The following is a 57,671-nucleotide window of genomic DNA, read 5'->3' as shown; positions in this document are numbered from 1 at the left end:
TCGAGTTTCAATAATTCCGCACCCGAACCGTCACCTCCCAGTTCGTAGGAGAGAAAGCCGTATCCTTCTTCAACCGGGCCAAGCACAGCCGCTCCCGCGCCATCCCCAAACAAGACGCAGGTGTTGCGGTCTGACCAGTCCACAATGCGCGACAAGCAATCCACCCCAACCACCAATGCGTATTTATACACACCGGTCTTGATGAACTGGGCCGCTGTCGATATCCCATAGAGGAATCCCGTGCAGGCGGCCGAAAGGTCAAACGTCGCCGCTTTGGTCGCGCCGATCCGGTCTTGAACCAGGCATGCCGTCGCCGGAAAGGCCATGTCCGGGGTGACTGTCGCCACGATGATCAGGTCAAGCTGATCCGCTGTCAGTCCCGCATGGACGAGCGCTCGTTCAGCCGCCTTGACGGCCAAATCGGATGAGGCCTGATCGGGTGCGGCAATGCGTCGCTCACGAATCCCCGTTCTCGACACAATCCACTCATCGTTGGTATCAACCATTTTTTCCAAATCGGCATTGGTTAGTACTTTTTCTGGAACATAGGCTCCCGTCCCTAAGATTCCGACTGCTTCCACGCCGTCACTCTCCTCTCCCACGAGAAAATTCTTCTTCCATTTGAGCTATGACATTGTTCGCAACAAAACGGCGGGCTTGGCGAATCGCATTATAAAACGCCGTGGCATCAGACGACCCGTGGGCTTTGATGATCGGCCCGGCTAACCCCAACAGAGGGGCTCCACCATGCTCTTTGTAATCCATCTCTTTGGCGAAGCGCTTCAAACCCGGTTTCAAGATGGCCGCAGCGAGCTTATTGAGAAGATTGGCGGTGAGTTCCTGTTTCAAACGATCAAATATCGCCTTGGCAACCCCCTCCGTATTCTTCAACAAAATGTTGCCGCTGTAGCCGTCACAGACGAGTACTTCACACGGCCCGTATAAAACGTCGCGGGCCTCGACATTTCCCATAAATCGGATCGCATCATCAGCCTGGAACAGGGCGAACGCCGATTTGGTCAATTCCGTTCCTTTGCCCTCTTCCGTCCCGATGTTGAGCAAACCTATGCGCGGCGCGTCAAAACCCAACACTTTCTCCGCATACACGCTGCCCAATCTGGCGTATTGGTGCAGATGCTCCGCCCGCGCCTCCGGATTGGCCCCCACATCCAGCACCAAAATCCCCTTTCCGGACAGCGTGGGGAGAACCGGCGCCAATGCCGGACGGTCCACTCCGGGCAAGCGTCCGGTGTAAAACAATCCAGCCGCCATTAACGCACCCGTATTGCCACCGCTGATAAAAGCGTCCACTTTCTTCTCTTTCACCATCTGGCATCCAACGACGATGGAGGAATCTTTTTTCCGGCGCACTGACCGCACAGGTTCATCCTCTGGTTCAATGATTTCCGTCACTTGTCTAAATTCAATTCCCGGGATCGATTCCGGCAAGATGCTATCACTGCATCCCACCAGGACAATGGTGGTATCCGGCCACTCCCGTGCGGCCATTTTCACTCCTTCGATGACGGCGAATGGAGCATGGTCTCCACCATGTGCATCAATCGCAATCCGCATCATTGCTCCTCCTTACATGGACACACGCTCTTCTTCCAAGCAATACACATCAAAGATCCCTTGGAAGACGATTTCCCCATTGACTTTGGTCTTCACATCTACCTGCAAACTGTTCATCATTTGTTTTCTGATAACTTTAGCGTGTGCGATACATTTCTCGCCTAAACGGACCGGTCGCACAAAGCGAATCCCAGCCGACCCCGTCAATGCCACTTCGGCGTTGACAATGGCGACCGCAAGCGAGTTGGCTTGCGCGAATAAGATGTGCCCACGGGCGATTTGATTGCGGGCAAATACGTGTTCGCTGTTTATTTCCAAAATGGATACACCACTATGATCCAACTGCAGATCGACAATCTCCCCGATCACTTCTTCCCGCAAAAGCGACTTGACTGGATCAAAGTGGTTCTCCGCCATGTGCTTGATCCGTTCCCGCAATTCAGGAATCCCCAATTCGACCCGATCCAGACGAATCGTTTGAATGCTTACATTACACCGTTTGGCCATCTCTTCATCCGTCAAAAATGGATCCTCATGAAAGGCTTGAGCTATCTGCCGTTGTCTCTCTTTTTTTGGGATGCGCATAGCGGAGCCCACCTCTCTTTTAATACCACATTCTAATACCAGGTACTAAGTTAGTATATAAAAAAAATGCTTGTGGGACAATGGAAAAATAAAGAGCCGACGATGGGGTCGGCTCTTCTCTTGTTGGCTCTCTATTACTCGTTCACTACGCCTTCAACTTCGGAGCCTTTGTAGTAACCACACTCTTTGCACACACGATGGGAAAGCTTTGGCGCTCCGCATTGTGGGCAATTGACCATACCTGGTACGGAGAGTTTGAAGTGGGTGCGACGTTTGCGCTTACGAGTTTTAGAAGTGCGTCTAAATGGTACTGCCATGCTGTTTCACCCCCTATAAGAATGTAACATAAGACCGGGAAGTTTTCACACGTCTTTTATTTGTTCTGATCGAGCCAGTCCTGCAAAGCCGCCAAACGCGGATCAATCTTCTCGATTTGGCAATTGCAGGAATCGGCATTCTTATTGACGCCACATTTCGGACATAGTCCTTTGCAATCTTCCCGACACACCGGAATGTAAGGTAGTTGGAGCAAAATCGCTTCCCGTATATACGGTGAGAGATCCAACTCATTTCCTTCGAAATAATGAATCTCCTGCTCCTCTGTCTCCACGGCCCGATGCGCCTCATCCGTGAACAACTCCGTCCACTTGACATGAACAGGCGTTTCGTATTCTTGCAAGCAACGCGAACAAGTAAAGGCCGCCTTGCTTTTCTCTTCAGCATCCACTTCGATCAGATGCGGATCGAGCCGAGTCACACGGGCCTTGACCTCAACGGGCGTTAGCCGGATCAGCCCTGGGACTTCACCTTGCATCGTATCCAGATCAACCGTTTCGTGCATCACGAGTTGCCCGTCTTTTGCTTGGTTCAACTTGTGCAGGGAAATCTGCATGATTCCACTCCTTGTGTAAAAACAGGGTTATTATAAGACACTTAAGCAACACCTGTCAATGTTTTTGACTTGAAAGATGCCCGTTCCCGCAACGGTAACTTTTTTAATGCTTGGACCGCTTCATTCAAATTGGCTACGGGTATCACTCTCATGTTGATTCCTAAGCGTTTCACTGTATCTTTGGCGGTTTTCTCGTTCTGATCTTCTGGATTTATATCTTTGGGACAAAAGAACAGCTCCGCACCTGCTTCATCAGCCGCCACGACTTTGTGCTGAATTCCGCCAATCTGGCCTACTTCGCCATCCGCCGTAATGGTTCCTGTGCCCGCGATGCGATATCCACGGGTTAAATCTTCCGGCACAAGACGGTTTAAAACCTCCAATGTAAACATGAGTCCTGCGGAAGGCCCACCAATCTCTCCGGCATCAATGCGGGCAGGAGGCGTTGTCTTCACATTCACTTTCTCCACCGGAACAATCCCCAAGCCAGCGCGCGGTCTCTCCCCTTTATCCACAGGCAGCGCAACCAAAGGAACCCGCAACTTCCGCTTTTGGCCATCACGCAGGACGGTCAGCGCAATGCGTTCACCCGGGCGCTTCCGGCTCAGGTAAGCGATCAGCTTCTTCGTCGAGGCGGCTGGCTGGCTGTCCATCTGCATGATCAGATCCCCCTCTTGCAAGAGAGGGGTCCCTTCCTTTAAAACCCGCTCAACTTCAATGCCCAGCACCTTCTGTGTCACCGGTCGTTTGGCATAATGATATGCCGCCACAATGGCTTGATTTTGCGATTCCATCATATTTACCTTTTGCCGTCGCTGATAATCCTGTTTATCCTCATCTTGCGCCAAGATTTGTTCTTCCGGCACCAATTCGATGGTGCCTGTCCATCTGGCAAGCAGAAAATCAAAGGGAGATCCCTGCTTCATCGAGATGGTGGTCAGCATAAAACTCCCTTCCCCCACATCCGTTTCCTTTCCCACCGTTACGAGGGGTTGCACTTCTACCGCCTTGCCCGGCCCTATGGCAAAATAAGGAATCGGGATCACGAACGCGCCTCCCATAATGAGACAAATGATCGAGAGGACGATAACCCCCACGATTTTTTGATTAGACCGATTCAAACTCATCTCTTGTGTTCTCTCCTTGCCAATTCTCAATTAACTCCAGCAACTGGGGAAGCATTTTCCGCGCTTCCAATTCTCCTCGCTTAATGCATTCATCCATGCGGTTGAATGCCGTCGGGGAAATATCCGCCACATCCGGATGGATCAAAAAATCCGCCATCGGCAAGCAACGATTGGTAATCTCTTTTTCCATGATAACCAAAGTTTGTGCAATCACATCGAAAATATTTTTGATCTTCGCCTTGTTTACCCTCGGAATCACATCGACGGCAATCACAAAATCGGCGCCCATCTCCCGCACGACGGATACGGGAACCCGGTCGATGACACCGCCGTCCACCAATATTTGATTCTCTAACCGCACCGGTTCAAATATGCCTGGAATCGCAATGCTGGCGCGCACTGCCAAATGGATCGGCCCTTCTTTGAACACCACCGGTTCCCCTTTGACCAAATCGGTTGCCACGATGGCGGTGGGAATCGCCAACTCTTCAATCCGCTTATTGTGCGCCAAGAGGCGAATCAACTCTGTCACCTTTTCCCCGGTGACAAATCCCATCTTGGGAACCGTTAGATCAATCCATTGCTTCATCCGCAATGCGGCCACCAATTTTTCGGACAGGTCCAAATCCAACCGGTTGGCCAAAATCACCGAAACAATGCTCCCCATGCTGCTTCCCGCCACATAATCAATTTCAATCCCCGCTTCTTTCAACACTTTGATGACACCTAGATGCGCCATCCCGCGCGCACCGCCTGAGCTTAAAGCCAAGCCGATTTTAGGGTGTGCCATAGACCTCCCTCCATTCTTTCCACGATTAACGGTCTAAATCATCCATGTGCCACGTAGACATGTTAGTGACTGAGTTGTCCATGAGGAGAGAATAAAAATGATGCAACCCCTTCTCCGAAGTCAATTGAAAACCGTCACGTTCGCGTTTATCGCCTTCTTTATCGCAGTTGTTCTGCTCATGTATCCTGAACAGGCCTTTCGCTCTTCCATCAGGGGACTGTCGATCTGGTGGGATGTAGTATTCCCTGCGCTGCTTCCCTTTTTTATCACCGCCGAGATGATGATGGGCTTCGGAGTCGTCCATTTTATGGGTATCTTGTTAGAACCGTTGATGCGACCACTGTTTCGCGTACCCGGTGCCGGTGGTTTCGTCATGGCGGTTGGCTTAATTTCCGGCAATCCCATGGGAGCCAAACTCACCTCGCGCTTGCGTGAACAAGGGCTGATCTCGCGGGAAGAAGGCGAACGCCTCGTTTCCTTTACCAGCACCGCTGGCCCGCTGTTTATCTTTGGAGCCGTTGCCGTGGGTTTCTTTGAGAGCACCTCCGTCGGCATCATTTTGGCTTTAGCCCATTATCTGGGCGCAATTGCCGTGGGGTTTCTCATGCGCTTTCACGAACCGAAAGCACCTCCATCGAAACCACCTGGAAAAAAAGCCGGTTTCATCCTGTTGAGAGCGTTGCGAGCCATGCATCGCGCCCGCCTGCAAGATGGCAGAACACTCGGACAATTGATCGGCCAAGCCGTGACTTCAGCTGTGCAAACGCTCTTGTTGATCGGCGGTTTTATCATGATGTTCTCGGTGCTCACCCAACTGGTCAATTACGTAGGCGTAACAACACTCTTCATCAAGGGAATCGCTTGGATCTTGGAATTTTTTTCTTTTCCGTCCAGTTTCGCGGAAGCGATCATGGCGGGGGTATTTGAAATCACATTGGGATCTCAGCTGGCCAGCGCCACTTCACCGGCCATTCCGCTGGTGCTCAAATTAACCATCGTCAGCCTCGTCATCGGGTTTAATGGGCTTTCCATCCACGCCCAAGTGGCCAGCATGATCAGCCGAACCGATATCCGGTATGCCCCTTACTTTATTGCGCGAATTTTACATGCGGCGATTTCCAGCATCTTAACGATTCTTTTGTTTCCGCTTTTGCAAAAGCACTTGCACCATTTACCCACTGCCGTGTCCGTTTTTCAACCAGTACAAACTCCGCTGTGGACAGGGCTGGAATGGACTTCCATGTCCATCCTGTTTTTGAGTGGTATCTTTATCTTACGCGAACGCATACGCCAAGGTTCCGCTTCCTGAGGGAAATGGGTGAGCTCTCATGCGTTTGAAGCGTGAGAGCCCTTTGCTTGCAACGTATGGTTCGATTTGCACTCACGGGTCAATCCAATCTACTTGCGGTTAAACTTTTGCGCCAACGCTTGCGCGACATTCGGCGGCACCAGCTCTTTCACATCGGCACCGTATTTAGCCACTTCCTTCACCATCCCCGAGCTGATGAACGAATGGTCATTGCTCGTCATCAAGAAAAAGGTTTCCACTTGATTGCTCAATTGCCGGTTGATCGAGGCGAGCTGCAATTCATATTCAAAGTCGGAAATGGCCCTGAGCCCGCGCAAGATGACCTGGGCCTGCCGCTTGTGCAGATAATCGACGAGCAGTCCATCAAAACTGTCCACTTCCACAATGGACAAATGCCCGGTCGCTTCACGGATCAACTCCTTGCGCTCCTCGACACTGAACAGGGGATTTTTAGATGAATTGACCAGAACGGCCACAATAATCTTGTCGAACACTTTGGCTCCGCGCTCAATGATATCCAGATGGCCATATGTAATCGGATCGAAACTACCAGGATAAACGGCTACCTTCATGCGTGTTCCCCTTCTTTCTCTTCCCAAGAGTATAAGGTTATTGTGATGTCACCATAGCTTAAGCTGCGATAAGAAGTTAGTTGCCCAACCGTTTGTGGCATTTCCATCTGGCTGGGGTGCTCAGCCACCACCACCCCATCTTCAGTCAATAAGGCGAATTCGGCAATTTGTTCCAAGGCGGGAATGAGCAAATGTTTATGGTAAGGCGGATCGAGAAAAATGATGTCAAATCGAATGCCACGTTCGTTCAAAGCCTTTAACGCAGCGCGGGCATCACGACGTATAATCTCCACCTGGTCTGCCAATCTCGCCACTTCCGCGTTGGCTTTAACCGTCTCACAACTTGTCCGCGATTGATCCACAAAAAAAGCGCGTTCCACTCCCCGGCTAAGTGCTTCCAAGCCCAACGAACCCGTTCCGGCAAACAAATCGAGTGCGTATCCACCGTCAAAAAACGGCCCGATCACAGAAAACAGCGATTCTTTCACACGATCGGCCGTCGGGCGAACATGTTGACCCGGCACCATTTTCAACCGCGTCCCTTTGCGCGTGCCAGCAATAATTCGCATGGATCGTCACCTTGCTTCTCTTTGCGTTTAAAATAACACGTTTAATCCTACCATAAAGAAGCGGCAAAATAAAATAATTAGAAAAGGGAGTTTAAAAAAGAACAAACGGGCAATCATAATAGATGACAGCGTCGCGATGATGTTGTCAAAACCGCGGAGAAGACTTACGTTTCCCCATAAGCTCTTCCTCCGGTTTCTCCTCTCCCATTAAGTATCTGACACATTGTTGTGGAAGATACCATCAGGCTCGCGTCATTCGCGAGCCTTTTTTTTATGTCCGTTTTTCGGTTTGTGCTTTCTTCTCGATTTTTTGCCTTGTTTCGCCAAGTGGAGTTGGGATTCTTCGTCAAAAGAAGGAGGATATTCTTCTACTTCCGTTTGCGACTCGACAGGCCTATCGGAAAAGCCAAAGAATTCCGCCTCCTCCCGCGCCGACTCCTCATGATGGAAAGGCTTTTTCTTTTTGCCGCCGCCGCTTTTCGTCTTCTCCACGCCATCCGGTGCGGGTTCTTCATCCAGCTCCAATCCGCCAAAAATCCAGTCTTCATCCCAACTATCCCCAACAAAACCGGGGAAAGCTTCCGCTGTCGGCTTCTCTTGCCCCGCAAAGTCCTCGGCTTGCTCCCACTCGATTTCATCGATAAAACCAAATACGGGCTGTTTCATGCTTTGTTCCCGCAGGGTTTGCTTTTTCATGTCGGCTTGCTTGTCAACCGATGATTTATGCATACGCTTTTTTTGGTTTTTACTCTTCATTCCTTTCCTCTCCCTTAGGTCAAATCAATCCATATACCATATGAAAACAAGGCAATCCCCGTTTGGACGAATACCCAGCCCTTACGCCTAAATCCCACCGGTCAGCGAAGCACCATGTTGGCCTCAAACGGTTTGATCACTCCTTCTAACACCAACATCTGGATCGTTTTGTTGGATAATTCCCTATACCGCGGCGACCGCTGAATCATTTGCACTTCCTGCGGCGTCAGAAAACGGGATGGCAACTGGTTCGCAAAGGACAACAATCCCATGAGCCCTTGGGATTGGCGAATCATTTTCGCTTGGTATACCAAGGACCTCAATTGGTCGGCCGTCACCGCTTCCCTTCCCACTGTCTGGTTGATCTCTTGCACGAGTTCACGATAAAACGCACTTTTATTCACGCTGCTCACCTCCCGTTGATTCCACGTTTCATCTTATGCATTTCCCCTCTGGCATGATTGTGTTGCTCTAAAGCGGACCCAAAGGAACACTCCGCCTTTTGCGGATCGCAACGATTCACCTGCCAACGAACCGAAAAAAGAAACCCCGTCTCCATCGGACGGGGTCGTTAGTCGAAACTAAGCGTTTCCAAGTTTTCTTCCTGCAAGTATTCATATAGAGGCCTCCACTCGGGGCGGGTGGCGAAATCGGGCTGATTCACCAGTTGTGCCGCATCGGAGCGCGCCACTTCCAACACCCGTACATCTTCAGTTAAATCGGCCAGTTTAAACTCGGGCAAGCCACTCTGTTTCACTCCCAGAAAATCACCCGGCCCCCGCAATTCCAAGTCACGGCGGGAGATTTCAAATCCATCCGTCGTTTCGGTCATAATGCGCATCCGTTCGACTCCCATTTCCGACTTGGGGTCCGCCACCAGCACACACGTGGAAGCGCCTCCGCCCCGCCCCACCCGACCGCGCAATTGGTGCAATTGCGCAAGGCCAAAGCGATCGGCATCGTAGATCACCATCACGGTCGCATTGGGCACGTTGACCCCCACTTCCACCACGGTGGTCGATACCAGCACTTGCACCTCATTATCCGCAAAACACCGCATCACTTCTTCTTTTTCCGCGGGGGTCATCCGACCGTGCAACAGCCCGACACGGATGGGCGCCAATGTGGTGGCCAGCTGTTCAAACACTTCTTGCGCGTTCTCCAAGTCCAATTTCTCCGACTCTTCGATGAGCGGACAAATCACGTAGGCTTGGCGGCCACTACCGCACTCTTTGGCAATAAAGTTGACAATCCGGGGCCACAGTTCCTTTTTCACCCAGTACGTATCGATCGGTTGCCGACCGGCCGGCATCTCGTCAATCGTCGATACGTCCATCTCTCCAAACACCGTAATCGCCAGCGTGCGCGGAATCGGGGTCGCTGTCATATGCAGCACGTCAGGCACTTCCCCCTTTTCCCTTAAGGTGGCCCGTTGCTTCACGCCAAAGCGGTGTTGCTCATCCATGATCACCAAGCCCAAGTTGCGATAGACGACCGCATCTTGGATCAGGGCATGCGTTCCGACAACGACATCGGCCAAGCCCATTTGAATCTGGCCCAATGCTTCCCGCCGCTCCCGGGCGGTCATGCTTCCGGTTAGCGAAACGACATTCACGCCACATGGAGACAGCAACTTGGTGATGGAGATGGCATGCTGATCAGCCAAAATCTCCGTTGGCACCATCAGCGCCCCTTGGTGACCGCTTAAAAAGTTGGCATATAGGGCAATCGCGGCAACCACCGTTTTCCCGGACCCCACATCCCCTTGCAACAAACGGTTCATCTGATAAGGGGACCGCATATCGGTGAGAATTTCCCTCACCACGCGTCGCTGCGCCCCTGTCAGCGGAAAAGCCAGTTGCTGGACAAAGGCCTCTACTTGGTCATCAGGGAAAGAGTGAACAATGCCCGCCACCTCAGTTCGGTTTATCTTCCTTAACCACATGATTTTAAGTTCATACAACAACAATTCCTCGTACACCATCCGGCGGCGCGCCTGCAATCCTTCCTCTTTGCCTTTGGGAAAATGAAGATAGTACATGGCCTTGGCGCGGGGAATCAACTTATAGCGTTCACACAACTCCTGCGGCAACACTTCTTCAATCTCGCGCCCATATTGGAGAAACGCCTCATAAATCAATTTGCGCAACCAATGCATCTTGATGGAGCTGGTGACAGAGTAAACCGGCTCTAGTCGCCCCATGTGCTTTTCCTGTTCCGCCGGGCTGACAAACGTGCGGTCAACCGTGATTTGCAGGCGGTGGCGATCCCATTTCCCGGAGACCATCAGGGTTTGCCCCGCTTGGATCTTGTTCTTCAGGTAAGCTTGGTTAAACCAGATCGCATGAACCGTCACGCCGTCCACATCCAACTTGGCGGTCATGCGCGATTTCTTTTTATTAAACCAACGGACACTGGGCTGGCCATACACCCGGCCCCGCACCGTCACCTTTTCGTCATGTCCGGCTTGCGCCAAATCACTTAAGCGGTAATCCTCATAGCGATAAGGGTAATGCGCCAGCAAATCGGCAATTGTATGAATCCCCAGCTCGGCCAAATCTTGTTTCCGCTGCTCTCCCACTCCGGAAAGGACATCAACAGGAATTTGGCTTAATTTCATGATTTTTTGTTGATGGACCCAAAGATTTGGCGTTCCAACACACGTCCGGTGGGAGTGGCGGCCAAACCGCCGAGTGCCGTTTCCTTCAGGGCTACCGGCATCGTTTGGCCGATTTTGTACATGGCCTCGATCACTTCATCTGTCGGGATCACACTCTTTACCCCCGCCATCGCCATATCCGCCGCCACCATGGCAATGGCGGCCCCCATCGCATTTCGTTTAACACAGGGCGCCTCCACCAAACCGGCGACCGGGTCACAAACCAAACCCAACATGTTTTTCAAAGCGATGGCGACCGCTTCAGCGGACATCGACGGGGTGCCTCCGGCCATTTCCACCACTGCCGCGGCCGCCATCGCGGTAGCGGAACCCACTTCGGCTTGGCAACCTCCGGCCGCGCCGGAAATGCATGCGTTGTTGGCAATGCAAAAACCGATCGCCCCTGCGGTGAAGAGCCCACGAACCATCGTGTCCCGATCAGAACCCAATTTTTCCGCCGCCGTAAAAATCGTGCCAGGCAAAATCCCGCACGCACCCGCCGTCGGGGTAGCGACAATCGTGCCCATCGCCGCATTCACTTCCGAAACGGCAGTCGCCCGTGAAACCGCATCCAACACGGTCGTGCCTGATAACAAGACAGGCGCCGTCTTCTTGTATTCCTGTATTTTTTTGGCATCTCCGCCCGTCAGTCCGCTATGCGAGCGAATGTCTTCGGTCAATCCCCGCTCGATGGCCTCTTTCATCACATCGAGATTGCGTCCCATCTCTTCAAAAATGTCCGCTTGCGGGCGATTAAACACCGTTGATTCGTAAGCGAGCATCACATCTGATATCTTCAGTTGTTCTGTTTCCGCCAACTCCACCAATTCTGCTACGGTCCGAAACTTCATCGTTCCAATCTCCTTATCCATAAGAGAAAAGTTTATAAACCCGATCGTTAAAGCAATCAGCCGAACGCTTCTGCTTTTATCATAAACCAACCGCACGACAATGTTTTGCCAATATCATCCGTCATAGAAAACCGCCGTACGACAATGAACGGCGGTTTTCTCTCGATTATAAAATCGTCACAGCATGGATGCCGGGCAAACTACCGATCTCCGCTTGCACCCCGGCCTCGACTTTTTGATCCGTTTCGATCGACATCAGTGCTTGCGACCCTTTTTCTTTCCGCGAAACTTGCATGAATGCGATATTGATTTGATGTTTGGCCAACACGGTAGCCACCTTGGCCACCGCGCCATATTGGTCTTGGTGCAAGACCAGCAACACCGGATCATTGCCGGATAACTTCAAGTCAAAACCGTTCAGCTCGATAATCTCCATCTTGCCGCCACCAATCGAGACGCCCACCACTTCCACACTGCCTTCTTCATCCTCCAAACGTATCCGGGCCGTATTGGGATGTTCCGTCAACTCATCTGATTCTTGAAAGATGATCTCGATCCCTTCTTCGCGAGCAATATTGAGTGAATGCACCATTCGTTTATCAAAAGTATCAAAATCTAAAAGTCCACCAGCCAGTGCAACATCGGTTCCATGCCCGCGATACGTTTTCGCAAACGACCCGTACAGGGTAATGAGCGCCCGCTTGGGTTTGCGTCCGAAGATCGTTCTGGCCGCGCGTCCAATTCGCGCCGCGCCGGCCGTATGAGAACTGGATGGGCCGATCATGATGGGGCCAATAATATCAAAAACAGTACGATACTTCATTTTTCCACCTCAACCACGACAGGGAATCATCATTCATCCAAAGGAACCAGCAAGCAGCCAATCGTGCCCGGTCCCGCATGGGTTCCCACCGCTGGGCCTAGATCCACCACGACCACTTCCCGCACATCGAACATCTCTTTGGCTTTCTCCAACCAGATTTCGGCTTGCTCCTCTTCATCGGCATGGAGAATGGCCGCGCTTACCGCTCCTGTCGGCACCTTTTCTTTTAAGAGCTCAAACGCTTTCGCTTGCGCTTTGTTTTTCCCGCGCGCTTTTTCAATGGCGTAGATTTCGCCATCGTCATTAATTGAAATGATCGGCTTGATGTTTAAGAGTGAACCGACCAGCGCGGAAGCTTTCCCAATCCGGCCGCCTTTCTGGAGATATTCCAAAGTATCGACCAAGGCAACCAGGACTTGTTTGTCACGTATGCGCTGGACCAACTCCTGCAACTCGGCCATCGATTTTCCTTCTTTTGCCGCCCGTGCCGCCATCACCACCAGCACGCCCAATGCGTACGTCACCGCCCGGCTATCCACCACCACGATCCGTGCCTCGGGATACTCTTCTTCGATCATCGACTTGGCAAGCAAGGCGGTTTGGTAAGTGCCGCTCATCTTGGAAGAGATATGGATCGACAGGATTTCCGTCGCCCCGGCTTCAATTGCTTGTCGATACGCCTCAGTGATTTCAACCGGTGAAGGTTGCGAAGTCATAGGCAGTTCAGGGGTGCTTTTCATCTTTTCGTAAAATTGGCCGGGTGTAATCGTCACACGGTCCAAATACGATTCTCCGGCCACCTGCACCTTGACCGGGATCACCTTGATATCCAATTCTTCGATCAGGTATTGCGGGATATCGGCTGTGCTATCACAAAAGACTTTCACCTTTTCCATCGCTCACACCTCCCACAGCTTATTCTACAGAGAAGAGATAATAGTAAACGGGTTGTCCGCCTTCATGGACTTCCACTTCCACTTCCGGATGCTTCTCCTCAATCGCTTCCCGAAGGGCTTCGGCTTGGTCGGCGGTCACATCTTGCCCATAGATGATCGTCACCACATCCGCTCCGTCGCCGATCATGCGCGTCAACAGCTCCACCGCCGTATCCGTCACCTCTTGGCCGACAAATTCGATTTTGCCTTCGCGGATGCCTAAGTAATCGCCTTTTTTGATCTCGTACCCGTCGATTTTGGAATCGCGGATGGCATAGGTGAGTTCACCCGACTGAACCGCTTGGTAAGCTTCCCGCATGCTCTCTTCATTCTCCGCCGGGGTCGCTTCCGCATTAAAGGCCAACAAAGCGGACAACCCTTGCGGAATCGTGCGTGTCGGCAATACCGTCACGGGGACATCGACAACTTCTCCCGCTTGCTCCGCCGTTAAGATGATGTTTTTGTTATTGGGCAGAATGATAATATGTTCAGCGTTGATCCGTCCAATTGCCTTTACGATCTCTTCCGTCGATGGGTTCATCGTCTGCCCGCCTTCAATCACCACATCGACGTGAAGTGAACGGAAGATCTCCGCGATGCCTGGGCCCGCGGCCACGGCCACAATCCCAAACTTCTTCTCTGGCGCCGCTTTGGGCGCTGGCTTTGCCGCTGGGGCCTCACCCACCGCCGCTTCGTATTGTTCACGCATATTATCGATTTTGATTCGGGTCAAGTCCCCATATCCCATCGCGTAGTTAAGGGCATCCCCCGGGTATTCCGCATGGATATGTACCTTCACCAGTTCTTCGTCCGCCACGACCAAGAGCGAATCGCCAAATCGGCTGATTTCGTTGCGGAACGCCTCTTCATCAAACGCCTTGGTTTCGCGACGGGTCGTCTTCAAGTTGACGATAAATTCCGTACAGTAGCCATGTTCAATCTCGGATGGATCAATCTTGGCTTGGTAATTCTCATGGGCCATCGAAGCCAAAGATTCCAGATCGGGCAACGCGGAAACCGCTTCCGGCGCGAATGCTTCTTTTCCGGAGAGCGCCGCAAACATCCCCTCATAAATAAAGACCAACCCTTGACCACCCGCATCGACAACCCCGGTCTGCTTGAGGACCGGTAACATCTCCGGTGTGCGTGCGAGAGTCCGTTTGGCTTCATTCAATACCGTTTCCATGATCACCAGTGGATCTTCGGTGCTCCAGGACCGCTTCATGCCCGCATCGGCGGCTTCGCGCGCCACCGTCAAAATCGTGCCTTCGACAGGTTTGATCACCGCTTTATAAGCGGTTTCCACCCCGCGTTGAAACGCATCGGCCAACTGGCGGGCATTCATCCGCTCCTTATCCGCAACGGCTTTGGAGAAACCGCGGAACAACTGGGATAAGATGACGCCCGAATTGCCGCGCGCACCCATCAAGAGACCACGAGAAAGCGCTTCCGCCATCTTTCCCACGGTCTCGGCCGCAGCGAACTTCTCCATTTCCTTCACGCCAGAGGTAATGGTCAAATTCATATTGGTTCCCGTGTCCCCGTCTGGCACAGGAAACACGTTCAGGGCATTCACCGCTTCCACATTCTTATTCAAGCTGCGCGCACCCGCACGCATCATCTGTAAAAACATCGTTGCTTCGATATATCGCTGTCCCAACAGTGTTCCTCCTTACTCTTCATTCACCAGCCGCACACCCTGCACGTAGATGTTGACTTGATTTACTTTAAGCCCAATCATTTGGTCAAGGGTGTATTTCACTTTCGATTGAACGTTGTGAGCCACTTCCGAAATCTTCGTGCCATAGCCAACGATGATATACATATCGATCACGATGTCACCGTTCTCCGTCCGCACTTCAATTCCTTTGCTCAGGTTTTCACGTCTCAACAGTTCGGTAATCCCATCTTTCAACTGGCTGCGTGACGCCATGCCAACAAGACCGTAGCAATCCATCGCGGCGATGCCCGCTACCGTCGCAATCACTTCATTTGCCACTTCAATTTGTCCATATTGAGTGGATACCTCTAAACTCATACATATTCCTCCCGAGGTGAGGTTTCATTTTGCTAACTAGAACAATTGTACAATAATACCCAGTTGATTAAAAGGATAACAACACATTCATGATACTGAACTCTCATGCACCTTGCAAGTGATGGTAAGGTGTGCTACAATGTGCTGGTGTTTAGTCCTTATTCGTATGCGATGCAGGAAAATGGACGATCTAGCCATTTTCGTTAGGGGCTTCTATCTTTGACCGTGATGATGCATTCACTCATAGAAGCCGGCCGTACGGAAGACAGAGGAGGTGCAAAGAATGGCTCGCGTTTGCTACATTACCGGAAAAAAGGGACGTACTGGAAATAAAGTAAGCCACTCCAACCGCAAAAGCAAAAAGAAATGGGGAGCAAACGTACAAAAAGTACGCATCCTCGTTGATGGAAAACCAAAACGCGTTTATGTGAGCACCCGTGCTCTCAAATCCGGCTTGGTAACCCGCGTTTAATCGTACCAACAGAAAAAGCACCTCGACGGGTGCTTTTTTTATGTCCAAAAACGGCAAAAAGGGCTTATGTCAGAGATCGCAGACAAAGTGGCCCCAGAGTCGATTTTTGAGTCTTCGTTCCTTGGTCGCCTTATCGGGGAGGGTGCTCCGTCGCCGAACTCCGGCGCGGGCAAAGTCACTTTCATTCTTAGGGTTGCCCGCTTTCTTCCTTTGTTCGGCACTCCGCTTTCACCCACAAGGTACAGGCAAAAATCTTCCTCCTCTAGAGGTTTGTCTTATCCTTGGCTTATGGGTCAATCTTTCTTTAACATGCCTAAGATCGCTTTGACGACTCCACCTAAAAACTTGGGAAGTTTAATGGTATAAAAACGCAACGTTCTCACCCCTTAACCATCCGGGTCATATCGACCACGATACATGTCATCAACTTATTTATATTCTATAGGGTGAAAATGGTACCTAGAACAGGGAAATCACGGGACAAGCCCTTCCCGGCTCTCTACCACCAACAGCTTCCCTTCGACAATCGCCACCGACGCATCAAGTTCGCTCCACTCGTTGCTGATTCCCCTGCTTTCCATGCGGTGCAATGTCTCGCCGTACAGCGGATATTTTAACCCTTCCGTCTTTACGCCAAGCACTTCCCGCGACAGCGGAATCAACGAAAGGTACTGAAAACCTTGGCGCGGAAGCGCGATCCGGCCCGGTCCCACAAGCAAGCGGATCCGGTTGGTGCGGTGGAGCAACGTTCCGCGGACGCCCCGATCCGCCAACCATTCCAACAGCGCGATATTGGCCAGCATGTGATCATAACGCTGCCCACCCAAGGCCCCCAGGATCCGCACCTCACTCGGTTGAAGCGCCGCGGCTTTCATGAGCGCGAAATGAAGGTCGGTCTCCGCTTTTTCCGGCGGCAACGCTTCCGTCGCCACCCCAAGTCGCGCCAGTTCCGCCACAAAGCCGCGTCCGGTGGTGTCAAAATCGCCCACCGCCAAATCCGGCTTGATGCCCGCCCGCAGCAAGGCTTGCGCTCCGGCGTCAGCCGCGATGACATATCCCGGCTCCAACCGAAGGCGGCCCAATTCCTCCGCCGTCACTTCTCCGCCCGCCACCACATAGACGCATCGTTGTTGCGCCAATCTCATCCCCTCCGTGCGCGCCGCATCAGTAGCTGGGGCGCGGTCCAACACACCCCGCCGCAAATGACGAGCGTGATGAGCACTTCCGGCACAAGATAAGAGGAGTTATAAATCAGCGAATAAAGATAGACCGATTGGTTCTTTGCATACTCACTGAAAAACACAACGCCGGACGCATAGTGGGCCAAAAAGCGAAACCCGCCCGCCACCAAGAGGCCCAAACCAATCAGCCACATTTGCTTCGAACGGGACTGCCCTTCGTGGAGCCGCACCCACCCCGCCAAGCCGAGCGCGGCAAAAGCGATGGGATAATCGAGCAATGCCTGCAAGGGGTGGACAATCACCCCACCCAAAAGCATCAGCAAGATGCCCGTCAACAACCCACAAGCCAGACCCGGCTTGACGCCACGGCGGAACGCCACGGCAGCGATGGGCAGCATCGTGAGCGTAATCGAGCCGCCGTTGGGCCAAAGCTGAAACGGTGTCATCTGGTTGAAAACGATGGCGATCGCAGCCAGGATGGCCACTTCCATCAAAGTGACTAAACGTTGACCTTGTCTCATGTTGCTTCATTCTCCTTGTGCGTGAAGTCCGCGTTCACCCGCATGTCTGATTTCGGCGATGGCTTCCCGCCGATTCGCTTTCCCGAACACCGCCGACCCGGCCACCAGCACATTGGCGCCGGCCTTGACCACCTGCGCCGCCGTCTCCGCATTGACTCCGCCATCCACTTCCACTTCGACATGGGACAGACCGCGTTCCGTCAGCAACCGGCGCACTTGCCTGATCTTGTCCAACACACCCGCGATGAACGCCTGTCCCCCGAAGCCCGGATTCACGGTCATCAGCAGGACGAGGTCCACGTCAGGCAAAATGGGCTCGATGAGTGAAACAGGCGTCGCCGGATTGATGACGACACCTGCCTTGGCTCCCAGCTCTTTAATGTGGTGAATCGTCCGATGCAAGTGAGGGCAAGCCTCTTGATGGACCGACACCAGATCGGCGCCGCTTTTGACAAACGCTTCAATGTACCGGTCCGGTTCCGCAATCATGAGATGGACATCGAGCGGTAACCTTGTATGGGGGCGAATCGCCTCCACCACCAGCGGCCCGAGCGTGATGTTGGGCACAAAGCGGCCATCCATCACATCCACATGAATCCAATCGGCGCCGGCTTGTTCCACTTCTCTGATCTCATCGCCCAGCCGCGCAAAATCGGCGGATAAGATCGAGGGGGCTAGTTTGATCATGCGTCAGTACCTCCTCATTAACGCCTCTTTGATCTCATTCATAAACGTTTCGTAATGCCGATAACGGCCTGGATGGATCTCGCCGTTTTCCAGTGCCGCTCTCACTTCGCAGCCAGGTTCGTTCAGATGGAGACAACCTCGGAACCGGCATTGATCCGCCCGCCCGCGAAACTCCGGGAAGCAATCGCCAAGATCGGCGGGTTCCATCCCCTGGAACGACAATTGGCTGAATCCAGGGGTATCCGCCACTTGTCCCCCGCCGTCGAGCGGCAACAGCTCAACTTGGCGCGTCGTATGACGGCCCCGTCCGATTTTCTTGCTCACCGAACCTGTCTCCAGCTGCCGGTTTGGCAAGAGCTGATTGAGCAGAGAAGATTTGCCCACACCCGACTGCCCCGCAAACACGGAAATCTTCCCGGCCAACCGCTCCTTCACCGCCTCCAGCCCATCACCGGAATGAATGCTGGTGGCGATCACCGGATACCCAGCCGCTTGATAAATCTCCCTAACCTGTTCAATCTCGCGCCCATCTTTGATCAAGTCGCTCTTGGTCAGCACAATCACGATCTCCAACCCTTCCCGCTCCGCATGGACGAGAAACCGGTCCACGGGCATCTGCTGGAAACGCGGCTGCCTGAGCGAACAGACCACCATCGCCTGATCCACGTTGGCGATCGGCGGACGCGTGAGTTCAGAATGACGGGGTTGAACGGAGGTCACAACACCTTCGCCCAACCCCGTCGCATCAACCTCTACGACATCGCCCACCAGCGGAGTCAGTTTTTTCTTTTCGAATTTGAACACTCCGCGCGCCCGGCACTGGAGCACATCCCCCGCCTCCGTGCGCACGTAGTAGAACCCGCTGATCGCTTTGACGATTTGCCCTACAGGCATATTGGACCTCCTTTTGATATAGTTTTAACCATTCACTTCAGACCAAGGCGTCAATTTACATTCCGGCATTTGTGGAATGTTTGAATAGACTTTTACCGTATCCCCCTTGCCAACAGGCGTTCCTGGAGCCGGCTCTTGCTTATATATCTTGGCGAAACCACCAGATCCATTAGGGCAACGATAAAGTTCTATCTTATAATCCACACTTTGGGATATTTTTTTCATTCTGCTTTCGAACTTACCAGTAAAATCGTCAAGAGGCTTGCCTTCTACACCGATTTTCACTTGAAACTTGGTGGTTTTATCAAACTTCTCTCCTACACCAGGAGAAATTTCCAATACCTTATCCTTTTCACCTTGACCATAAGTAAATTCCGGTTCGGGCAATCCTTTTTGCTTAACAAATTTTTCAACGTCTTGTTTCGTCTCCAAATTGTCAGGCACTACCCATTCCGTTTGCGCCTGCCCATCCGTTGGCTCATCACTGCCGCCACTGATCAAACCCCAAATCTTGTTGAAGCCCCAAATGCTGATGGTGAGGATCACGAATACCGTAAAGAGTCCGAATAAGAGCTTTTGCCACCAAGGGAGTTTGGCTTGCACGTTTTCCAACCAGACGACGGTGCGCTGGAAGATGGTTTGGTCGCCGCTGTTCGGCACGTTTTTCAGGCGCTCCAAGTTGGCCAATGTCTGGTCGCCCAGCCCCGGTTGCTTCTGCGTGTGGTTGGAGCGGATTTCCGGGCGTTGGATCGGCGAGCGGTAAGGCTCCCGTTCCCCTTTCATCGTGGCCACGGGATGATCGTTGTCGTCGTCCGCCAGCGGAATCGTTTGGTACATAGTCTTCTGCGCTGGTTTGGGAGAGCTGTTCCAGTTGGTCTCCATGCGCGGGCTCAGCTGCACGGCTTGTTGCAGGGCGTGCATCATCTCCCGGGCCGAAGCGAAGCGTTTGTTTGGGTCTTTATCCAGCGCCTTCATGATGATGTCCGCCATGTTGTCCGGTATCTTCTCATTGAAATGGCGCGGATCGTCCGGTTGTTCCTGCAAGTGCTTCAGGGCGATGGAAATCGCCGAGTCTCCGTCGAACGGCAGGCGCCCCGTCAACATCTCGTACAGCACAATCCCCAGTGAATAGAGATCGGATTTTTCCCCGATCACCCCGCCGCGCGCCTGCTCCGGCGAGAAGTAATGAACAGACCCCATCACCGAACCCTGCTGGGTAATCGTGGACGAGCTGGCGGCGCGGGCAATCCCGAAGTCGGTCACTTTGGCGCGCCCATTGGAACCGAGCAGGATATTATGCGGTTTGATGTCGCGGTGCACAATCTGATTTTCGTGCGCGTGCGCCAAGCCATCGCATATCTGCATCGCGATGTTGGCCGCCTCTTGCACGGGAAGCGGACCACGTTCCAAGATATACTGCTTCAAGGTGGGTCCCTCAACCAATTCCATCACGATGTAGTGGGTATACCCATCTTTCCCCACATCATAAACATTGACTACATTGGGGTGAGATAAACTTGCGGCGGCTTGCGCTTCCCTACTAAAGCGACGTATGAATTCTGAGTCGTTGCTAAGGGCTTCGCTCAGTACTTTGATCGCCACATAACGATGAAGGAGCAAGTCTTTTGCTTTATATACGACCGCCATCCCTCCGCCGCCGACACGGCTCACAATCTCGTACCGTCCCCCCAGCTTCTTCCCTTCCATCTGCATGGTCACCTCGTTCCTCCTTGAACCCGATTAAGATGTAGCCGACCTTCCTGTATGTTGTAGAAGAATTAGGGAAATGTTATCATTTCCACCAGCTTCTAAAGCCAGTTGGATCAACTTGTCTGCTTTCTCTTCTATATTCATGCTTGTGGATGACATGACAATGCCAATCTCCCGCTCGCTGACCATGGTGGTGAGCCCATCGGAACACAAGAGCAAGAGATCCCCATCCGACCATGGGGTGTTGATCAAATCCACTTCCACATCTTCGCTAGTGCCCACCGCGCGGACGATCATGTTGCGCTGCGGGTGGTTACGCGCTTCTTCCTCCGTGATCTGCCCATGCTTGCGCAGCAGGTTCACATAGGAATGATCTTCCGTCAATTGATACAAACCACCATTATGCAACACATACGCGCGGCTGTCGCCAACATGGGCCAAGACCACTTCATGCTCATCCACAATCGCGGCGATCGTGGTCGTCCCCATCCCTTGCATATGGCTATTCTCGGTAGCGAGCGTATAGACGCGTTCATTCGCCTTGCCGACCGCATGCAACAACAGGTCGCTTTTCTCATCAGTGGATACGTCGAGATCCTCCACCCTCAACACTTTTTGAATCGTATCCACCGCTTCACGGCTAGCGACATCACCAGCTTGGTGACCACCCATGCCATCCGCAACAATGGCAATCACTGCTCCGGATTTGGTGACAATCAGGCCGGTGCTGTCTTCGTTGAGATCGCGCACGCAACCGATGTCAGTACGCCGTGCCATCAACATCTCCGGTTACCCCTTTCCCTTTATTTAATTGTCCACTTGCTATGATCAATACAAAGAGAACTCGTCGCTGCATGTTCTGCTTCGTCCACTGGTTTGACTGTATGCAGCACGAATGCTGGTTTCAGGAGAAAAACCATTTACGAGTTTACATTACTATGCTTCGCCCTCAACTGTCCACATGCCGCATCGATATCGTGGCCGTGTTCTCTGCGGATGGTCGTATTCACACGATAAGAATCGAGGATGCGTTTAAACTCGAACACTTGATTTTTCGGCGTGCGTGTATAACCGCGCTCCGGCACATAGTTCACCGGGATCAAATTGACCAGGCAATTCATCCCTTTCAAGAGCTTGCCAAGTTCATGTGCGTGCTCGGGCTGGTCATTTTTGCCCCCGATTAAAGCATATTCAAAAGTGAGTCTACGCCCTGTCTTCTCCAAATAGTACCAACAGGCATCCAATAATTCTGCAAGCGGATAACGGCGGTTAATTGGCATCAATTTGGAACGGAGATCCGTATTCGGCGAATGGAGCGATATCGCCAGCCCCACTTGCCAATCCTCATCCGCAAAACGATAGATATTGGGTACGACCCCACTGGTTGAGACGGTGATATGTCGTTGTCCAATATGTAAGCCATGAGGATCGTTCATGATGCGAACAAAGTTCATGGTCGGCTCATAATTTTCAAATGGTTCGCCTGAACCCATCACCACGATGGACTTCACCCGCTCCCCCGTCTCATCCAGGTACTTCTGCGCTTGAACCACTTGCGCCACAATCTCGCCCGCGGACAAATTGCGCTTCAAACCGCCCAGGGTGGAGGCGCAAAAGGTGCATCCGACACGGCAACCGACTTGGGTGGTGACGCAGACGCTGATCCCATATTGATGGCGCATGATCACCGTTTCAATGGCATGTTTGTCATGCAGACCAAATAAAAACTTCACGGTCCCATCCGATGAGACTTGCGTGGTCAGCACATCCAACGGTTGCAGGTGAAACATTTCACTTAATCTTTCCCGCAAACCCTTGGGCAAGTTGGTCATTTCATCAAACGCATTCACCCGTTTGACATAGAGCCAGTCCATCACTTGCTTCGCGCGGAACTCTGGCTGTTTGTTTTCTGTCATCCAACTTTTCCATTCGGGAAAGGTCAGATCATATGCAAAAGGTTTCATCATTCATTCTCACCAGTTTCTTTAAACTACCGCAAGTTTTGAACAGACTGATCCCATTCAAAACTTTTCTTATTATATCATAGTACATGCGATTGAAAAGGGACAGGTCGTGAAGATTTTTTCACTCCTCTCCCTTGGTTATAGCGCTTTGAGTCCGATCCGTCCCACCTCGACCGCGTAGCGAATATGGATGGGCATGGATGGGAATTCTTTCTCCCAATTCATTTTCCTCCATATCTCCGGATAGAAAGCGTAGACCCGGTTGCGGATCAAAAACACATCTTGCTTCAATCCCTTTTGCGCCTTCCTCAACACTTCTGCGGCGGTTCGCTCATACGTTTTGGCGATCAGCTGATTCACGTTCTGAAACGCCTTTTCATCTTTCATGGTGAACGAGCACTCATTTTCCAGAACCACTCCCTTGACTCGAATGTCAATGGACGCCTCCGGTTTATTCGTTACATTTAATGCTTTCTCTATTTGTTTCGGTTCAAACACCAGCTTCCCTTTCTTGCCGGGACAATTGATGACAATGGGGTACCCCTGTATTTCTTCCCGAAAGTGCAGCACCGGATTTAATTCAACCTCGTTGAGAGTCCCGACCATCTTGTCGGAGCGAAAGACAGCCATGCCTTTATATTGGAAGCCATCCTTTCCAGGTTTGAAATAATAAAACATCGGCACTTGTTTTCCGGGATGGGACAGATCAACGAACACCTTTCCCAAGGTCATGTCGGATACTTTTTTCGCGGTGATCCCGCTTTCAATGAAATTGCGCAGATAGTAAGTCGGAATCTGTTCCAATTTGGGTTGCACCAACAAAGCGTCTTTGGCCTTCCCGTCGATGACGATGGGATACATGTGACGGCGGATCTCCGGACTGCGGCGGATCCAATCCATAAACGGGCGAACCCCTTCTCTGGCCACTCCCTCGCTGAATAAGAGGGTTTCCATATGACCAAAAAACAAGGGATAAATCGATTTGCGGTCCAGTTCGCCGATGGCCTCTTCAAGCGTGGTGCCTTCGCCCGAATAGACTTCCACCGCTCCGGGCCCACCTCCGCCGCCGCCTTCCCCCCCGCCTCCGCCGCCTCCGCTGGCGATTTGCCCCGGGTTGGGCACTTGCACGCTTACCTCATAACCGCCATCCTTCTTGTCGATTGCCATCGAAACCACAATCGATCTCATCTCAATCTCCTGATCATCCCAGCATCCCGTGAGCAGGGTGAGGCAGAAGATGCTAAGCACGCCCCTGTGCAGAAGACGCCTCAATTTGTGCCCCTCCTTTCTTCTTGCGAATGAGCGAAATAATGAGCAAGATGCCGGGAACGATGATTGCCACCGCCAAACTGTATATCCCCATCCATGAAGCATACGTTCCCACTTGTTTCACATTGGATGGGAGCACCGCAAGCCGATACAGAACAGGCACCATCAGCAGGGAAACCCACCGTCTCGTCCTCTCCCGCAAACGGAAGAATTCCATAACCATTTGCACGAAGCTCGTCTGCAAATTGACGATGGTAGTGAACACCGCAATCAGCCAGATCCCCAAAATGGCCGATTCCAACCGTTCAAACACCAGCGCTTTCAAGTTGATGGCCTTCACTACCTCCAACACGGGAACCAAAATTTTGCTGATCTCATCCTTGCCAAACACACTGAGCGACGTGAGGCAAGTGAACCAGTAAATGAATGTCGCCGCCAACACCGCGGCGGAGTGGGCTTTGAACCCCTTGTCCGGCTTGGCGTAGAACCCGCTGAACATCATGATCACCTTGTACCCCGCATACGAATAAGAGGCGCTCAACACGCCCTTTAAGACCATCATCCAGTTGGTTTGAAAGAGGGGAAACAGGTTCATCATTTCTCCTCTTTGGACAATGGAAATCACATAGAGCAGGATCGGCACAAACATGGTGGGCAGCAAAAACTCGTTGAACTTGGCAATCACCGCCGGATGGCTCCCCGCGGCAAACGCTCCCGCCACCAGGAAAACCAACATGATCGCCTCAATCGGTGTATTGACCAACACCGCCGTCACCACCACCTCACCGAAGACGCGGGTGCTGATCGCGATTCCCCCAACCCAAAACAGCACCACCGCCAACAGAAAGGGAACGCTCAAGAGCTTGCCCACCCTGTCACTCTTCTCACGGCCCAAGATGATAGGCGCGAACTGGACGACGCTCATGGCCGGAAACCTCCGGCACAGCCAACTGATCAGCGCACTGACCACCCATACGAAGAGACCGCTTAAGACAATCACCCACAGCATGTCATTGCCCGTAAACTGACCGACATCCCGTGGCAGACTGAGGACGCCCACGCCAACCATCGACGAAAAAACCACGGCAAACGCTTGATAAGGGGAGATCGTTTGATTGGAATCCGGTTCAGGACGAAGTTTGTTCATGCTCGTTTCTCCCTTCCTTGCGAATGGTGTCACTTGGGCGGTAAGCCGCGGGACGTCTGGTCATCCACTTCCACGGCACGCGCACGAATGAATCTCTCAGATCACGCAAATTGAGCGGGGCAAAGGGCGCCATATACGGTACGCCGAATGAGCGGAGTTGCACCAGATGCAGGATGAGCAGCATCGTTCCGAGCGTGATGCCATACAGGCCAAACGTCGCGGCCAGGATAATGAACAGGAACCGGAGCAAACGAATGGAGATCGCCGCATTATAGCTTGGATTGGCATAGGAGCTGATGGTTGTTAAGCCGACGACAATCACGATGGCCGGCGAGACCAGTCCGGCGGAAACGACCGCGTTCCCGATGACGAGCGCTCCCACAATCCCAATCGTCGGTCCGATGGGGCCTGGCAAACGAATGCTGGCTTCACGCAGGATCTCCACACTGATCTCCATCAAGAGGACTTCCAATGTAGCCGTGAAGGGCACGGATGCCCGTCCCGCCGCCATGGCGATCGCGAGGTTGGCCGGAATCATCTCAGGATGAAAGGAGACAAATGCAATATACAAAGCCGGCAATAATAAGGCGCTAACCATGCTGATCAACCGAATGAAGCGCAAAAAAGTGGTTTGGTAATATTTTTCGTAATAATCTTCCGGGCTGTAATAAAACTGGCTGAACACCGCCGGCGCAATCAGGGCGTGCGGCGTCCCTTCCACCAGGATCGCCACTTTGCCTTCCAAAAGATGGGCCACGACCGAATCGGGCCTTTCCGTGTTTTGCATCAGCGGAAAAGGGGTCCATATCTGGTCTTGGATCATCTCTTCGATGTAACCCGACTCCAACACCCCATCAACCTTGATCTCATTTATGCGGTCTTCCACTTTTTTCACAATATGAGAGTCGCTAATTCCTTCAATATAAAGCAACCCCACAGTTGTCTTGGTGCGTTTCCCCAGCGTGAAATATTTGACGCGGAAATTGGGATCGCGGAGCCGATGGCGGATCATCGCCAAGCTCCAACACATCGTCTCGCTGAGCCCTTCGCGCGGGCCGCGCACCACCGCTTCCGCCCTCGGTTCGGACACACTTCGCGCCGCCCAACCTTTGGTGCCCAAGATGAGCGCTTTGTCCATGCCGTCGATGAACAGCACTGTATCCGCGCTCAAGATCGCCTCCACAGCGGTCTTCAAATCATCCGCTTCTTTGGTTTCACCCACTTCCACCATGCTTTGGGTAACGATGGTCCAAAGTTCTTCCGCGCCTATTTGTTTTTCTTGGCTATTGATCATGGGGCGCAGCAAAAAGTTGTGCACAATCTCTTTGTTGACCAGCTCATCAATGAAAAGGACGGCGCACCCAATCTCTTCCCCGATGGTAAAGGAACGCGTGACCAAATCGGCGCAATCGCCCAACACGTTTTTAATAAAGTCGGCATTTTCTTTGGCGGTGGGCTTGATCGCTTCCGGACTCACCGCTTCTTCCATTTGCTTTTCAAAATGTTCATCCAGCATCCTCTGTTTTCTCTGTTCTTTCAAGCGCCAGATGCGATAAGATTTTTTCACCATAGACATCACCATCGTTAACTTCCCACCAAAAATGGAAGGATATGCATAACGACGCGCAAAAAAGGGAGGCCGCGCCCGGTCTCCCCGTATCTTTATTGGATATGGTTGTTTTTCTTTAACCAAGCTTGTTTGAACAGATAGAGCGAAACGAGAAAGAAGAGAACACTCAAGGTGAGGAAACAAATGATATAATTCATGATCTCCCCTTCCGGCACATTGGCGGCCAGCACCCACCCGACGAACTTGATCTCTTTCATTCCCACATGTACCGGACTCGTCCAAAGGTGCATTGCCTCATAACCAATCAACGTCCCGCAAAGAAATGACAAAAGGCCAAAGATGCGCAATATCATCGCCACCCATCCCCCCCAACACACACACTTCCTCTTTATAATAAAACAATTTTCGACAAAAATGTGACAAGCGAGGAACAAAAAATCGTTCGGGATCAAACCAACTGATGGCGATCACGATTGCGCAGACTCTGCACCCAGTTGGGGGACGGGGTGAATGGCTTAAGCCAAATCCATCAACATCACATGGGCTTCAGTCTGCCCTTCCACCGTGAGCTGATGAAGGTCGGTCACTTTTACGCTATCGCCCGCCTTGACTTCCTCTCCATTCACCAGACAGGCTCCCTGGATGACGAATAAGAAGAATCTCCGCCCCGGCGCTTGGCGATAAGAGAGCGACTTGCCCGATTCCAGCGTGGCCAGCTGCACGTTCACATCTTGATGGATGTGGAGGGCGTCACCGCCCTTTTGACCCGTAACGATCGGAATCCATTTATTTTTGCGCTCACGGACAGGAAAGCTTTTTTGGTCATAGCTCGGGGTAAGCCCTTGTTTGTTTGGATAAAACCAGATTTGCAGCAAATGGACCGGCTCCGTGTCGGAAGGATTGGTTTCGGAATGAAAAATACCCGTACCCGCGGTCATGCACTGCACTTCACCCGCCCGGATCACTTCTTTGTGCCCCATGCTATCCTGATGCTCTAACGACCCTGAGATCACATATGTCATAATCTCCATATTGTTGTGCGGATGAAGATCGAAACCCGTTCCAGGTGCCACGATATCATCGTTCAACACCCGGAGCGCACCGAAATGCAGGTTGTCGGGATCATAGTACTGGCCGAACGAAAAGCTGTGTTTTGTCTTTAACCAACCATAGTCGGCTTGAAAACGTTCTTCAGAACGGATAATCTCAAGCATGCTCCTGCCTCCATTAACTTATTTTTTGTAAGTATATTACTATACGTTGGGTATCATGTCAAACGGACCCACCCCTCGTTTCGTTAAAGAAAAAGACCCACTCCCTTTGAGTGAGTCTCCCCCCTGGTTTATCCTTTTTTCTTTAAGCGTGACATGAAGAACCCGTCGCTGCCAAAATGATGCGGCAACAGTTGCAGCCAGCCTTCTTCCACAATGGCCCGCTCTTTCACTTCGGGTGTCAGGCTCTTCCCCATCTCCGGATCCAGCTCGAATTCGGGATGGCGCTCCGTAAAAGCCAAAACCTGCTCTTTGTTTTCCCGCGGCTCCCACGTACATGTGCTATACACCAATACGCCCCCCGGCTTTAGCAACGGGGCCACTTCCTCCAGTAACTCCCGCTGCAACTGAACCAGCGAATCGATCGCTCTCGCCTCTTTGCTCCATTTGATGTCCGGTTTGCGCCGAATCACGCCCAACCCGGAACAAGGAGCGTCAAGCAAGATCGCATCAAAAGAGTCCGCCGGCCAATAGGCGCCGACTTGGCGCCCGTCAGCCTGCCGCTCCGCAATGATCGTGATTCCCAACCGCTCCGCATTGGCGCGAATGAGTTCCAATTTATGCTCATGGATGTCACAGGCAACGATCGAACCGCGATTTTGCATCAATTCGGCCAGATGGGTCGTTTTTCCGCCCGGGGCCGCACACACATCCAATACACGCATGCCGGGTTGGGGATTCAAGATGCGGCTGACCAGCATGGAACTTTCATCCTGAATCGTGCAAAGGCCCTCACGAAAAAAGGATGTGTATGCCGGATTGCCGCCCCGCTCAATAATCACCCCATCCGGCGCCAATGGCGATACGATCGCTTCTCCAAGGCCCGTTTGATTCCACTGTTCGGTGAATGCCGCACGATCCAGCTTGAGCGTATTGACCCGGACACTCACCTTTGGCGGAAGATGGTTGGACTGGAGCGCCCGCTCTGTCTCCTCCGGCCCATAAGCTTGTTCCATGCGCTTGACCATCCATTCTGGATGCGACAGGAGAAGCGCTTTTTCTTTAAGCGAAGCTGGTTGGGCCGACAATTGAAACTCCCCTCGCCTGCGCAAATAAGAGCGCAACACGCCATTCACTAGACTGGAAATCCCTTGATGGCCCCGCCGTTTGGCTATTTGCACCGCTTCATGCACGGCGGCCCTCTCCGGAATCTTGTCCAAATAGCGCAATTGATACAGGCTCATCCGCACCAATTGCCGCACCCATGGCTCCAAAGAGCGCAGCCCTTTTTTCACCAATCGGTTCCCAATCCAATCCAACGTGTTCAGCCGCCCGATGGTCCCATAGATGAGTTCCGTCGCCAGCCGTTTGTCCCGATCTTCCAGTCCGCTTTGGTGCAGGGCCTGGTTTAATGCCAGATTGCTGTATGCCTGATGTTGTTCCACCTGAAGCAATACATCAAGCGCGATGTCCCGTGCGGAAACCGTTTTTTTCATCATGCATCACCCAACCGTTCGCCCGCCTCCATCTGCCGTCCGCGCACAAATTCCGACACGGGCATCCGCTTCTTCCCTGCCGGTTGGACCTCTTTCAGGATGAGCGATCCCTCTCCGGTCGCAACCACAATGCCTTGCTCATCCAGTTTGGTAACCGTCCCCGGGGCCGCGTCAGCGCGCTCATCTGTGGCGATGGCCCACCAGATTTTAAACGGCTTTCCTTTCCATGTGGTGAAGGCCACAGGCCATGGGCAAAGCCCACGCACTTGGCACGCCAAGGCTTCAGCTGAACGGTTCCAGTCGATTCGCTCATCTTCCCGCTTGATGTTGGGGGCGAATGTGGCCTCGCTTTCCTCTTGCGGTTCCGCTTCGACCTGTCCACGCAGCAGGGCAGGCAAAATCTCTTTCAACAAGTCTGCCCCGAGTCGGCTCAGTTTATCATGCATCGTGCCGACATGGTCTTCAGGCGTCACCGGAATGGCCCGCTTGGCGATCATATCGCCTGCGTCCAACGCCTTGACCATATACATGATAGTGACGCCCGTCTCTTTTTCCCCGTTGATGAGTGCCCAATGGATCGGAGCACCCCCACGATATTTGGGCAGGAGCGAAGCATGCACATTGATGCATCCATGGCGCGGGGCTTGCAAGATCCGTTCCGGCAAGATTTGTCCATAAGCCGCGGTTACGATCAGGTCAGGCTCTAGCGACAGCACCTCTTCCAACGCTGCCGGGTCCCGCAACTTCTCGGGCTGGTACACGGGAATGCCAAATTGCTGCGCGGCCACCTTGACTGGCGGGGGCGTCAATTCCCGTTTCCGCCCTTTGGGACGGTCCGGTTGGGTCACCACGCCCACCACATCATACCCTTCTTCCACCAGCGCGCGAAGGGAGGGAACCGCGAAATCCGGGGTTCCCATGAAGACGATCCTCACTCGTTCGCTCAATCCGCTTCCCCCTCCGTTTCCGGACGGTACACCCTTTCCGCCACATCGATAAAGAGGATGCCGTTCAAGTGATCCACTTCATGCTGGAAAGCGCGTGCCAGGTAACCTTCCGCTTCTACTTCCATGGGATTGCCATATCGGTCCTGCCCCACCACTTTGATGTAATTCGCCCGGCGGACATCACCGATCAAGTTGGGGATGCTTAAGCAACCCTCCGGCGGAGTCAATTGTTCGCCCCGCTGTTCAACGATTTCCGGATTGACCATTTCAATCAGCCCCTCGCCGATGTCGACGACGATCACTCTTTTCAGAATCCCGACTTGCGGAGCGGCCAATCCCACGCCATTGGCATCATACATCGTTTCGGCCATGTCATCCAACAACTTGTGCAAGCGGTCATGAAACTTGGTTACTTGCTTGGCTTTGCTCTTCAACACCGGATCAGGGTATTGCACAATTTTACGTATCGCCATCTGATTCTCTCCTTTATCCTTTTTTCTGTTTCCCGTTACCATCCATCCCTTATTTCCATCAATTCTCCCGCATCACGGTCCACACTGATCCTGAGTTCGGGGTCATCAAACATCGCCACCACTTCACGCAACAACGGTTTCAACATGAGCGCATGGCCCCGTTCCGCCTGGTATTTCACGAGCATTTGCAAACGGTAACGATCCTTCAGGCGCGGAATCGGCGCGGGTACCGGACCGAGCAACTGGCACTCGGCCGGCATGCCGGTTTGAATCTGCCGAGCCATCTCTTGCCCTGTGCGCATCACTGTCACTCGATCGGGATGACTGATTAAAATCGTAAACAAACTACAATAAGGAGGATATTCATGTTGTTTGCGCATAAAACACTCTTGTTTATAAAATGTTTCCGTTTGATGGGAGGCGGCCAAATCAATGCTATAATGCTCTGCGCTGTACGTCTGGATAATCACTTTGCCCGGCTTCTCATGACGCCCCGCCCGACCGCTCACTTGGGTCAACAATTGGAACGTCCGCTCGGCGGCGCGGAAATCGGGCAGATGCAACATCGTGTCTGCCGCAATGACGCCCACCAAGGTTACCTTGGGAAAATCAAGTCCTTTCGCGATCATCTGCGTTCCGAGCAATACGTCCGCCTTTCCCTCGCCAAACGCCTTCAACAACCGCTCATGCGCCCCTTTGCGGCTGGTGGTGTCCACATCCATCCGAATGACACGAACACCCGGGAAACGGCGCGCCAATTCTTCTTCCACCCGTTGCGTTCCCGTTCCAAAGTGGCGAATATGCTGGCTTTGGCACGATGGGCACGTTTGGGGCACACGCTCTGCGTAACCGCAGTAGTGGCAGCGCACAGTCCGGTTGGTTTGGTGATAAGTGAGGGAGATGTCACAATGGGGGCACATCAGGGTTTCCCCACATTCACGACACATGACAAACGTGGAAAAGCCACGCCGATTTAAAAATAAGACCGCTTGTTCACCCCGCTCCACACAGGCCAGCAATTCTTCTCTCAAGGTGTCGCTGAACATCGTGCGGTTCCCTTTGCGCAATTCTTCCCGCATATCCACAATCTTCACGGCGGGAAAAGGGCGCCCATGCACACGCTCTTTGAGTGTCACCCACTCATGCATCCCCAAGCTGGCATGGTAATAAGTCTCCAAAGCGGGCGTCGCCGAGCCCAACACCAAGGTGGCCCCATGGTATTGCGCCCGCCATGCCGCCACTTCCCGGGCATGGTACTTCGGATTTTCCTCTTGTTTATATGAGGATTCATGTTCTTCGTCAATAATGATTAGACCCACCTGTTGAAACGGAGCGAAGATCGCCGAACGCGCCCCAATCGCCACTTTCACTTCACCCCGGCGGATTTTGCGCCATTCATCAAAGCGCTCACCACTCGATAAGCCGCTGTGCAAAACAGCCACCTGGTCGCCAAACCGTCCTTTAAACCTCTCAACCATTTGCGGTGTCAGTGAAATCTCCGGTACCAGCACAATCGCTTCTCGACCTGTGTTGAGCACTTCGGCAATCGCCTGAAGATAAACTTCCGTTTTGCCGCTCCCCGTAACGCCTTCCAGCAAGACTGAGCAATAACGGCGATCACGGATCGGTTGCACGATCGCCTGAAGGGCCTCCGCCTGTTCCTCCGTCAGGGACAAAGGCTTGGTGGGTTGAAACTTCCGGTCTTTAAAGGGATCGCGGTATTCTTCCCGCTCTTCCCATGCCAGCGCATCCAACTCCACCAACTTCTGAATGGTGGAACGAACCACTTGCAATTCCGTCAACAGGGAAGAAAGGGGAATTTCCTCCGGATGCCGGATAAAATAACGGAGCACCTCTTGTTGGCGCTTGGCCCGTCCAGACAATTGCTCCAGTGTTTGCTTTAATTGATTCACAGATTGCTTGGGCCGAACCCACATCACTTTTTGCCGTGTCACCCGATCCCCTATCCGTTCTTCCACCTGAATCCACTTGGCTTCAGCTAATTGCCGCAACAATGGGGCATCGTTCGCCACCAAGGTGAGCGCTTCGTCCCATAAGCACTCTTTTTTCTCCCGCAAATGGGTGAGGAGTGGCGCCGCTGATAGTGTAAGCAACGAATCGGCTTGGGCGTCGACTTCGGGATGGAGCCGCACCACTTTTTCATAGGTGCCTTTCAACACGGCCGGAACCATTGACGCGAGCGCCGTCATCGTGTGGCACATATATTCATCAGCCATAAAAAAACCGAGCCGCACCAACTCCGGCGTCAGGGGAGGCACAAAATCCAACACGTCCAAAATGGCTTTGAGCCGGGGCGTTTCCGCTTCATCCTTTAAACCGACGACATACCCCAACACCTTGCGCGGGCCAAAGGGCACCTTCACCCGGCATCCGAGCCGCACTTCGCTCATCAACGCTTCCGGAACCAGATAATCAAACGGCCGATCCGTCGCCTTGGTCGGCACATCGACGATCACCTGGGCAATGGACTTACTGCCGCTCATTCAACCGCTCTCCGATCAATTGTATGATCCGCTCCGCCACCTCACGCTTGCTTAAGCGGGGCAGGGCGCATACTTCCCCATGCCGGTCATATACCGTTACGATGTTGGTGTCTGTGCCGAACCCCGCTCCCGGTTGGGTGACATCGTTGGCCACAACCAAATCCTGCCCTTTTCGTTCCAGTTTGGCCTGGGCATACTCCGCCACATTGTCCGTTTCCGCGGCAAATCCGACAAACAACTGATGAGGCGCTTTGCGCTTTCCCACTTCACTCGCGATATCTTCCGTCTTCTCCAATTCCAACATCCACTCGCTCGTTCCCTTTTTCCGCTTCGATGTAAGCTCCACTTTGGGACGGTAATCGGCGACTGCCGCCGCTTTGATGATCACATCCACTTCCGGCAGCACCCGCATCACGGCTTCCTTCATCTCCCGTGTGCGGACAACATCAATCCGGGTCACGCCATCGGGTGTGGGGAGAGAGACCGGTCCGCTGACAAGGGTCACTTCCGCTCCCGCTGCCACCGCCGCTTCCGCCAGCGCATATCCCATCTTGCCTGAGGAGTAATTGGAGATGTAACGGACCGGATCAATGGGCTCTTGCGTCGGTCCCGCCGTGATTAACACTTTCTTGCCGGACAAAGGCCGATCTGCCTGAAAAAAGCGTTCCACCCACGCGACAATCTCTTCCGGTTCCGCCATCCTTCCCTGTCCCACATAACCGCAGGCCAGTTGTCCTTCCGCCGGGTCGATAAACCGAACACCGCGCGACTTAAGCCGCTTCATGTTTTCTTGCACAACCGCGTTTTGATACATATGTACATTCATCGCCGGCGCAACTACAATCGGGGCGCGAGTAGCCAACAGTGTCGTCGTCAACATGTCATCGCCCAACCCCAGCGCCAACTTGCCCATGAAGTTGGCCGTGGCGGGGGCGATCACGAATAAATCCGCATGATCGGCCAAGTCGATATGATTCACCACCGCCGGATTATGCTCATCAAACGTATCAACCGCGACATGGTGGCGGGACAAAATTTGCATCGTCAGGGGCGTGATGAATTGTGTGGCGGCAGTGGTCATGATCACGCGCACATCCACACCACGTTGCGTTAGCTGGCTTGCGATCGATGCCGCCTTAAATGCCGCAATTCCTCCAGTTACTCCTAAAACCACACGTTTCCCGCGCATGAACGTCCCCCTTTCTTCTATGGGTGCAGAACCTTGAGAAAATGAGCCCCATCGGGCTTTCTTGGAACGGAAGCAGGGGGACGCCCCCAATCAGCTTAGACTTAAGCCACGACTATAGGAAACGTCCCCACCTTTTAATCACCATGGTTATTTGCTTTGCTCACGATTTCCCAGCACCAGCAGATCCGCCGCGATCTCTTCCAAAGCGGCGCCCACATACTTTTTGGAGCGTGGCTTCAATTGTGGATCTTGACCATCCAACAATTGGCGCGCGCGTTTGGCGGCCACAACGACCAATGAATACTTGCTGTCCGCTTTAGTCATCAACTGGTCAATAGATGGATACAGCAAAACTTTTCCCTCCCATCTATTCACTAATGATCAATCGGTCTTTCCGACAGTGTTCCGCGAGGATGATCCCTTGAATCCGCTCACAGGCTTTTTCCACTTCGTCGTTGATGACCACATAATCATAGTGTTCAATTTGCTTTAGTTCATCGCTCGCGACATGCAAGCGGCTGGATAAAGAGGTTTCCGTCTCAGAACCGCGCCCCAGGATGCGCTTGCGCAAATCCTCAAAAGTAGGGGGAACAAGAAAAATAAAAATGCCTTGCGGAAACTTCTCCTTGACCTGAAGCGCGCCCTGCACTTCAATCTCCAACAAGATATCCTTTCCCGAAGCCAGTGTCTCTTCCACCGCCCGGCGCGGGGTCCCATAATAGTTCCCTACGTATTGAGCCCATTCAATCAGCTCATCATGTTCGATCATGTTTTGGAATTCCGGTACCGTCTTAAAGAAGTAATTAACCCCCTCCACTTCGCCTTCACGCGGCGCGCGTGTCGTGGCCGACACCGAATAAGTGAGGCCGGGCATCCGTTTGCGCAAAGCCGCGCAAACCGTTCCTTTTCCTACTCCAGACGGACCCGAAACAACAATCAATAGTCCTTCTTTTTGATAATCGGCTCTCATGGTTAGTCCTTCCTACTCTACCATCTCTTCAGGTTGTTCTTTGCTGGCCAAACGATGCGCCACCGTCTCCGGCTGGACAGCCGACAAGATCACATGATCACTATCGGTGATAATCACCGCCCGTGTCCGCCGGCCATATGTAGCATCAATCAGCACCCCGCGTTCACGGGCTTCTTGAATGATGCGCTTGATTGGCGCAGAATCTGGGCTCACAATAGAAACAATGCGATTTGCCGAAACGATATTCCCAAAACCGATATTAATTAATTTGATCCCCAAGCGTGAGTACCTCCTTGCCCATTATCTCATGTTTGTCAAATGGGGTTGCTTTCTTCTCAAATGCACCTATTGATCCTACTAGGCTATTTTAGTCACTTTTCATATGAGAATCAATGTTTTACTCGATATTTTGCACCTGTTCTTTCATTTTTTCAAGTACGCTCTTGCAATCGACCACATAGGCGCTGATGGTGTGCAGATTGGCTTTCGCACCAATCGTGTTCACTTCGCGGTTCATCTCTTGCACCAGAAAATCAAGGCGCCGCCCCACGGGCTCGTTTTGGCATAAGGCCGCCTGAAATTGCTCGGCATGGCTTTTCAAGCGGGTCAATTCCTCCGTAATATCCGCTTTTTCCACCCAAACCGCCACTTCCGTGACGACGCGCTCGGGGGGCGTGTCCACATCGGCCAGCATTTCTTTTAAGCGGGTCATCAACCGACCTTCCACATGCGCCTTGATCCGGGGCACTTCCGCTTCGATTCGCTGGACGTACCTCCGCAGTTCGGCCAATCTTCCCGCCACATCTTCCGCCAGGCGGAACCCTTCGCTCCGACGCATCTCCTTCAAGCGGGCGCACGCCTGTTCCACAGCTTGAAGCAAAGCTCCCTTATGTTCTTCAATATCCCACTTGGCCTCTTCAATCATCCAAAAATCTGGTTTATGTATGAGATCCGCCAATGTTAAACGGGGTTCAATCCCCCACTTATGTTGCAACTCGGCACCGGCCGCCACAAAACTTTCAACCAATCGCCAATCGATCTCCACTTTTCGCTCCGGCGGTGCAGTCCCTTCCAGTGAAATAAAGACATCGACCCGCCCCCGGCGCACCACTTTTTGCACTTGTCTGCGCACAGGCTCCTCTAAAGCCATCCATCCTTGAGGCAGGCGTACCATCACTTCCAAAAAGCGATGGTTGACTGAACGGATCTCAGCCGTGACGCGGAATTCATCCGTTTCCACTTCTCCTCGTCCATATCCCGTCATACTGGTCACAGTCATCTTCTCTTCCATTGCCACCACGAAAACTCACACTCTTTTCTTCCAATTCCATTCCAATTATTACCAAGATAAAGGAAATCATCCCTTTTTCTGTCAACCCAATCAATTCCTGTTGGTCGAATTTATGCCCAGTTCCTGATAGAATAGTGCATTGTAGAAAAAGGTATAGAAGGATGTTGACGACATGTCCAACAAACTTGTAAAAGGAACCGTTATCTTAAGTGTAGCAACATTGTTCACGAAAATCATCGGCAGTTTATTCTGGGCTCCTTTTCAGAATATCGCCGGTGATGAAACCGTTGGGCTCTATCGTATTTCTTTTCCATTTTATACGATTTTGCTCATGATTGCTTCAGCCGGGATTCCCATCACCGTATCCAAGTTTGTGGCTGAACGTTTATCCAACAACGATTGGGCGGGCGCGCGTCGCGTGTTAAAAGCCGCTTCCCTGATTCTGAGCGTCAGCGGCCTCATCGCCTTCTCTCTCTTGTTCTTTGGCTCAACGTTTATAGCCAAGGTGATGCTGAACAATCCGGAAACGGAATCTTCACTCAGAGTGCTTGCATGCGCCATTCTGTTCGTGCCCATCATGGCCGTTTATCGCGGATATTTCCAAGGACACCAACACATGATGCCGACAGGAATATCCCAAGTGATCGAGCAAGTGGTGCGGGTGGGGACGGTGATCGGCCTCACTTATTGGATGGTTCAGGCACATTACCCCCGGGAAACCGTGGCGGCGGGGGCCACCTCCGGGGCGTTGACGGGAGCCATCGCGGGGTTGTTGGTCGTTTTGTGGTATAATGGCCGCGATCTGAAGCAAGCCAAGTGGTCTGACCTTCAAACAACCTCATCCAAAGAACAGTTGGTTCCGCTGGCCAAGAAAATTTTGCGATATGCCATTCCGATTTCCCTCGCTTCCCTGGTATTGCCTTTAATCGGCCTGATCGATTCCTTTACGGTCCCCCGTCTGCTGATGGCTGAAGGGAACTCGGCAAGCATGACCAATACCTTGTTTGGCATTTATAGTCGGGGAGAACCGTTTGTCAATGTGATCTCCACATTCTCTTCATCCCTGACGCTGGCTTTGATCCCGGCCATCTCCGCCCATGTGGCCAAACGGGAGATGGAGGCGGTGGAGCACAAAACTCAGCAAGCGTGGTTGATGACGACGATCATCAGCCTGCCCGCTTGCATCATACTGGCGATTCTGGCCCGGCCGCTCAATGTGATGATGTACCAGGATGATGCCGGCACCATCACTTTGTCCATCTTGGCTTTCTCGTCGATCTTCAGCACCTTGGCCGTGACCAGTTCAGGCATCCTGCAAGGACTGGGCTACAATAAGGTTCCTGTAAGGCACTTGTTGATTGGGGCCGTATGCAAAGTGATCGGAAACTTCTTCTTCATCCCGATGTTGGGCATTTCCGGCTCCGCTTTGGCCATGGTTTTGGCTTATCTGGTCGTCTGCGTGTTGAATATGTGGATGGTGATCCGCACAACCGGAGTGAAACTGTCGCTTACCCGGCAATTCATCAAGCCGGGCTTCTCCACTCTGCTGATGGGAATCGTGCTGGCCGGCGCTTATCTATTCACAGACAATACGATGGATCTCGCTCACGCCTCCCGCCTGACCAATACGCTGGTGGCCTTGGGCCTGTGCGTCATTGCGGGCGTGATATACTTCATCACTTTAATCGTCAGCAAGACCATCACCGAACAAGAGTTGCGCATGTTTCCCATGGGCACGCGACTCGTTCGTCTGTTTTCCCAAATGAAATTGATTCGTCCTTCCAAATCGGATATCACCGTCTAGATGGAGAGCCGCGCCCCTTTGGCGCGGCTTTTTCGCATGCATATTTTTCTCCTTCCGTTCCACACTATGCTCTAGACGAATTCATCATAGGAAAGGAGCAATTCCCCATGAACCTAAGCAGACGGGATGATCACCATTCAGTCAACCATCCCCTCACCCGATTGCACGATGAGATTACACGCACATTTGAACGTTTTTTCGAAAACCCTTTGCTTACGCAGCCCATGCCGTATATGCCCGCGATCAACATGAAAGAAGAAGCGGAGCGATTTGTGATTGAGGCGGAGCTCCCCGGCATCGATCCCAACATGGTTGAAATCGAGGCGCATGGGCAAACGTTGATCATCAAAGGGGAGCATAAGCGGACAGAACAAAAGAAAGAAGAGCGCATGCACCGGGTGGAGCGCAGATACGGTTCTTTCCATCGGTCAATCACGCTCCCGGAGTACGCCAATCTGGACCATGTCACCGCCGAATATGAACATGGCCTGTTAACCATCACTGTTCCCAAGCATACGGAGCCGACACCCCGCCGCATCGAAATCAAAAAACGGGAAGCCTGAACATAAAAGAAAAGGCATCCCCCAGTTAGGGGAATGCCTTAAGCTTGCTGACAAATTGGCCTCGGAGTCGATTTTTGAGTCTGCGTTCCTTGGTCGCCTTATCGGGAAGTAGCTCCGTCGCCGAACTCCGGCGCGGGCCTGTCCTCGTGAGCTTGAGGGCAAAGTCACTATCGTTCTTAGGACTACCCGCTTTTCTCCTTCGTTCGGCACTCCGCTTTCAAAAATCTTCCTCCTCTAGGGTTTTGAAAGCGCCCCCAGTTAGAGGGATGCCTTTCTCTTGTCTTCACGTCTTTTATTTCACCGAAGAAGACGATTCATTCAAAAGCGAATGTTTCCGGGAGTAAGTGAAGTAAACCACCAGACCGATCAAGAGCCACACACCAAAGGCGATCCAAGTGATAACCGCCAATTTAGAGATCAAGAACAAGCATGAACCCACGGCGATCAACGGAATAACCGGCACACCCGGACAGCGGAAAGCGCGCGGCAAATCGGGTTGGGTCTTGCGAAGAACAATGACTCCAACGGAAACCAGCGCAAAGGCAGTCAACGTTCCGATGTTAACCAGCTCCGCCAATTTGTCCAGCGGCAAGAGAGCGCCGATGAATGCGGCGATCGTGCCCAAAATCCACGTGCTGTTGAACGGCGTTTTATACTTCGGATGCACATGGGAAAATGCTTTCGGCAACAAGCCGTCACGGGACATGGAGAAGAAAATCCGCGTTTGCCCGTACAGCATGACCAGAATAACGGTGGTCATCCCCATGATCGCGCCCAGGTCAATCAATCCCGCGACCCAGTTTTGTCCAGCCAGTTGCAAGACGAGGGATACAGGGTGATCCTCATGGCCCTTAAATTGGGCGAATGGTACAACCCCGGTCATGATGGCGGTGACGATCACGTAGAGAACCGTACAAATCCCCAAGGACCACAATAAACCTCTTGGCAGGTCCCGTTTCGGGTTGCGGGTTTCTTCCGCCGCCGACGCAACCGCGTCAAAGCCCACATAGGCGAAGAACACCAATGCCGCGGCCTGAAAAATGCCATCCATGCCAAATGGGGTGAACGGTTCCCAGTTGGCCGGTTTCACATAACCAACCCCGACCACGATAAAGAGAACAACAACGGCGACTTTGATCAAAACCATGATGTTATTGACCCGTTTTGATTCCGTAATCCCACGGGACAACAGGAACGTGATCAGCATGACAATCAAGAACGCCGGCAGGTTGAAGTATGTGATAACGCCTTCTTTGGCACCGGGCGCGGCGGTTAAGGCATCAGGCAGATGGATGCCGAATCCGCCCAGCAACGATTGGAAATACCCTGACCATCCGACGGACACCGAACTGACCGCGAAGAGATACTCCAGCACCAAGTCCCATCCGATGATCCAAGCGATGAATTCACCCAACGTCGCGTAACTGTAGGTGTAAACCGAACCTGAAATCGGCACCAACGAAGCGAACTCCGCGTAAGCCAATGCGGCAAAGGCACACGCCAGACCGGCGATGACAAACGAGATGATCAACCCAGGACCCGCTGTCAAAGCACCCGTTCCGGTCAAAACGAAAATCCCCGTACCGATAATCGCCCCGATCCCCAAGAGCGTCAAATCCCATGCGCCCAAATCGCGTTTCAGCTTACCCTTGCTCTGCGCTTCGTTTAAAAGCGAGTTAATGTTTTTCGTTCGAAATAAACTCATGGCAAACTCCCCTCCTGCATAAACAATGTTAATCTTATGATTTTTCTGTCCGATGAAAAATAATAAACAAGACCATATTGTTAACCAATTGTGAAAATTTATGATTGCACAAAAACACATTGGTCAGCGAATAAATTTATCTACTAACTTCGCCAACTGATCCTTATTTTCCTCGATGATTCCCGTACGGCCAACTGCCCTCCCTGAATTTTTAAACAATTGCACCACTTCTAAATAACAAACCATTTCATTGTATTTGTTTATTAAGATGTTATTAAGAAATGGTTTAATTTCATTACTATAATAAAAAAAACAAAGAGGTTTTTCAACCCCTTTCAATTAAAAAAACAGTTTAATATATTATTTTATTTTGGATTAATAAACAATTTCTTCCAGAAATCGCGTGTCTAACTTCTTTACAACAGCGGTGACCAATTGCAACGCTTGCTCAAAGTCGCGTCTGGCCATGACGGAGTTGTGGCTGTGCACATACCGGGTGGGGAAACCAATGGTAACTGTGGGACAACCGATACCATGCAAGTGGAACTTACCTCCGTCCGTCCCGCCACCCATCAGCGCATCCAGTTGCACACGGATGCCCAGTTCTTCAGCCGTATCCAACACCAGGTCTCGCAACTTGCCATGGCCGATCATAAAGTGATCCATGAGGAACAGGCACGGCCCTTCACCCATATCCACTTGGGCTGGATAATTTTCAAACCCCGGCGTGTCATAAGCCAAGCCGACATCCAACGCAAAAGCGATATCTGGTTGCACGAGATGGGCCAACGCACCCGCGCCGCGCAAACCCACTTCTTCTTGCACAGTCGCTCCCGCGTAGATGGTATTGGGATGGCTCTCTCCCTGAAGTTGCCGTAGCACTTCGACCGCCAACGCACACCCCGCCCGGTTATCCAGTGCCTTGCCACACCACCATTCCCCATTGCGCATTGTGAAAAAATCAGATGCCGGAACGACCGGATCGCCCAGGCGGATGCCCATTTCTTCCACTTCTGCCCGGCTTTTCGCGCCGACATCGATAAACATCTCTTTCAGGTCGAGCAAACGGTTCTTCTCGTCCGCCCCCAACGCGTGGAGTGCCTTGGAACCGATAATCCCAATATGATCCCCCTTGCGCGATTGAACGGTTACCCGATGGCCAAGCAGGTTATGCGACCACCAACCTCCCAATTGCTGAAACCGCAAAAAACCATTGTCCGTGATCCTTGTCACCATAAAACCAATCTCGTCCAAATGGCCCGCCAATAGAATGCGGGGACCGTTTGCGTCGCCTGTTTTCTTCGCCACAATCCCGCCCATCCGGTCTCTTAGGATCTCTTCTGACAAAGGGGCCAAGTATTGTTCCATCTTGGTGCGCACCTCTCGTTCAAATCCAGGTACGCCATTGGCTTCGCTTAAATCTTTCATCATTTTCTCTAGCTGATCCATATCGGTTCCTCCCTATGTCCTCAGCATAAGCAGATAGCATGCTGAAGGAGATGTCCTTTGCCAAGAATCATCCCTGGCAAAGGACATCATCTGTTTTGAGATCAATCTATGTATCCGTTTCCACCGACACCCTCTTTCGTAATCCGAAAGAGTAAGCTTCTCTATTATTTCATATCTTTTTTCCGCAATTCAATCTTTTTTTGCTTATTTGTTATCTTTTTCTATTTAAACCCATACACAATACCCACTTGCTATTTTTTAGCCAGACCAGCCATTAACTGAACTGTTTCTCCCTGTGAATTCTCAGCAAAAGCTTCACCTAGTGCACCCCTTAGTCCCTCAAAAGACGTAAAAAAGGATCGTCCCTCCGCATAACGCGGTTTGGAACGATACCCCGTCATCGTGTTGCCCCGCCGATTCAATTAAGGTTCATTTCATCTCAACCTGAGCCAATGCTTCCCTTTGTTTCTTGTTCAGGTTTTTCAGTTCCGGAACCAACCAGATCGCGGTCATGACGGTCGCCAACAAATCCGACAGCGGCACGGCGACGAGCAATCCCATCATTTTGAAAAAGAGGGGAAGGACCAGCAAAGCCGGAATCAGGAACAACACCTGTTTGGACAGGGTCAAAAACATGGCCTGTTTCGGTTTTCCCACCGCCTGGAAATAGCCGGAACCGACGATCTGGAAGCCCAACACCGGCAACAACATCATAATGATCCCCATGGCATGGGTCCCGAAAGCGACAAATGCCTTGTCCTCGGTAAATATGGACATCATGGGGCCGGGGTACACCATCGCGGCGACAAAGCCCAATGCGGTGATCGCGGAAGCGAAGATCATGCCGGATTTCAACGCTTCTTTTACGCGGTCAAACTTGGCGGCCCCATAGTTAAACCCGATGATCGGTTGCACCCCTTGGCTGATTCCGAATACGGGCATCATGATCAACACCAGGATGCTGTTGACCGCTCCCATGCCGGATACGGCGATATCCCCCCACTTTTACGCGCTTGGCGCAAAAATCTTGCGCAATGCCAACGTGTACGCACCAATCAGCGCCGCCTGTTTCCCCAAGTCGGACACGACAATCGACAGATGATCCGCCGACGCATCCAGTGTGCGTTTTTGCACTGTGTCGAGAAGCGGTTCAATCAAGTAAGCTCCTGCACGGGTAAGGCTTCCGTTGATAATGATGCGCAACGGATTAAAGGTGTTGATCAAATTTGCGAGACCGATCCCCAAACTTTGGCCGGCATCGGCAAAGATTTCTTTGGCCAACTCATCCCCTTGGTTGATGGCCATGTACAGATGCTCTTCCGTCAATCGGGTTAACTCTCCCTGCACCATCTCGCTTAGGAGACTCGCTCTCCCGGCTTCGATCGCTGCTCGGGCCCGCGTGACGAGAGCCGGCTCGGCCGCGAGCGCCTCAAGGCACCCCACATTGCCACAGCGGCATAAGGGACCGTTGACGTCAATCGTGGTATGGCCAATTTCCCCCGCCGCAAACGAAACGCCGTGATACAGCTCGTTGTCCAACACAATGCCCGCACCAATCCCCGATCCGATGTGCACGGTGATAAAGTTGGCATGTTCCCTGCCTTGACCAAACCAACTTTCCGCCAACGCCATCGCCCGCACATCGTTCTCCACTTCCACAGGGAGCTGGCAAGCCTCTTCCAACACCGCTTTGATCGGCACATGTTTCAGATGGAGATGGGGAGCAAACACTGATTCCCCTTGCAGTGGATTGACCAGCCCGTGCATGCCCACACCGATTCCGAGCACGGGCTGCCCGTCCGCTTGCGCCAAGGCAAGCGCTTCGTTTGCAAGCGCTTTCAACGATTCCAAGAAGTCAGTTTGGTCTACTTTTGTCGGCAACTCCCGCGCACACTGATGGATCATCTTGCCATCAAGATGCGCCACCGCGGCATCCAATCTGCCTTCACGGGCATAGATTCCGATCACGTAGAAGCGGGACGCATTGATCCGGAGCATAATCGGCTTGCGTCCACCGGTTGATTCACCCAAATTGCTTTCCACTATCAATCCATCTTGCAACAACTCACTTACGATATTGGTCACCGTCGGCGGTGTCAGCTTGGTTAACTTCGCGATTTCCGCCCTTGAAATTGGGCCATGCAAACGAACCATATTTAAAATGGTAGACTTATTCAATGATTTCATCCATTGAAAACTTCCCGTCTGCATCCGCTTCCCCCTTTCGGTCTCAATCAACAAAAGGATTTCGCTTAACCGTTGTCTAATGACATGAAATGATTCCTAACCAACGTTCATACTATGCGCAAAATGAAAATTTGTCCATCTTTTTCTACAATGTTTTAATGTTTTCTATTCGATATGAAAATAAGCAATTCCTCTCCTGCTGCCTTGCCCACTTATTGCCAATCCCCTGAGAGCTGAATCCTTCCTTGTTCTTCATTAATTAAGCTTGTAAATTATCTTAGATTGTTTTCGGAAATTTGTAAAGGTTTCAATACAGAAATCATGGCGGCTAATCATAGCCGCCATGATGGGTACACATATCTATTTCTCCAACCGCTGCAACAGCGCTTCACGCTCCGCTTCAAAACCGGGTTTGCCGAGAAGGGCAAACATATTTTTCTTATACGCTTCCACCCCTGGCTGGTCAAACGGGTTCACGCCAAGCAAATAACCGCTGATGCCGCACGCTTTTTCAAAGAAGTAGACCAGTTGCCCAAACGCGAACGGAGAGGCTTCCTTCACTTTGACAACCAAGTTGGGCACCCCGCCATCGGTATGCGCCAGCATGGTTCCTTCAAAGGCCTTGGTGTTGACGAAATCAAGGTCTTTTCCGGCCAGGTAGTTCAGACCATCGAGATCGCTCGCTTCTTCTTTGATGGTGATCGGTTTCGCCGATTTCTCAACAAAGACAACCGTTTCAAAGATGTTACGCAAGCCTTCTTGGATATATTGTCCCATGGAGTGCAAATCCGTGGTGAAATTCACGGAAGCCGGGAAGATGCCTTTTTGGTCTTTTCCTTCACTTTCGCCATACAGTTGTTTCCACCACTCGCTAAAATATTGGAGGGATGGGTCATAGTTGACCAACAGCTCGGTCGTTTTGCCTTTGCGATATAGGGCATTCCGCACAGCCGCATATTGGTACGCTTCATTCTGCTCCAAATCTGCCACGCCGTACACTTGCATCCCGGTTTGCGCGCCCGCCATCATCGCGTCGATATCGATCCCGGCTGTCGCGATCGGCAAGAGGCCCACGGCGGTGAGGACAGAATAGCGCCCGCCCACATCATCCGGAATGACGAAGCTTTCGTAGCCTTCTTCATCCGCCAGCTTTTTCAATGCCCCTTTGGCACGGTCCGTGGTCGCATAAATCCGGCGGCGCGCTTCCTCCTTGCCATAACGCGCTTCCAAATATTCACGGAAGATGCGGAAAGCGATGGCCGGTTCAGTGGTGGTACCCGACTTGGAGATGACGTTTACACTTACGTCTTTGCCTTCCAAGAGCTCCAGGAGTTCCGCCACATAAGTGGAGCTGATATGATGGCCGACAAAATAGATTTCAGGCGTATTCCGTTTGCCTTTTGGCAATTGGTTGTAGAAGGTGTGGGTCAGCATTTCGATCGCCGCCCGAGCTCCGAGGTAAGACCCGCCGATGCCAATGACGACAAGGGCATCGGAGTCCGATTGGATTTTTGCCGCCGCCTTTTTGATGCGGGAAAACTCTTCTTTGTCGTAGTCACGTGGCAAGTCGATCCAACCGAGGAAGTCGGCACCAGCACCCGTTTTATTATGTAACATGTCATGGGCCAAGTGAATCGCTTGGCTTAATTGGGAAACTTCATGGTCTTGAATGAAAGAGCGCGCTTTGGAATAATCGAAGGATAATAAATTCATGTTTTCACCATCCAATTTTATATACTCAAGAAATGGTTGCCGAATCAACACACATTGTACCTTAATCATCATCACATTTCAAAAGCACAAAAGGGCGTATGACCCGGTGTAACCGCTGACAACGTCCCTTCAGAGAACCGGCGCTCTTTCTTAGCATAAACCAAAACCGCGTTCTTAATCGTTTCCCTTCGATTTCTTCCATAACCACTTTAACCAGATTCCGTCTTGCCCTACTCGGACAAAGCCCGTTTTCTCCAGCACGCGGATGGACGCTTTATTTTCGATGTCGCACTCGGCGGTGATCCGTTTGATTCCGGGTTGTCGCTTGACCCATGACACGGCCGCTTGGGCGATTTCCGTCGCATATCCCTGCCCCTGATAGGGCGGCACAATGCTGTAACCGATATCCACCGTCCCAGAGGCGTCCGGTCCGCCTTTAAACCCCACATCACCGATCAATTCTCGTGTCTCTTTGTTAATCACCAGCGCATCCCAGACGATCTCCGTGGGATGCAGGCGCTGATGTTCATAGATGATGGGCAACGCTTCCGCCAGATCAGGATGGGGCCAGTCATCAGGAACATGAACTTGAAGGAGTTCAGCCAACTTACCCTTGTCCTTGATCACCTGCTCCATCCGCTCCGCTGTGAACGGAATCGTTTCCACCCGTTTTGTTTCGAATCGCATCGTGACTCCTTTCCGTATCACGGGTGATTTATGCGAAACCACCAGTGTGCACGTTTTATCTATATTGGTTTCTTGACGACCCTCTTCACTTTGACAATCTCCAATCCACCTGCCGCAACCGTGATTTCCGCCTTGCCCTCGTCCCAGAAGCGGAACTGCTTTTCAGGTGATCCCTCCCATCCAAGGTCATTGAACCAAAAATAAAAATAATTAAACAACACTCTTGTATATTATAACCCACACCCTCGATTTCCGTCTCTCACTTGCCATGACCGCCCCCAGTCTGACATAATTTTGTTGAAATCTCCCGTGTGGAAAGAAGGTGGTGCCATGCACCGGAAAGGGCTCACTCTCTGTTGCTTGATCCTTCTCCTATTCACGTTGAGCGGTTGCGTCAACGGACATCTTCACGTGACGGTCCGTCCCGACGGATCGGGCATCTATGAGTTGAAAGTGGAGACGAATCGTTTGTTGCTCACCCAATTTGCCCCATTGCGCGGGCGACTTGAACGGTTTGGATATCAGATGACAGAGATCAAACATGGGGACGACGTTGGCTGGATCGCGCGCAAAGAAGTGAAAAGCTTGAAAGCCACTCCGCCCGGCCCCGAGTTTCAAACCATCTCCCCGCTCGCCATTTTGCAAGTGGAAGATCGGCGAATTGACCTACAAAAAGGCATATGGTTCCATCAAGCGCGACTCCATGCCAATGTGGATATGACCCGGCTCAACGGGCTCAATCTTCCCCAATTGAACCAATTCGTCCAAGATGAAGCCGATCTGCGCTTTATCCTCACCCTTCCGCTCAAACCGCGAGTACATAACGCCACTTCCGTCAGCGCGGACGGCAAAACGCTCACATGGAAAATCGTTCCAGGTAAAGTGACGCCGATCGACTTATCTGTAAGATACCCCAACTTCATCGCTTGGGGGTTCACTCTCCTGATCCTGATTCTCCTCTTGATCACCGGATGGATGATAAAAAGAAAAAAACGAAAGCAACCGCCTCCGCCGGAATCGTTCCGTTGGGGCTAAACCAGAAAAGGAAAACACCCTCTTCGGCGGTCGTTATAGACCACCTGCAGAGGGTGTCATTATCTACCCCGATTCACTTTCCCAACCATACCCCGTCGTAGACAAAAGCCGCGGGACCGGTCATGTACACGTGCCCATCCTGCTCATTCCAGTCAATCAACAAATCGCCCGCCGGCAGATGCACAACCGCCTTCCTTGCCGTTTGCCCTGTCAGTACGCCGGCGACCACCGTCGCGCAAGCGCCCGAGCCACAAGCCAAAGTAGGACCCGCCCCGCGCTCCCACACCCGCATGGTCACTTCCTCGGGAGAATGGTAGGTGACAAACTCGACATTCGTTTTGTTGGGAAAAAGCGGATGCGTCTCCAACACAGGCCCCCACTCATTCACCGGAAAAGCCGCGGCGTCCCGAACGGCAATCACCATATGGGGATTTCCCATGCTGACCGCTGTATAGGTAAACGATTGGCCGGCCACAGAAATCGTTTGCTCCACGGCGCGGTCTCCTTCCAGATATAACGGAATTCGCGCCGGCTCCAAAATCGGCGGGCCCATGTCGATGCGAACTTTTGTTGCGACACCCGCTTCGGTTTCAATCCAAACAGGTTGCACACCAATCTTGCTCTCAATCGTAAAATGCGTCTTTAACCCGCTGAGGCGCTCGTAAAAATATTTGGCCACACAGCGCATTGCATTCCCGCATTGTTCGGCGATGCTTCCATCACTGTTGATAATTCTCATGGCGATGTCAGCCACGGCAGATGGATAGAGTACGGCAATCCCATCGGCCCCCACCCCGGTATGCCGGTCACACATTTGGGGCGCCAGCGCGGAAAGCCGGGTGAAGTCGGGAGTGGTCGGTGTATAAATCAACATGAAATCATTGCCCAAGCCATGCATCTTCGTAAAGTTCATTCTGTCTCTCCTCTCGGATCAAGAGCTGTGCACAAGCCGTTTCGCACGATTGGCCATTGGGCGGAGCAAGTCAAGGATGCCAGCCAAAATAACGGGTAGGGTCGACGTGACCAAAACCAATATCCATTCGCGCAATCCCAAAGGAACCGTATGGAAAACTGGCTGCAACGGCGCATAGTAGATCACCGCCAACAAGAGCAAGGCCGATGAGAGCACAGCCAAGACGAGAGGTATATTGTCTGAAGGCGTGCGTTGGAAGATCGTTCCTTGACTGCGGCAATCAAATACATAGACCAGCTGCGAGAACACCAGTGTGGCAAAAGCGACCGTCTGCGCTCGAACCAAGTCATCCGGCGCTTCCATATAGGTTACCCAAAACGCCAACAGCGAGCAGGCGCCGATCAGCAGGCCCCGCGTGACAATCTTCCAGCCCACTCCGCGGGCAAACACACTTTCCCGAGGATTGCGCGGGGATCGCACCATCGTATTCTCCTCCGCCGGATCAATGCCGAGCGCCATCGCGGGCAAACCATCCGTCACCAAGTTCACCCACAAGATCTGAATCGGCACCAGCGGCAATGGAAAACCGGCCAACATCGCCAAAAACATGATGAGAATCTCTCCGACGTTGCTCGCCAGCAAGTAACTGATGAACTTGCGGATATTTTCATAGATATTCCTGCCTTCCTCCACGGCTGAGACAATTGTGGAAAAATTGTCGTCAGCCAAAATCAAGGAAGAGGCTTCCTTGGAAACATCCGTCCCGGTGATGCCCATGGCGATCCCGATGTCCGCCGCTTTGATGGCGGGGGCGTCGTTCACCCCGTCTCCCGTCATGGCCACCACATGGCCCGCCTGCTGCAATGCTTTCACAATCCGCAGCTTGTGTTCGGGCGAAACGCGGGCGTACACATCTACTTCATTCACTTTCTTGTAAAACTCTGCGTCACTCATATTGTAGAGATCTTGTCCGGTCAGTGTCAAACCTTGCGCCCGCTTGATCCCCAGTTCTCTTGCGATGGCCACCGCGGTGGTCTGATGGTCGCCCGTAATCATCACGGTTTTGATCCCTGCCTGCTTGCAGACGCGAATCGCCTCTTTCACCTCCGTGCGCGGGGGATCGATCAGTCCAGCCAGGCCGACAAAAACCAACTGCTGCTCGTATTGCCATTCTTTAAGGGAAGCGCTCTGGACATCCAGGTCCCGATAGGCAAAAGCCAAATTGCGCAAAGCCATGCTCGCCAACTCTTCATTCTGGCGCAAGATCTGTTCCCGTTTGGCATCGGTTAAGAGCACTTTTCGCCCTTGCTCCAACAGATGCGTGCACCGCCCAAGCAACACATCGGGAGCGCCCTTGCAGAACAGCATGGAGCCCCCGCCGCGCCGCGACAGGATGACGGACATCATCTTCCGCTCTGAATCAAACGGAATCTCTTTCACCCTTGTCCATTCTGCCACCAAGCTTTCTTTGTCCAACCCCGCTTTCGCCGCCGCGACCAACAGGGCCCCTTCTGTCGGATCGCCATGGATCATCCACGCTTCTTTCTTTTTGATCAAACCGTTTTTCTCTGTTTTTTGCAACAGCTGGGCATTATTGCACAAGGCCGCCACTTCCAACAAACGGCGCAAGCCCGGCCACTTCTCTACCGCCACGCGTTCCCCCGCGAGCTGAAACTCCCCTTCGGGCACATAACCGCTCCCGGAAACCCGTATCAGCTTGCCTTCCGACCATATATGGGTCACGGTCATCTTGTTTTGGGTCAACGTGCCTGTCTTATCTGAACAAATGACAGTGGCACAGCCCAGCGTTTCGACCGACGGCAATTTGCGAACGATCGCCTGCCGTTTGATCATCCGTTGAACCCCTAAAGCGAGGGCAATTGTCACGATCGCCGGCAATCCTTCAGGAATCGCCGCAACCGCCAACGACACCCCGGCCAAAAACATCTTGTAAGCATCTTGACCATGCAGAATCCCCGTAAACACGACCAACGCCGTCAATAACAAAGCGACCATGATCAACACTTTGCCCAGTTGCTCCAACCGCCGTTTGAGCGGGGTGTCCATCGTCTCCGTGCTCTCCAGCAGATGCGCGATCCGGCCCATCTCCGTTGACATGCCCGTGTGAACGACCACCCCCAGACCGTTTCCGCGAACCACCATCGTCCCCATATAACCCATGTTTTTGCGATCACCCAACGGAACTTCAGCTTGCGGCAAACGTGCCGACTGTTTGGTCACAGCCACCGATTCCCCGGTTAAGGCGGATTCTTCCACGTACAGGCCTTCCGCTTTCACAAAGCGGATATCCGCAGGAATGCGATCTCCGCTCTCCAACCGGATCACATCGCCGGGCACCAGTTCAACCGCATTGACTTGCACCCAGGCGCCCTCCCGCAAAACCTTGGCCGTCGGTGCGGACAGCTTTTTCAATGCGCTGAGCGACTTCTCCGCCCGCACCTCCTGAATGAAGCCTAATAAGGCGTTTAACAACACGATGGCGATGATGGCAATCGCATCCGTATATTCCCCCAGCAATCCGGAAATGAGCGTGGCGACGAGAAGCACCAACACCATAAAATCCTTAAACTGCTCGATAAACAATGACAACCAGGAGGCTTTTTCCCCTTCCGCCAGCTGGTTGGGGCCGATTTGTTTCAACCGGTCTTTGGCCTCTTTGTCGCTTAAGCCACGCTCAAGATCCACCTGAAAATGAGCAGCCACTTGCTCAATTTCCCAATCTACCCAACGAGCTCGTTCTGACAACGTTCTTCCCCCTTTGTCCACTCTCTCTTTGAACAATGTATTCAAACGAGCGAGCAAACATGAAACAAAAAAGCTCCATGCCCTTTCATTGCAACCCAAGGATGAAAGCCTGGCCGCGTGGAGGAAGGCCATAATTGGGCGCAGTGCCTTCCAGTCAACAACAAGATCACTTTCACTCCCCGGGGCAAAGGGATCAGCATGCTCCGGCTAGCTGGCCGCCGATTTGTGATACAATGGTTGGGAAGAACGAGAAAAGGATGAACGAATCATGTCATTTGATGGACTTGTTACTCATGCAATCGTACACGAACTGCAAAGGCTGGTTGGAGGACGAATCACGAAAATTTATCAGCCGGGCGATGCGGAATTGGTTCTTCATATCCGCTCTCAGGGACAGAATCATAAATTGCTGTTATCCGCACATCCCGCATATGCGCGTGTCCAATTCACGGACGCCCCGCAGGATAACCCCAAAGAGCCGCCGATGTTCTGCATGCTTATGCGCAAACACAGCGAAGGCGGGATTGTGGAAGCGATTGCGCAAGTGGATATGGAACGGATCATTCACTTCGATTTCCGCTCCCGCGACGAATTGGGTGATGAAGTGACCCGCCGGCTCGTCATCGAGATCATGGGCCGTCACAGCAACATCATTCTGGTCGACCCTGAAACACAGACAATCATTGATGGCATCAAGCGGGTCAGCCATGCGGTCAGCCAACATCGACAAATCTACCCTGGCGCGGCCTATGTGGCCCCACCCGCCCAAGACAAAAAAAATCCGCTGGAAATAGACAAACAGTCATTTATCGCCGGGTTTGACTACAATAGCGGGCGATTGGACAAACAGATGGTACAGCGCTTTACGGGACTGGGTCCCTTGACCGCCAAAGAAATCGTTCACTCGGCTGGGGTGGCCACCCGCGACCGGCTGTGGGAAGCGTTTCATCAAGTGATGGAGAAGGCGAAGCGGCACGACTATGTGCCGACGATCACCAAAACGGCGGACAAAAGCTTATTCTCTTTGTGGCCGCTGACCCATGTGACGGGGGAGTCCAAAAGTTACGCCACGATGAGCGAGTGTTTGGAACACTTTTTTTATGGCAAGGCGGAACGGGACCGGGTGCGGCAACAAACAGTCGATCTCATCCGCAAGTTGAAAAACGAGATTGACAAAAACGAAAAGAAAATTGCCATCCTGACTGCTGAACTCGAGTCTGCCGAACAAGCGGAAACGTTACGCATCTATGGGGAACTGATCACAGCTTACATGCATCAGATCAAACGGGGCGACACCGAAACCAAAGTGATGAACTATTACGATGAAAACGCGCCGGAGATAACGATTGCGCTTGATCCGCTGTTGACCCCTTCAGAAAACGCGCAACGTTATTTCAAGAAGTACAACAAACTGAAAGCGGCCAAGAAGTGGAATGTGGAGCAAATCGCCAAGGCAAAGGACGAGAAGGCCTACCTTGAATCCGTGTTGGTGCAATTGGAAAACTCGACCTTAAGGGATGTCGAACAGATTCGTGAGGAACTGGAGGAACAGGGTTGGCTCAAAGCGCAGCCGAAAAAACAACAGCGGAAGAAAAAAGAGGCTCCCGCCCCGCTTTCCGTCCAGGCCACGGATGGCACCCCCATCTTGGTGGGAAGAAACAATAAGCAAAATGATTACTTGACGCATCAGTTGGCCCACGCAACGGATACATGGCTTCACACAAAAGACATTCCCGGCTCCCATGTGGTGATCCGTTCCAAAACCGTCAGCGAACAGACCCTGCGGGAAGCGGCTATCTTGGCCGCCTATTACAGCAAAGCGCGCGAATCAAGCCAAGTGCCCGTCGATTTCACGCTAGTCAAGCATGTGAAAAAACCGTCAGGCGCCCGGCCTGGATTCGTGATCTATGAGCAGCAACAAACCCTTTATGTCACACCGGATGAAGAGGTCGTAAAGCGCCTGTTGCAGACAGACCAGACCGGGTCCAAATAAGAATGGAAGATGGCGCCCCAGCCGTTTGGCTGGGGCCTTTTTTCATGCAAGCTTCTCGCAACCAGCTTACACCCACAGGGTACAGCAACGCCCCTTCCATTATTTCCGAACAACATCACTGCATTTTCTCCATCCTCCCTCACTGTTCAACATATTTAAGTGTCCCCGCTTGCCTTTTTCTTCCTTGCATGATACAGTTAGATTATAAGTTATTTAGTTAATTATCTAATTATCTAATTGAGGTGTGAACAGTGAACACCGTTTTTAAAGCGTTAGCTGATCCCACCCGTCGTCAAATCTTAGATTTGCTAAGAGAACGAGATCTCACCGCAGGAGAAATCGCAGACCACTTCTCAATCTCAAAACCGTCCATCAGCAACCATCTCAACATTCTAAAAAGCGCCGACCTGGTTTTGGCAGAAAAAAAAGGCCAATTTATCGTCTACTCTCTCAACACCACCGTGTTTCAGGATGTGATCAAATGGCTCATGGATGTGAGCGGAAAGGAGAACGAAACATCATGAAGCATCTGCACAAGCCTTATCTTATCCTCGCCTGGATTATCGCCATCATGACGTTAGGGATCTTTCTGTATGTGTATGGCAACTTGCCGGAGCGGGTGCCCATTCATTGGAACATCAAGGGAGAGATCGACAATTACGGTTCCAAAAACATGTTATGGCTGTTGGGCATTCTCCCGTTGGCCATGATTCTCTTGCTCACGTTTCTACCGAATTGGGACCCCCGCCGCGAGAAATATGCGAGCCACGGGAAAGCGTATTCCATATTGATGTTATATGTGACCTTGATCATGTCCGGCGCTTTTCTGGGCATCTTGGCGCTCACCCTTGGATATCGCTTGGACATGACTGTGGTGTTGCAACTGCTTATTGGCATTCTTTTTACCGCGATAGGCAATTATTTGCCGCAAGTGAGACAAACTTTTTTCTTTGGCATCCGCACCCCATGGACATTGACTTCTGAAGATAATTGGCGCAAAACGCACCGCTTTGGCAGCAAGGTATTTGTCGCGATCGGCTTGATCATGATCGCCAGCGTCTTTCTCCCGATTGCGCAAAGGGCTGTCCTGCCATTTGCCGCGATCATCATCGGTTTGGTGTTGACCTACTGGTACTCCTACCGCGAGTACAAGAAAAACAAGTCATGAGTTTTGCCGCTTCTTGCCGGGGAGTCCGCTCCCCCTTCCCCATCCATTCATGAAGGAGAGGATTTGCAATGAGCATTCAAATCGCGTTTCATCAAGAGCGTTCCATTCCCGCTGCCGCCATTTTGTCCTTGTACAACCAAAAGCCTAATCCCGTGAACCGCCCCATCGAAGACATCGAAACGGTGCTTCGGGTTGGCGGGCCCGCGGTTGGCGTATGGGCCAATCAGCAATTGATCGGATTTGCCCGCGCGGTGACCGATGGCCATTTTCGCGCCTATATTGAAGAAGTGTTGGTAGACAAACGTTATCCGCAATCCAGCATCGGTCAGAAAATGATTTCCTATTTGCTGAAAGGATTGCGGCAAGTGGAAACCGTCCATCTCCTCTGTTCTCCGGAAATGTTTGAACGTCGCTTCGATTCGCACAAAAACTTAGGCTTATGGCTGCACCAACAAAAAAAGGCCAACGATCTCTCCTCGCCGGCCTGAATCATTCCATCTGTTTGTGCGGAGACGGTGAACACAACCCCTCCGCTTTTCTATTTGAAGCCGCTCATTCCACACTTTTTGCCGGTGTCCGGCTTCCCGGTTTCTCCACAGGAATGCCTGCTTGACAAAGCGGACACTCATCCGGAGTGTAGCTTTGGATATCGATCGCCGTCAAAGCGCGGTATGGGCAAGGGAACGGATTGTGCCCACCCGTCCGGTCCACGATGGAGCCGACGGCCACAATTTGGGCCTCCATCCCATTCAGGAGTGCGATCACTTCATTGACCGACCCTCCCGTAGTCACCACATCCTCGATGACCAACACACGTTCACCCGGCTTCACCGCAAAACCGCGCCGCATTTCCATCGTGCCCTCTTTGCGCTCGGTAAACAGGCAACGCACGCCGAGCGCCCGCGCCACTTCATGGGCGATGATCACCCCACCCAGGGCTGGACCCACCACCACATCAATGGCTTCACCGCGGAACAACTCAGCAATCGCCCTGCCCGCTTCCCCCGCGTCTTGGGGGTGTTGCAGCAATTGCGCACATTGCATGTACCGGGCGCTATGGCGCCCGGAAGAAAGCAGGAAATGCCCCTCCTTCAATACGCCTGTCCGTCCAATCGCTTCTTGCAAAGACCAGCTCATCCCATCCACTCCTTATCCTTGGTTGATTTCCGCCACGATCGCTTCATACGCTTGCTTTGGATTGGCGGCGGCGGTGATGGCCCGACCTACCACCAAATAGTCCGCTCCGTGCCGAATCGCCTCACTGGGGGTCATGATCCGTTTTTGGTCACCCGCGTCCACCCCTTTGGGGCGAATCCCCGGAGTGACCGCCAAGAAGTCCGAGCCTGAATGAGCCTTCACGTCACGCGCCTCATGCGCCGAACAGATCACTCCATCCGCCCCCGCCGCATAAGCCAACTGCGTGTAGTGAAGCACAGACTCCTTCACCGTGCCGGGAATGCCGATTTCTTCATTCATCATCGTTTGGTCGGTGCTGGTTAACTGCGTCACTCCCAGCAATCGGAGACGTTTGCCCGCTTGGCTCTTCCTCTCGGCCATCTCGCGCGCCGCCGCAATCATCGCCCGGCCTCCGCTGGCATGAATGGTCAGAAAGTCGACCCCCAAGCCGCTGAGCGATTCCACGCCGTTGGCTACGGTATTGGGAATATCGTGCAATTTCAAATCCAGGAAAACGGTGTATCCTTCAGCCTTTCGCTCAGCCACCCAGCGGGGCCCCACTGCGTAAAACAGTTGATACCCCACTTTAATGGCCGGCTTGGAAGTTTGATCCCAATGAGCCAGCAGTTGTTCGGCTTCCCTGGCCGTCGGATAATCTAAGGCGATAAAGATACGTTTATCTGCTGACATGGCGTTCTATCCCCTCTCTGCCTCAGACCGAGACCATTTCACGGGTGCGTTTGGCGGGCTGACCGATCGGCTCTGCGCTCATATGGATCGACTCAAGCGTGATCAAGAGGGCTTCTACCGTATCCAACGAGGTGAGGCAGGCGATGCCATTCTCTACCGCTTCACGGCGGATGCGGAAACCGTCACGCTCCGGTGTGCGTCCGCGCGTCCAGGTATTCACCACCAAGTCCGCTTTTCCTTGGCGGATCAAGTCCAAGATGTTTGGTGAGCCTTCCTTCAGTTTGTTCACCCGCTCCACCGGCAGGCCCGCTTCTTCCAAAATATCCGCCGTGCCGCTGGTGCAGACAATCTTATAACCCAGTTGGTGGAAGCGATGCATGAGCGAAACCGCTTCTTCTTTTTCTTTGTCACCAATGGTGGCCACCACCGTGCCGAAGCGCGGCAAGGAGATGCCCGCCGCCAGAAGACCTTTGTAGACCGCCCGCGCATAGTCGCGATCGCGTCCCATCACTTCTCCGGTCGATTTCATCTCAGGCCCAAGGGTGATATCGACGCGGCGCAGTTTCGCAAAGGAGAAAACAGGCACTTTGACCGCCACTTCTTTGCTTTCCGGCCATAAGCCATTTCCGTAGCCTTGGTCTTTGAGCGATTCGCCCAACATGATCCGGGTCGCCACTTGCGCCATGGGAATGCCCGTCACTTTGCTTAAAAATGGCACCGTCCGCGAAGCGCGCGGGTTCACTTCCAACACGTAGATGTCGCCTTTGAACAGGACGAATTGGATATTGATCAAGCCTTTGGTGCGCAAGGACTTGGCCATTTTGGTCGTGATTTCGATGACGCGC

59 protein-coding genes (2 of these 59 running past the window's edge) are annotated in these 57,671 nt (G+C 52.4%); 9 read left to right on the top strand and 50 right to left on the bottom strand.

What is annotated here, in order from left to right; genetic code table 11:
- The 7 genes from ACFQNG_RS15080 to ACFQNG_RS15050 all read right to left on the bottom strand — a co-directional run.
- Positions 1-581, bottom strand: partial view of a beta-ketoacyl-ACP synthase III gene (locus ACFQNG_RS15080; protein WP_379866257.1) — the 5' portion only. It extends 409 nt beyond the left edge of the window; 581 of the gene's 990 nt are visible here — the first part of the coding sequence; the start codon lies at positions 579-581; the stop codon falls past the left edge of the window.
- 4 nt (positions 582-585) lie between these two features.
- Positions 586-1,575 (bottom strand): phosphate acyltransferase PlsX, encoded by a 990-nt coding sequence (plsX, locus tag ACFQNG_RS15075; protein ID WP_379866256.1) that lies wholly within the window; start codon positions 1,573-1,575, stop codon positions 586-588.
- A 12-nt stretch (positions 1,576-1,587) separates the two neighbouring features.
- Positions 1,588-2,160 carry a transcription factor FapR gene (fapR, locus tag ACFQNG_RS15070; protein WP_379866255.1) on the bottom strand — a complete coding sequence of 191 codons (573 nt, stop codon included), beginning with the start codon at positions 2,158-2,160 and terminating at the stop codon, positions 1,588-1,590.
- A gap of 134 nt (positions 2,161-2,294) precedes the next feature.
- Positions 2,295-2,477 carry a 50S ribosomal protein L32 gene (gene rpmF / locus ACFQNG_RS15065; protein WP_379866253.1) on the bottom strand — a complete coding sequence of 61 codons (183 nt, stop codon included), beginning with the start codon at positions 2,475-2,477 and terminating at the stop codon, positions 2,295-2,297.
- A 56-nt stretch (positions 2,478-2,533) separates the two neighbouring features.
- The gene (locus ACFQNG_RS15060; protein WP_379866252.1) at positions 2,534-3,052 is read right to left on the bottom strand and encodes a YceD family protein; all 519 of its coding nucleotides are present in this window, start codon (positions 3,050-3,052) and stop codon (positions 2,534-2,536) included.
- Between the two features lie 41 nt (positions 3,053-3,093).
- Positions 3,094-4,179: a SepM family pheromone-processing serine protease gene (locus tag ACFQNG_RS15055; protein ID WP_379866251.1), complete on the bottom strand. Its 1,086-nt coding sequence runs from the start codon at positions 4,177-4,179 to the stop codon at positions 3,094-3,096.
- Positions 4,160-4,969, bottom strand: coding sequence for a patatin-like phospholipase family protein (locus ACFQNG_RS15050; RefSeq protein WP_379866250.1), 810 nt, complete (start codon positions 4,967-4,969; stop codon positions 4,160-4,162). Before ACFQNG_RS15050 ends, ACFQNG_RS15055 begins: the two co-directional genes overlap by 20 nt.
- Positions 4,970-5,066: 97 nt before the next feature.
- Here ACFQNG_RS15050 and ylbJ point away from each other — a divergent pair, with 97 nt between their 5' ends.
- Positions 5,067-6,278 (top strand): sporulation integral membrane protein YlbJ, encoded by a 1,212-nt coding sequence (ylbJ, locus tag ACFQNG_RS15045; protein ID WP_379866248.1) that lies wholly within the window; start codon positions 5,067-5,069, stop codon positions 6,276-6,278.
- An 89-nt stretch (positions 6,279-6,367) separates the two neighbouring features.
- On the opposite strand, the gene coaD is transcribed toward ylbJ, so the two are convergent.
- From coaD to ACFQNG_RS14995, 10 genes are all read right to left on the bottom strand, one after another.
- Positions 6,368-6,850, bottom strand: coding sequence for a pantetheine-phosphate adenylyltransferase (coaD, locus tag ACFQNG_RS15040; RefSeq protein WP_379866246.1), 483 nt, complete (start codon positions 6,848-6,850; stop codon positions 6,368-6,370).
- Positions 6,847-7,419, bottom strand: a complete 573-nt coding sequence (gene rsmD, locus ACFQNG_RS15035; RefSeq protein ID WP_379866244.1) for a 16S rRNA (guanine(966)-N(2))-methyltransferase RsmD — start codon at positions 7,417-7,419, stop codon at positions 6,847-6,849. The genes coaD and rsmD overlap by 4 nt, the downstream gene beginning before the upstream one ends.
- 252 nt (positions 7,420-7,671) lie before the next feature.
- Positions 7,672-8,175 carry a hypothetical protein gene (locus ACFQNG_RS15030; RefSeq protein ID WP_379866243.1) on the bottom strand — a complete coding sequence of 168 codons (504 nt, stop codon included), beginning with the start codon at positions 8,173-8,175 and terminating at the stop codon, positions 7,672-7,674.
- 101 nt (positions 8,176-8,276) lie between these two features.
- The gene (locus ACFQNG_RS15025; protein ID WP_379866241.1) at positions 8,277-8,579 is read right to left on the bottom strand and encodes a hypothetical protein; all 303 of its coding nucleotides are present in this window, start codon (positions 8,577-8,579) and stop codon (positions 8,277-8,279) included.
- A gap of 167 nt (positions 8,580-8,746) precedes the next feature.
- Positions 8,747-10,795, bottom strand: coding sequence for an ATP-dependent DNA helicase RecG (gene recG, locus ACFQNG_RS15020; RefSeq protein ID WP_379866239.1), 2,049 nt, complete (start codon positions 10,793-10,795; stop codon positions 8,747-8,749).
- Positions 10,792-11,685 (bottom strand): L-serine ammonia-lyase, iron-sulfur-dependent, subunit alpha, encoded by an 894-nt coding sequence (gene sdaAA / locus ACFQNG_RS15015; RefSeq protein ID WP_379866238.1) that lies wholly within the window; start codon positions 11,683-11,685, stop codon positions 10,792-10,794. Before sdaAA ends, recG begins: the two co-directional genes overlap by 4 nt.
- A 166-nt stretch (positions 11,686-11,851) precedes the next feature.
- Positions 11,852-12,508 (bottom strand): L-serine ammonia-lyase, iron-sulfur-dependent subunit beta, encoded by a 657-nt coding sequence (gene sdaAB, locus ACFQNG_RS15010; protein WP_379866236.1) that lies wholly within the window; start codon positions 12,506-12,508, stop codon positions 11,852-11,854.
- A gap of 29 nt (positions 12,509-12,537) precedes the next feature.
- The gene (locus ACFQNG_RS15005) at positions 12,538-13,404 is read right to left on the bottom strand and encodes a DegV family protein (protein ID WP_379866235.1); all 867 of its coding nucleotides are present in this window, start codon (positions 13,402-13,404) and stop codon (positions 12,538-12,540) included.
- Positions 13,405-13,423: 19 nt separating this feature from the next.
- Positions 13,424-15,103, bottom strand: coding sequence for a DAK2 domain-containing protein (locus ACFQNG_RS15000; RefSeq protein ID WP_379866233.1), 1,680 nt, complete (start codon positions 15,101-15,103; stop codon positions 13,424-13,426).
- A gap of 12 nt (positions 15,104-15,115) precedes the next feature.
- Positions 15,116-15,481, bottom strand: coding sequence for an Asp23/Gls24 family envelope stress response protein (locus tag ACFQNG_RS14995; protein WP_379866232.1), 366 nt, complete (start codon positions 15,479-15,481; stop codon positions 15,116-15,118).
- 283 nt (positions 15,482-15,764) lie between these two features.
- Between ACFQNG_RS14995 and rpmB the strand changes: the two genes are divergently transcribed.
- Positions 15,765-15,953 (top strand): 50S ribosomal protein L28, encoded by a 189-nt coding sequence (rpmB, locus tag ACFQNG_RS14990; protein ID WP_379866230.1) that lies wholly within the window; start codon positions 15,765-15,767, stop codon positions 15,951-15,953.
- A gap of 293 nt (positions 15,954-16,246) precedes the next feature.
- On the opposite strand, the gene spoVM is transcribed toward rpmB, so the two are convergent.
- The 22 genes from spoVM to ACFQNG_RS14880 all read right to left on the bottom strand — a co-directional run bounded on the left by spoVM (position 16,247) and on the right by ACFQNG_RS14880 (position 36,965).
- Positions 16,247-16,336 (bottom strand): stage V sporulation protein SpoVM, encoded by a 90-nt coding sequence (gene spoVM / locus ACFQNG_RS14985; RefSeq protein ID WP_083465010.1) that lies wholly within the window; start codon positions 16,334-16,336, stop codon positions 16,247-16,249.
- Positions 16,337-16,426: 90 nt separating this feature from the next.
- Entirely contained in the window at positions 16,427-17,092 is a 666-nt protein-coding gene (locus tag ACFQNG_RS14980) for a thiamine diphosphokinase (RefSeq protein ID WP_379866228.1), read from the bottom strand.
- A gap of 2 nt (positions 17,093-17,094) precedes the next feature.
- Complete coding sequence (gene thiT / locus ACFQNG_RS14975; RefSeq protein WP_379866227.1) at positions 17,095-17,655, bottom strand: energy-coupled thiamine transporter ThiT; 561 nt, start codon at positions 17,653-17,655, stop codon at positions 17,095-17,097.
- A gap of 6 nt (positions 17,656-17,661) precedes the next feature.
- The gene (rpe, locus tag ACFQNG_RS14970; protein WP_379866225.1) at positions 17,662-18,342 is read right to left on the bottom strand and encodes a ribulose-phosphate 3-epimerase; all 681 of its coding nucleotides are present in this window, start codon (positions 18,340-18,342) and stop codon (positions 17,662-17,664) included.
- A 3-nt stretch (positions 18,343-18,345) separates the two neighbouring features.
- Positions 18,346-19,236 carry a ribosome small subunit-dependent GTPase A gene (gene rsgA, locus ACFQNG_RS14965; RefSeq protein WP_379866224.1) on the bottom strand — a complete coding sequence of 297 codons (891 nt, stop codon included), beginning with the start codon at positions 19,234-19,236 and terminating at the stop codon, positions 18,346-18,348.
- A 24-nt stretch (positions 19,237-19,260) separates the two neighbouring features.
- The gene (gene pknB, locus ACFQNG_RS14960) at positions 19,261-20,943 is read right to left on the bottom strand and encodes a Stk1 family PASTA domain-containing Ser/Thr kinase (protein ID WP_379866306.1); all 1,683 of its coding nucleotides are present in this window, start codon (positions 20,941-20,943) and stop codon (positions 19,261-19,263) included.
- 33 nt (positions 20,944-20,976) lie between these two features.
- Complete coding sequence (locus ACFQNG_RS14955; protein WP_379866223.1) at positions 20,977-21,729, bottom strand: Stp1/IreP family PP2C-type Ser/Thr phosphatase; 753 nt, start codon at positions 21,727-21,729, stop codon at positions 20,977-20,979.
- 137 nt (positions 21,730-21,866) lie between these two features.
- Positions 21,867-22,910, bottom strand: a complete 1,044-nt coding sequence (rlmN, locus tag ACFQNG_RS14950; RefSeq protein ID WP_379866221.1) for a dual-specificity RNA methyltransferase RlmN — start codon at positions 22,908-22,910, stop codon at positions 21,867-21,869.
- A gap of 138 nt (positions 22,911-23,048) precedes the next feature.
- Positions 23,049-24,182, bottom strand: a complete 1,134-nt coding sequence (locus ACFQNG_RS14945; protein WP_379866219.1) for a Ger(x)C family spore germination protein — start codon at positions 24,180-24,182, stop codon at positions 23,049-23,051.
- Positions 24,151-25,326, bottom strand: a complete 1,176-nt coding sequence (locus tag ACFQNG_RS14940) for a GerAB/ArcD/ProY family transporter (protein ID WP_379866217.1) — start codon at positions 25,324-25,326, stop codon at positions 24,151-24,153. Before ACFQNG_RS14940 ends, ACFQNG_RS14945 begins: the two co-directional genes overlap by 32 nt.
- Positions 25,307-26,893 (bottom strand): spore germination protein, encoded by a 1,587-nt coding sequence (locus ACFQNG_RS14935; RefSeq protein ID WP_417498503.1) that lies wholly within the window; start codon positions 26,891-26,893, stop codon positions 25,307-25,309. The genes ACFQNG_RS14940 and ACFQNG_RS14935 overlap by 20 nt, the downstream gene beginning before the upstream one ends.
- Before the next feature lie 95 nt (positions 26,894-26,988).
- Positions 26,989-27,255, bottom strand: coding sequence for a hypothetical protein (locus ACFQNG_RS14930; RefSeq protein ID WP_379866216.1), 267 nt, complete (start codon positions 27,253-27,255; stop codon positions 26,989-26,991).
- A gap of 156 nt (positions 27,256-27,411) precedes the next feature.
- The gene (locus ACFQNG_RS14925) at positions 27,412-28,110 is read right to left on the bottom strand and encodes a pirin family protein (RefSeq protein WP_379866215.1); all 699 of its coding nucleotides are present in this window, start codon (positions 28,108-28,110) and stop codon (positions 27,412-27,414) included.
- Between the two features lie 128 nt (positions 28,111-28,238).
- A complete protein-coding gene (gene rsmB, locus ACFQNG_RS14920) occupies positions 28,239-29,603 on the bottom strand; it encodes a 16S rRNA (cytosine(967)-C(5))-methyltransferase RsmB (protein ID WP_379866213.1) in 1,365 nt (454 codons plus the stop codon).
- Entirely contained in the window at positions 29,603-30,523 is a 921-nt protein-coding gene (gene fmt / locus ACFQNG_RS14915; protein WP_379866304.1) for a methionyl-tRNA formyltransferase, read from the bottom strand. Before fmt ends, rsmB begins: the two co-directional genes overlap by 1 nt.
- Positions 30,524-30,546: 23 nt before the next feature.
- On the bottom strand, positions 30,547-31,023 hold the full coding sequence (def, locus tag ACFQNG_RS14910; protein ID WP_379866212.1) for a peptide deformylase: 477 nt from the start codon (positions 31,021-31,023) through the stop codon (positions 30,547-30,549).
- 35 nt (positions 31,024-31,058) lie between these two features.
- Positions 31,059-33,527 carry a primosomal protein N' gene (priA, locus tag ACFQNG_RS14905; RefSeq protein WP_379866210.1) on the bottom strand — a complete coding sequence of 823 codons (2,469 nt, stop codon included), beginning with the start codon at positions 33,525-33,527 and terminating at the stop codon, positions 31,059-31,061.
- Positions 33,514-34,716, bottom strand: coding sequence for a bifunctional phosphopantothenoylcysteine decarboxylase/phosphopantothenate--cysteine ligase CoaBC (gene coaBC, locus ACFQNG_RS14900; protein WP_379866209.1), 1,203 nt, complete (start codon positions 34,714-34,716; stop codon positions 33,514-33,516). The genes priA and coaBC overlap by 14 nt, the downstream gene beginning before the upstream one ends.
- Before the next feature lie 147 nt (positions 34,717-34,863).
- On the bottom strand, positions 34,864-35,067 hold the full coding sequence (gene rpoZ / locus ACFQNG_RS14895; protein WP_379866207.1) for a DNA-directed RNA polymerase subunit omega: 204 nt from the start codon (positions 35,065-35,067) through the stop codon (positions 34,864-34,866).
- A gap of 16 nt (positions 35,068-35,083) precedes the next feature.
- Complete coding sequence (gene gmk / locus ACFQNG_RS14890) at positions 35,084-35,686, bottom strand: guanylate kinase (RefSeq protein ID WP_379866205.1); 603 nt, start codon at positions 35,684-35,686, stop codon at positions 35,084-35,086.
- Between the two features lie 12 nt (positions 35,687-35,698).
- Positions 35,699-35,965, bottom strand: coding sequence for an extracellular matrix/biofilm regulator RemA (gene remA / locus ACFQNG_RS14885; protein ID WP_379866203.1), 267 nt, complete (start codon positions 35,963-35,965; stop codon positions 35,699-35,701).
- A gap of 118 nt (positions 35,966-36,083) precedes the next feature.
- Positions 36,084-36,965, bottom strand: coding sequence for a YicC/YloC family endoribonuclease (locus ACFQNG_RS14880; protein WP_379866202.1), 882 nt, complete (start codon positions 36,963-36,965; stop codon positions 36,084-36,086).
- 184 nt (positions 36,966-37,149) lie between these two features.
- Between ACFQNG_RS14880 and ACFQNG_RS14875 the strand changes: the two genes are divergently transcribed.
- Both ACFQNG_RS14875 and ACFQNG_RS14870 read left to right on the top strand, forming a co-directional pair.
- Complete coding sequence (locus tag ACFQNG_RS14875) at positions 37,150-38,781, top strand: putative polysaccharide biosynthesis protein (protein ID WP_379866200.1); 1,632 nt, start codon at positions 37,150-37,152, stop codon at positions 38,779-38,781.
- A gap of 107 nt (positions 38,782-38,888) precedes the next feature.
- Positions 38,889-39,344, top strand: a complete 456-nt coding sequence (locus ACFQNG_RS14870; RefSeq protein ID WP_379866199.1) for an Hsp20/alpha crystallin family protein — start codon at positions 38,889-38,891, stop codon at positions 39,342-39,344.
- Positions 39,345-39,636: 292 nt separating this feature from the next.
- Here ACFQNG_RS14870 and ACFQNG_RS14865 read toward each other — a convergent pair whose 3' ends face one another.
- The 6 genes from ACFQNG_RS14865 to ACFQNG_RS14840 form a co-directional block, all read right to left on the bottom strand.
- Positions 39,637-41,049 carry an amino acid transporter gene (locus ACFQNG_RS14865; protein WP_379866197.1) on the bottom strand — a complete coding sequence of 471 codons (1,413 nt, stop codon included), beginning with the start codon at positions 41,047-41,049 and terminating at the stop codon, positions 39,637-39,639.
- Positions 41,050-41,424: 375 nt separating this feature from the next.
- Complete coding sequence (locus tag ACFQNG_RS14860; protein ID WP_379866195.1) at positions 41,425-42,498, bottom strand: M42 family metallopeptidase; 1,074 nt, start codon at positions 42,496-42,498, stop codon at positions 41,425-41,427.
- A 429-nt stretch (positions 42,499-42,927) separates the two neighbouring features.
- A complete protein-coding gene (locus ACFQNG_RS14855) occupies positions 42,928-43,491 on the bottom strand; it encodes an MATE family efflux transporter (RefSeq protein WP_379866303.1) in 564 nt (187 codons plus the stop codon).
- Positions 43,492-43,503: 12 nt separating this feature from the next.
- The gene (locus ACFQNG_RS14850; protein WP_379866194.1) at positions 43,504-44,709 is read right to left on the bottom strand and encodes an ROK family transcriptional regulator; all 1,206 of its coding nucleotides are present in this window, start codon (positions 44,707-44,709) and stop codon (positions 43,504-43,506) included.
- Between the two features lie 336 nt (positions 44,710-45,045).
- Entirely contained in the window at positions 45,046-46,398 is a 1,353-nt protein-coding gene (locus ACFQNG_RS14845; protein ID WP_379866192.1) for a glucose-6-phosphate isomerase, read from the bottom strand.
- Between the two features lie 174 nt (positions 46,399-46,572).
- Positions 46,573-47,085 (bottom strand): GNAT family N-acetyltransferase, encoded by a 513-nt coding sequence (locus tag ACFQNG_RS14840; protein WP_379866191.1) that lies wholly within the window; start codon positions 47,083-47,085, stop codon positions 46,573-46,575.
- Between the two features lie 330 nt (positions 47,086-47,415).
- On the opposite strand from ACFQNG_RS14840, the gene ACFQNG_RS14835 reads away from it, so the two are divergent.
- Complete coding sequence (locus ACFQNG_RS14835; protein ID WP_379866190.1) at positions 47,416-48,120, top strand: DUF3153 domain-containing protein; 705 nt, start codon at positions 47,416-47,418, stop codon at positions 48,118-48,120.
- 73 nt (positions 48,121-48,193) lie between these two features.
- Here ACFQNG_RS14835 and dapF read toward each other — a convergent pair whose 3' ends face one another.
- Complete coding sequence (dapF, locus tag ACFQNG_RS14830; protein WP_379866188.1) at positions 48,194-49,033, bottom strand: diaminopimelate epimerase; 840 nt, start codon at positions 49,031-49,033, stop codon at positions 48,194-48,196.
- Positions 49,034-49,051: 18 nt separating this feature from the next.
- Positions 49,052-51,799 carry a calcium-translocating P-type ATPase, SERCA-type gene (locus ACFQNG_RS14825; protein WP_379866187.1) on the bottom strand — a complete coding sequence of 916 codons (2,748 nt, stop codon included), beginning with the start codon at positions 51,797-51,799 and terminating at the stop codon, positions 49,052-49,054.
- Positions 51,800-52,067: 268 nt separating this feature from the next.
- Here ACFQNG_RS14825 and ACFQNG_RS14820 point away from each other — a divergent pair, with 268 nt between their 5' ends.
- From ACFQNG_RS14820 to ACFQNG_RS14805, 4 genes are all read left to right on the top strand, one after another.
- A complete protein-coding gene (locus ACFQNG_RS14820; RefSeq protein ID WP_379866186.1) occupies positions 52,068-53,792 on the top strand; it encodes an Rqc2 family fibronectin-binding protein in 1,725 nt (574 codons plus the stop codon).
- A 251-nt stretch (positions 53,793-54,043) separates the two neighbouring features.
- Positions 54,044-54,316 carry an autorepressor SdpR family transcription factor gene (locus tag ACFQNG_RS14815; protein ID WP_379866185.1) on the top strand — a complete coding sequence of 91 codons (273 nt, stop codon included), beginning with the start codon at positions 54,044-54,046 and terminating at the stop codon, positions 54,314-54,316.
- The gene (locus ACFQNG_RS14810) at positions 54,313-54,960 is read left to right on the top strand and encodes an SdpI family protein (RefSeq protein WP_379866183.1); all 648 of its coding nucleotides are present in this window, start codon (positions 54,313-54,315) and stop codon (positions 54,958-54,960) included. Before ACFQNG_RS14815 ends, ACFQNG_RS14810 begins: the two co-directional genes overlap by 4 nt.
- Before the next feature lie 68 nt (positions 54,961-55,028).
- Positions 55,029-55,448: a GNAT family N-acetyltransferase gene (locus ACFQNG_RS14805; RefSeq protein WP_379866182.1), complete on the top strand. Its 420-nt coding sequence runs from the start codon at positions 55,029-55,031 to the stop codon at positions 55,446-55,448.
- 64 nt (positions 55,449-55,512) lie between these two features.
- Here the strand turns inward: ACFQNG_RS14805 and pyrE are convergent, their stop codons facing one another.
- The 3 genes in view from pyrE to carB are tightly spaced (at most 22 nt apart) and all read right to left on the bottom strand, a layout consistent with a single transcriptional unit that may run on beyond the window.
- Positions 55,513-56,097 (bottom strand): orotate phosphoribosyltransferase, encoded by a 585-nt coding sequence (pyrE, locus tag ACFQNG_RS14800; protein WP_379866180.1) that lies wholly within the window; start codon positions 56,095-56,097, stop codon positions 55,513-55,515.
- 12 nt (positions 56,098-56,109) lie between these two features.
- Complete coding sequence (gene pyrF, locus ACFQNG_RS14795) at positions 56,110-56,826, bottom strand: orotidine-5'-phosphate decarboxylase (protein WP_379866178.1); 717 nt, start codon at positions 56,824-56,826, stop codon at positions 56,110-56,112.
- 22 nt (positions 56,827-56,848) lie between these two features.
- Positions 56,849-57,671, bottom strand: partial view of a carbamoyl-phosphate synthase large subunit gene (carB, locus tag ACFQNG_RS14790; protein WP_379866177.1) — the 3' portion only. Its footprint extends 2,396 nt past the window's final position; only the last 823 of its 3,219 coding nucleotides appear in the window; its start codon lies beyond the right edge, outside the window; the stop codon is at positions 56,849-56,851.

It is taken from the genome of Laceyella putida (assembly GCF_042665195.1).
Classification (GTDB): Bacteria; Bacillota; Bacilli; order Thermoactinomycetales; family Thermoactinomycetaceae; genus Laceyella; species Laceyella putida.
Note: the sequence above shows the minus strand (reverse complement) of the source record. Positions and strands in the feature narration are given on the sequence as shown.

Coding starts and splice junctions, on each gene's coding strand:
- ACFQNG_RS14880 (WP_379866202.1), bottom strand. CDS start 36,965: ATGACTGTGACCAGTATGACGGGATATGGACGAGGAGAAGTGGAAACG.
- ACFQNG_RS14860 (WP_379866195.1), bottom strand. CDS start 42,498: ATGGATCAGCTAGAGAAAATGATGAAAGATTTAAGCGAAGCCAATGGC.
- rsgA (WP_379866224.1), bottom strand. CDS start 19,236: ATGCCTGTAGGGCAAATCGTCAAAGCGATCAGCGGGTTCTACTACGTG.
- ACFQNG_RS14955 (WP_379866223.1), bottom strand. CDS start 21,729: ATGTTGATGGCACGGCGTACTGACATCGGTTGCGTGCGCGATCTCAAC.
- coaD (WP_379866246.1), bottom strand. CDS start 6,850: ATGAAGGTAGCCGTTTATCCTGGTAGTTTCGATCCGATTACATATGGC.
- rlmN (WP_379866221.1), bottom strand. CDS start 22,910: ATGAAACCTTTTGCATATGATCTGACCTTTCCCGAATGGAAAAGTTGG.
- rsmB (WP_379866213.1), bottom strand. CDS start 29,603: ATGAAAAAAACGGTTTCCGCACGGGACATCGCGCTTGATGTATTGCTT.
- ACFQNG_RS14820 (WP_379866186.1), top strand. CDS start 52,068: ATGTCATTTGATGGACTTGTTACTCATGCAATCGTACACGAACTGCAA.
- sdaAB (WP_379866236.1), bottom strand. CDS start 12,508: ATGAAGTATCGTACTGTTTTTGATATTATTGGCCCCATCATGATCGGC.
- ACFQNG_RS14865 (WP_379866197.1), bottom strand. CDS start 41,049: ATGAGTTTATTTCGAACGAAAAACATTAACTCGCTTTTAAACGAAGCG.
- ACFQNG_RS14850 (WP_379866194.1), bottom strand. CDS start 44,709: ATGCAGACGGGAAGTTTTCAATGGATGAAATCATTGAATAAGTCTACC.
- fmt (WP_379866304.1), bottom strand. CDS start 30,523: ATGGGAACCCCGGATTTCGCGGTTCCCTCCCTTCGCGCGCTGGTGGAA.
- sdaAA (WP_379866238.1), bottom strand. CDS start 11,685: ATGAAGTTTCGGACCGTAGCAGAATTGGTGGAGTTGGCGGAAACAGAA.
- def (WP_379866212.1), bottom strand. CDS start 31,023: ATGGCGATACGTAAAATTGTGCAATACCCTGATCCGGTGTTGAAGAGC.
- ACFQNG_RS15005 (WP_379866235.1), bottom strand. CDS start 13,404: ATGGAAAAGGTGAAAGTCTTTTGTGATAGCACAGCCGATATCCCGCAA.
- ACFQNG_RS14870 (WP_379866199.1), top strand. CDS start 38,889: ATGAACCTAAGCAGACGGGATGATCACCATTCAGTCAACCATCCCCTC.
- ACFQNG_RS15060 (WP_379866252.1), bottom strand. CDS start 3,052: ATGCAGATTTCCCTGCACAAGTTGAACCAAGCAAAAGACGGGCAACTC.
- fapR (WP_379866255.1), bottom strand. CDS start 2,160: ATGCGCATCCCAAAAAAAGAGAGACAACGGCAGATAGCTCAAGCCTTT.
- ACFQNG_RS15050 (WP_379866250.1), bottom strand. CDS start 4,969: ATGGCACACCCTAAAATCGGCTTGGCTTTAAGCTCAGGCGGTGCGCGC.
- pknB (WP_379866306.1), bottom strand. CDS start 20,943: ATGGAAGGGAAGAAGCTGGGGGGACGGTACGAGATTGTGAGCCGTGTC.
- ACFQNG_RS15030 (WP_379866243.1), bottom strand. CDS start 8,175: ATGAAGAGTAAAAACCAAAAAAAGCGTATGCATAAATCATCGGTTGAC.
- rpmB (WP_379866230.1), top strand. CDS start 15,765: ATGGCTCGCGTTTGCTACATTACCGGAAAAAAGGGACGTACTGGAAAT.
- pyrE (WP_379866180.1), bottom strand. CDS start 56,097: ATGAGCTGGTCTTTGCAAGAAGCGATTGGACGGACAGGCGTATTGAAG.
- ACFQNG_RS14995 (WP_379866232.1), bottom strand. CDS start 15,481: ATGAGTTTAGAGGTATCCACTCAATATGGACAAATTGAAGTGGCAAAT.
- ACFQNG_RS14925 (WP_379866215.1), bottom strand. CDS start 28,110: ATGCTTGAGATTATCCGTTCTGAAGAACGTTTTCAAGCCGACTATGGT.
- rsmD (WP_379866244.1), bottom strand. CDS start 7,419: ATGCGAATTATTGCTGGCACGCGCAAAGGGACGCGGTTGAAAATGGTG.
- thiT (WP_379866227.1), bottom strand. CDS start 17,655: ATGAGACAAGGTCAACGTTTAGTCACTTTGATGGAAGTGGCCATCCTG.
- gmk (WP_379866205.1), bottom strand. CDS start 35,686: ATGAGAGCCGATTATCAAAAAGAAGGACTATTGATTGTTGTTTCGGGT.
- ACFQNG_RS14805 (WP_379866182.1), top strand. CDS start 55,029: ATGAGCATTCAAATCGCGTTTCATCAAGAGCGTTCCATTCCCGCTGCC.
- dapF (WP_379866188.1), bottom strand. CDS start 49,033: ATGAACTTTACGAAGATGCATGGCTTGGGCAATGATTTCATGTTGATT.
- ACFQNG_RS14845 (WP_379866192.1), bottom strand. CDS start 46,398: ATGAATTTATTATCCTTCGATTATTCCAAAGCGCGCTCTTTCATTCAA.
- rpe (WP_379866225.1), bottom strand. CDS start 18,342: ATGATCAAACTAGCCCCCTCGATCTTATCCGCCGATTTTGCGCGGCTG.
- ACFQNG_RS14810 (WP_379866183.1), top strand. CDS start 54,313: ATGAAGCATCTGCACAAGCCTTATCTTATCCTCGCCTGGATTATCGCC.
- pyrF (WP_379866178.1), bottom strand. CDS start 56,826: ATGTCAGCAGATAAACGTATCTTTATCGCCTTAGATTATCCGACGGCC.
- ACFQNG_RS14835 (WP_379866190.1), top strand. CDS start 47,416: ATGCACCGGAAAGGGCTCACTCTCTGTTGCTTGATCCTTCTCCTATTC.
- plsX (WP_379866256.1), bottom strand. CDS start 1,575: ATGCGGATTGCGATTGATGCACATGGTGGAGACCATGCTCCATTCGCC.
- ACFQNG_RS14940 (WP_379866217.1), bottom strand. CDS start 25,326: ATGAACAAACTTCGTCCTGAACCGGATTCCAATCAAACGATCTCCCCT.
- ACFQNG_RS14840 (WP_379866191.1), bottom strand. CDS start 47,085: ATGCGATTCGAAACAAAACGGGTGGAAACGATTCCGTTCACAGCGGAG.
- ylbJ (WP_379866248.1), top strand. CDS start 5,067: ATGATGCAACCCCTTCTCCGAAGTCAATTGAAAACCGTCACGTTCGCG.
- rpmF (WP_379866253.1), bottom strand. CDS start 2,477: ATGGCAGTACCATTTAGACGCACTTCTAAAACTCGTAAGCGCAAACGT.
- coaBC (WP_379866209.1), bottom strand. CDS start 34,716: ATGCGCGGGAAACGTGTGGTTTTAGGAGTAACTGGAGGAATTGCGGCA.
- priA (WP_379866210.1), bottom strand. CDS start 33,527: ATGAGCGGCAGTAAGTCCATTGCCCAGGTGATCGTCGATGTGCCGACC.
- ACFQNG_RS14875 (WP_379866200.1), top strand. CDS start 37,150: ATGTCCAACAAACTTGTAAAAGGAACCGTTATCTTAAGTGTAGCAACA.
- recG (WP_379866239.1), bottom strand. CDS start 10,795: ATGAAATTAAGCCAAATTCCTGTTGATGTCCTTTCCGGAGTGGGAGAG.
- ACFQNG_RS15055 (WP_379866251.1), bottom strand. CDS start 4,179: ATGAGTTTGAATCGGTCTAATCAAAAAATCGTGGGGGTTATCGTCCTC.